The following is a 51,079-nucleotide window of genomic DNA, read 5'->3' on the forward strand; positions in this document are numbered from 1 at the left end:
TTTTATTGTCCAAGTTTTCACAATTAAGCCGTCAGGAGATAGAAGCAATGTTTTTAGTGAGTGATATTAAGCAAACAAGGGTCTATCAAGAAGCAAAGCAGGAGGGGAGACAGGAAGGTAGACAGGAAGGTAGACAGGAAGGTAGACAGGAAGGTAGACAGAATGGTGAGATGATTTTATTGATACGTCAGTTATCGAAAAGATTTGGAAAATTAAAAGATATTTACATCGAAAATATCAACAGTTTAAACATAGAACAACTGGAAAATCTGGGAGAAGCATTATTAGATTTTACAGATATTAATGACTTGGAAAGATGGTTAAATTCACAAAGAAACCAGTAATTCAGAAATATAAAAAGTGGGAATAATGCACACAGACACGATATTTTACCAAATCTTTCTCACTTTTCACACCCTATTATCTGAAATTCTGGGAGAACCTACAGAAAATGCTAAAGATTATCAATTTACCCTAAAATTCTACACCTAAAATTCTACAATTATGGGGCGTGTTATAACTTACAAGTCTCAACGCGAGAGAAGATTAACATATATACCAATATATAGATATACTTCTTATTATACATACGTGGGAAGCTTCCGAATTGCACTTTTTGTGCTTGGTTATCAAAAGTAATATCTTGGTAGTAGAACCATTGTCCTCCTCTTCTCCAACCTACTTTGTCTCCAAAAGCTTCCCAAATTTTCTTGTCGTAGCTTCTAGTTCCACCTAAGCTTTGATAAATCTTTCTCTGAACAGAAAACCCGAATTTTCCATTACTGTATTTTACCCACAACTGGTCAATAATGCGAAGGTCTTCACAGGAAAAATTATCAATACTACTAGTATTTAACCAACCTTCCTGTTCCCGCTTCGCAACTGCTAATATTACTCGCAAAGTTTCCTTGTCTGCTTCCTGCCATTTCCTTGCTGCAAGTAAGTCACGCAGTTTTCTGTAGTCCATTCCAGAGGATGATTTTAATTTTAGCTTTTGATTTATAGGTTGGGAAGTAAAATTTTGACCAGTTAAAATTTGTCTCACCTTAGACAAGAAAGAGGAAATACGTTCTGGTTGAGGTGTGGGGATATTTTGCTGCTGTCTTTGCTGTACCGGAACGGGAGGATAATAAATCGGTGGTGGTGTGGGAATATTTGCTACAGGTTCAACCAAACGTGGTGTGGGAATATTCGCAACAGGTTCAACCAACAAACCTAACAACTCCCGAAACTCCCGTACAGTTTGAGGACGGTTTATAAATTCTAACTCCATTCCTTTAATAATAGCAGCATTTACCTGATCGCTAATCTGTTGATTATATTTTTTCGGTGGTGGTAAAAGTACATCATATTCAGCGCGATAATTAGAGGGAATAGGAACTCTGGTAGTTAATAAGGTGTACAAAGTCGCGGCTAGAGCATAAACATCTGTATAATAACCAAAATGTCCCTGACGTTGATATTGTTCTATAGGTGCGTAACCTTCCGTTTTCACCTCTGTCATGCTTCTAATGTTACCAGGTTTAAATTCCCGCGCTAACCCAAAATCAATTAAAACTGCTTCATTGCTTTTAGGTCGCAACAAAATATTACTCGGTTTGATATCTCTGTGTAAAAGTCCTCGTTCATGAATACATTCTAAAGCTTGTCCCACTTGGTCAATATAGCGCAAAGCTTCCGTTTCTGACAAATAGCCATTTTCATTTAGATAAGCCCGTAAATTACACCCGTCAATATATTCCATGACAATAGCCCAAAGTCCATTTTCGACAAAATTGTCGTAGACTCTGACAACATGGGGATGATAGCATTTTGATAGATCTAATGCTTCTTTGCGAAACTTCTTTTGTCTTTTCGCAAAATCTGGTTTTTCTTGTTGTTCGCGGTTGAGGGTTTTGATCACAACCAACCTATTTTCTTCCGTATCTAGTGCTAAATAGGTTTCACCAAAGCCACCAGTGCCGATGACCTTTTTAATTATATACTGTCCATTCTGTAGTGGTGTGTGAGGTATCCAGGCTTGCATAATATTGAGAATCAGGATGTATATAATGAATTTGTATCATCCTCATCTCATCTTAACTTCTCTTTGTTTTTTAAGCACATCTGCGTGAGAAAAAACCTATTCCTCCTTGACAAACTCCAAATATCCCTGACTCAGTTCCTCCACAGATAAATCATAAAATAGTTTACCATGTTCTGGCGTTGCTAAATCTGGATTTGAACCCATACGACCATCTGGATAACGAGAACGAAAATCAATAGCACTATAAATTTTATGTCCACCAGCAACCTCTGGAGCAAGAAATGCTTTTTTAACTGCTTCTGGATAAACATATTGAGTAACAGCTACTTCACTAGGGGTAGCATGAGAACCTTCTTGATCACCATACAATTCTTTGGCGAGTTTGTAAACCGAACCAGCCATAAACCAATTAGCAATTTGACATTTAACTTTGGCAAAATTAGGAATTTGTAGGTCTTCTAAATGAGCATAAGTTTCCGAAAAAGCAGCTTTGAGAGTCGCAATATTTCCCCCATGTCCATTGATAAAATAAAACTTGGTAAAACCAGCTTTTACTAAACAGGTTAAATAATCTTTAACTACTAAGATTAAAGTGCTAGGACGTAAACTAATTGTTCCCGGAAAAGCTGTATGATGTAAAGCCATTCCCACATTAATTGTTGGTCCAACCATTGCTTGAGTTGCTTCCCCTACACCCTTTGATATAGATTCTGCACAAATTGCATCTGTACCAATTAGTCCTGTTGGTCCGTGTTGTTCTGTTGAACCAATGGGTAAAATAATCCCTGGAGATCGTTGTAAATAAGTTTCAACCTCCGGCCAAGTGCTTAAATGTAAGAGCATTTTTTATGAAAAATTAAGGATTTTACAACTAAATTATCATCGTCCCCAGAATCCCGACTTCTGAAATATATTCATACTATAATTATCTTTACTAATTAATTATAATATAAAACATAATCTAAAAAAGAAGTCGGGGATCTCATTTGTAAATTAACCAACAATTTCCCACCAGCCAAAACCAGGCCCAATAAATCTGATTGTGATCCAGACAACAACCATAGTACCAATACCTATCCATGCACCACGAGTAGTGATAGCTACAAATTGTGAAGCTTGAGTTTTAGTAATGGGAATCCAAGGTAATATTCTAGCAGTATTTTGTCCGTATTCCTCTCCTAGTGAATTTTTACGGCGTTTTGCTTCACCCATAATTTTATTATTGACTTTGTTGACAAGTTCAATTTAGATTTTAATAGAAATCAGTCATGAGTTGATGATTATCGCCATTAATTAAGTAGAATCATCTTCATTATTGCTGGAAAATAAACTAGGATCAAGGTAGTTTAAACGTGCTAGGGGACTCAGAGAAGAGAGAATTTGCGCTCCATAACTGCGGTTAACAACACGAGTATCTAATAAAGCCACAATACCTTGATTTTCGCGTACAGGTGCGATCGCTCTTTGTAATTCGTTCATGGCTTTTGGTAATAAGTATAAACGAAACCAGTCTTGATGCGATCGCTTGTAATGAGCTACTCTACCGGCTACCAAGGGATTTTCTAAAGATGGTAAAGGTAAAGTGGCAATAATTAACAATCTGGGTGCTGGTAAAACACTTTGATTTTCGCGCCAAAATTCCCAACCAGTAATCAAAATCCCATTTTCATCTAAACAAGTCTTTTCCACCTGCACCCGTGAACCAAATTCGGAGGCCAAAATTGCTCCTACCCTAGCCTTTAGTGGCACGTCCCCTACCAATATTACCGTCATTCCTGGGGCTGTGGCACTCAAACATACTAAAGTACGAACTTGATGAATTAAAGCTCCTTGAAATTCTGGTGTATTTGGTAAAGGTAACTTATAAGGAACATAAAGTTGAATTGCTTCTCCTTGACTATCAGCAGCAAATTTTAAACAGGTAACATCTTCTAAACCCAACCGTTGACGGAAAAGGGGTGCTTCCGTTTCTAGTTCTAAAGCGCTACCAATTAATACTACAGGTTGACGCTGCCAAATTGGTGCAATGATTTTACTTAATTCTATAGGAGCATAATGTAAAGAAAATAAGCCTTGACGACGGGCAATAGTCGCCCAAAACAGGGGAAAGTCAGAGGGAGAATTCAGGGAAGAATCTCGTAAATTGGGGATTTTTTGCCAAAAATTCCGCCAAGAGTCGGGAAGATGATTTGGCTCTAAAGACAAGTATAAACGTTGTAAAATTTCTATTTCTGACTGAGAAATTAGATAACAGTGATAGGGATTTTCCGGGCGCTGAAATAATTGATGTGTCAGTTGTATCTTAGCTTCCCGAATTAACTCAACTTGATATGGATAAGCAAGCATCAACTGATCCCAATCCTGGGGTTGAATAGTTTCAGTTAACTGAAAACGCACCCAATCTTCTAAATCGTCAACACCATCAATAATTGTGGGAATATGAGCAGGAAAGGGATTGTCATGAGCCAATTGTCCCTTCAACCAAGCAGCGGGGGAAATCAATAGTAAACCGTGAAAATCGGGACTTGGCCAAATATCCCCGGTTCTAATGGATTTATTCGCTGGTAGCCACTGCTGGAGTCGGGGAATTTCTACCTTTAACAACCGTTGCTGTACGGTTTCCGAGGCGACAATAATTACAGAACCATGCCACATTAAAGCAGAGGCGATAAAACTGGTGCGATATCGCCCTTGGTGTCCACAAACCGCCCCAACTTGAATTAAAGCGCTGCGTCCCAAACGCAAAGCGCGTGCTACCAACCTAGCCATGGTTAAATGATGAGGCCAAGAAGGGAAACCCGCCTGCGATCGCAGGAAGTTATGTAATGATAAATGAACTTCTGCTTCAATCACGCGCTTTATATTCCATAACAAGTGTTTTTTTTTGGAACTACCTCATGAACATGATCAAGTCAAGAGGGAATAGAAATTCCTAACCACGGACAACGGACAACGGACAACTCACAACCAACTTATTATCTAAATTATGCCAACTTATACAGGAATTTCCAGTGCAGCCTTCAGACATCCATTAGATATTCAAGCAGAACAAGCTTTACGCAGTTTACCGGGCTTTGACTTAATCGCTCGTAAATTTGTAGAATTTGTCTATGAACGCCCTCAACTTGTTTATTTAATGGGTAACTCCATACAAGTCGGACCCCGGCAATATTCTACTATTTACCAGATTTTCCGGGAATGTGTCCGGGATTTGGACATTAGCGGTGAACCGACATTATTTATTGCCCAAGATGCTCAAGTCAATAGTTACGCACTAGGACAAGACAACCCATACATAGTCGTTAACACTGGGTTACTAGAGTTACTCAATGAGTCGGAACTGCGGACGGTGTTGGCTCATGAACTAGGCCATATTAAATGCGGTCATACTATTTTAATCCAAATGGCGATGTGGGCGATGAATGCCGCTTCTGTCCTGGGTGAATTAACCTTGGGTTTAGGTAATTTTGTCAGTCAAGCCTTGATTTATGCCTTTTTTGAGTGGCGACGCAAAGCTGAGTTATCGGCTGATAGGGCGGCTTTATTGGTCATGGATGATTTAAATCCAGTCATGTCATCTATGATGAAACTTTCTGGAGGTAGTAACAAATATGCCCATGAATGTAGTTTACAGGAATTTATTCAGCAGTCAGAAAAATATCAAGCACTAGATGATGACGGGCTGAATCAAGTATATAAGTTTTTAATCTACAATGGCGCCCAGGGAATGATGTTAAGTCATCCTTTTCCTGTGGAGCGGTTGCACTATTTACGCAGTTGGGCAGTATCAGAAGAATACCAGGAAATCAGAAAAGGTAACTATGAATATTCTGCTGCTGGCTCAGTCAATGTTACACCAAAAACACGTGAGAATGAAGCGGAAAGATTACGCAAGCAAATTGAAGAACTACAACAAGAAATCAACAAAATGAAAAAATAAACCACAAGATCCAAACTCTCATATCCCGGACTTCTTAAAGAAGTCCGGGATGTGAATTAAATTAACTTTCAGTTTCACAATCAGGAACACCTTCTCTAAACACTCGACTAGCGAGAATATCTGCTGCTTCAATGGTAATTAAATCCTGTTTTTCTAACAGTTTACCACTACTTAATAAACGATTGGCTTGACGTAAACGCGCTCTATCTATGGCATTACGGACACTTCTAGCATTAGCAAAATGGGGCATGGTCTTCCGTTTAATTAAATATTCGCGGAAGGCTTTTTCCGCATCAGGACTAAAGCAATAATTTTGCGCTTTGACTATAGATTGGGCAATTATCATTAAATTATCCACACCATAATCATTAAATTCAATATGTAGTCCAATGCGAGAATTCATCCCCGGATTACTATGAAAAAACCTTTCCATGTGGTCCTTATAACCGGCAAGAATGACAACCAAATCATCACGTTGGTTTTCCATTACCTGCATGAGAATTTCTATGGCTTCTAAACCAAAATCTCCGGGATAATCTGGACGGTATAAAGTATAGGCTTCATCAACTAACAAAACGCCGCCCATGGCATTATTTAATACTTCTCTAGTTTTTGGTGCAGTTTGCCCCATACCTTGTCCAACTAAATCATCTCGCGTCACTAACATGACATTTTCCTTACGGATATATTCCAGACGGTAGAGAATTTCCGCCATACGCATTGCTACAGTCGTCTTACCCATACCCGGATTACCTAGAAATGTCATGTGTAGACTGGGCGCACCTGCATTTAATCCTAAGCTTTTACGAATCCGGTCAACCAACAACAAGTCCGCCATTTCTCTAATCTTATTTTTGACGGACTTTAACCCGACTAACTCCTGGTCTAACTTATCGAGAATTTCCTGAATATGAGACTCTTGAAAAGCTGCTTCTAAATCTATTCCCTCATTTTGACCTGTTTGTTTTTCTAATAACTGTTCTGTCATGACTATCACCTTTGCTAATGAATTTTATGATAGCCTGGGGTCGGGAAATATAAAAGAACATAATATTTATATGTCTGATATGTTTTTCTTTATTATCAATTTCTGAATTTAGTCATAGAGAAAACATTATCCATTTTACCTCACCCCCAATATAGAAATAGCTTAATTTTCTTGTCTGTCTCTTGAAATTAGGATTTATGCTGTTCTCTACTAGTAAATATGTTCTGTCAAAAATCAATACTTTTGCATCTCTAGCACGTAGTCACCAAAAATAGAAAAATTATCTAATGCTATTCCTGTAGCTAGAATTGGATTTAAGCTGTTATTAACATTAAAATCAACATGATTAGTAAATTGACACAACGGTTATTGACTTTGGCGCTTGTCTTTGTTTTGGCGTTTTTCTTATGGGAAATTCCTTTCGCTTCTGCAAATCACTATTTTACTAACTCTGGGGAAATTAAGGATAATATCGAATTATCTAAAAATGATTTTACTCCCCAAGAAAACCAAGCATTACAAGCTATTCGTCAGCGACGAAATAAAGAAATTGCCAGAATTTTAAATTCATCTCAACGTCAGTTACTTATCCATAAATTACACAATGGTAATAATATTGATCAAGCTTTAAACTCATTAAATCTAAGTTCTGAACAACGAGAATTAGTAAATTCTATAAATGTATTCACTAATTTGAAATTGAAAGGAATTTTTTCCCGTCATGCTTTACTTGACAGTCACAAATAAAGTCAGATCTGGAAAATTGTAAATTATGCCAGTTGTGAGAAATTTCATATTTCTGCGACTGGTAATTAAATAGATATACAGCGGTTTCCAATCTGATGAAGTACAAAGTTGAATCATGAAACTCTTGTGGTGCGGGCATCTTGACCGCTAGATATGTACCTCATAACAGCGGGAAGTGCTGTAAATCTCTTAGATATCTAATAACAGTTGTATATTATCAATATTTATGCAAAATGGCGTATTGATAAAACTTAGGAGGATTATAATAGCCCTAGCTAGTATTAATAATAGAGATTATCAAAGTGCTAAATTCAATTTCACCATTTTTCACAAGTTTATTTGCTGGGAAAGATTATTTTTTTTGTACGCTCATTACCATATTAGGTGCTGCAATTAGAATCTATAATTATGATCAAATTCCTGTACATAATTGGACTGCTGACGAGTATGCTTTTGCTTGGAGTGGAATGAGTTTGATTAAAGATCATGTACCCACAAGTTGGTCTTGGTTAAAAGCTTATAGATATATTCCCACAGTTGACTGGAAAAATGCAACTTATCAATTAGTAACTCCCTGGTTAGATCATCCTCCGTTATTTAGTTTAATTGTTGGTAGCGCAGCAATTTTAGCAGGAGCAAATACTTTTTATGATTGCACTTTAACATCCATAAGAATACCATCTTTAATATTTGGTATTTTCGCTATTCCTCTATTTTATAGATTAAGTTTAAAACTATGTAACACTCAGATTGCGATCATCTCCACTTTAATTTTTGCAACAAATCCTAATACTGTTTTTCTTTCCAGATTAGCAGTTAGTGAAAATCTAATTCTTTTTTTAAGTTTAGTCACTTTACTTTGTTTTTTAAAATATTGCGACTCTAGTAACTCTACTTATCTTTATATTTCAGCTTTTTTAGCTGGGATAGCATCTTTAGCCAAAATTACGGGCTTTTTTCTTGTACCTGTGCTTTGTTTACTGCTAATTTATCGTCATAAATTGCGAGAAAGTTTAGTAGTTTTTGTGATTGGTTTATTATTATTATCTATCTATTTTATTTATGGTAGTATTTATGATTTTGAACTCTTTATAAAAATTCTACAATCCCATACAGAGCGTTTTGATAATTTTCTATTATTTAAAGAAATCATCTTAAAACCTGTATTTTTTGAAGATGGTTGGTTAACTTTTAGTTGGCTAGTTTTGATTGCGGTTTTTAGATCATATCAGGCTAATATCAAATATCAAATTATTTATATTCCCATTATTGTCTATTCATTTATTCTCTTATTTACTGGATCACAAAGCCATTTTTATGCTTGGTATCTAATTCCATATTTTCCTTTTCTATTTTTAGCGTTAGGAATATTTTGGGAGGATTTTATCAGCCACCCAGATTTTCTTAATGCTTGTTTAATCAGTATTTTTATAGTCGGGTGGAGTTTCAATTACAGTCTACAATATGGATTAGGTAAGTTTTGGCTAGAATTATCAATGACAAAGTATTTATTTATAGGATGTATTTGTTTATTAATTACACCTTTTTTAATTCATTCTTTAATTCAATCTCAACGAACAAAGTTTTTTGCTAGTGTGGTTGCGCTGTTGACCATGATTATTTTATTTTTGGGAAATATGAATATCATTTACTCTTATGCGGATAAAATCTCATGATCTCAAGCCTTAGTTAAATAATTAATCCTTAATTAGAGAGTTTAATCTAGAGTTAATTCTCCTCGCATAACTGTTACAGCTTGTCCAGAAATAAAAACGCGGTTTTTTCCTGGATAATACACTTTTACCACTCCACCCCGACGAGAAGCTTGATAGGCTAAAAACCGATCTTTTCCCAATTTATCCCGCCAAAATGGTGCTAAACAACAATGTGCTGCACCTGTTACCGGGTCTTCATTAATCCCTAAACCGGGAGCAAAAAAGCGGGAGACAAAATCATATTCTGAGTCGGAATTAGCGATGCTAGTGACGATAATATCAGCTTTAGGTAAAGTTTTCATCTGTTGGAAGTTCGGCTGCATTTCTCTAACTAATTGTTCAGATTCCACTTCAACTAAATAACCGAGAGAATTTTCAAAAACAGATTTATAAGTCACTCCTAAAACTTGACTTAATTCTGGAGGTGCTGGTACAGTTTGAGAGAGATTTACCGGAAAATCCAACTGAATCCAATCATTTTCGAGTTTAGCTATTAATATACCACTTTTTGTATAGAAATGAGCCTCTTGATTTAATAATAAATGTCCTTGAGACCATAATACATGAGCGCTGGCTAAAGTGGCGTGTCCACAGAGAGGAACTTCTACTGTTGGTGTAAACCAGCGCAAATTAAAACCGTCATTTTGTTTGACCACAAAAGCGGTTTCTGATAAATTCATTTCTTCAGCGATATTTTGCATCCATAACTCAGATTTGGGACTATCTAAAACACAGACAGCCGCAGGATTTCCCGTGAATGGACTATTAGTAAAAGCGTCAACTTGAGTAATAATTTGGTTCATTTTCAGTCAGGAGGTAGAAATTTCTAAATCTATCTAAATCTAGATTGTATATAGTATCTGTGTACATTATTGATGATTTAATTCTGAGTTTGTGGCCTCTGCTAAATGCTTAATTAATGTAGACTGAGGTAGTGGTCCTTGCAAGTGATTCCAAGGTAAAATTTGCTCAGTTGACCAATTACTATAAACGTAAAAATCTAAGTCGGGAATTTGTCCTTTTAGTTGTTTAAAAGCGCGTTTGTAGCTGCCCAAAGAGTCCCCAAAATCACGGGTTAATTCTAATAATTGGCAAAGTCGGCGATCGCCTCTGGACAACAAAGCTTGTATAATTGACCAATTATAGCTTTCTGGTCGAAATTCTATACCTTGGGGCTTGAGTTTCTTTTGTAATAATTGCAACCGCTTTTCCGATAGTTTATTAACTCCCAACCATTGAAATGGCGTATGAGACTTGGGAACAAATGTACTACATCCTAGTGTTAAACGCAATCCAGGCGCAGCTTTTTTAACATCTTCCATCATTTTTACAGTTGCGTCTACATCCTCTGCTGCTTCCCCTGGAATTCCCACCATTCCATAGAGTTTCAAACTAGATAAACCACCAGCTTTTGCATTAATAGCCGCTTGCATAATTTCCTGATTATACAGTTTTTTATTAACAATTTTACGGACTTTTTCAGAACCACTTTCCACAGCAATTGTCAATGACCTTGTATCTCGCTTCACCAAAGTTTCAGCTAATTTAACTGTAACTGTATTGGTTCTCACAGAAGCGACACTTAATCTAACATCATCATATTTAGGCTGACTAATATAATCTAATAATTCAGTAAATTCTGGATGTTGGGTGACAGAAGCCCCCAATAAACCCAAGCGGTTAGTAACTTTTAAACCCCGTTCAATTCCCGGAATTAAAGAAGTTTCTAAACTCGCAGTTCTAAAAGGTAAAGTTAAATAACTAGCCAAACAAAAGCGGCACATTTCTGGACAACTTCGCACCACTTCCACCATATAAATATTTTCCCAAGCGGCTTTTTCCGTCACCACAGTAGAAGCAGAAAGAGTATTTCCTCGATAAGTTTGCTTTTGAATAATTGGCGGAATTTCCGAATCAATAGGATTAATTGATTTTATTGCCCCATCTGGTGTAATATATTCTACTACATATAAACTAGGAATATAAATTCCTGGGACTTGAGATAAAGTTTTTAATTGAGTTTTTCTATCAGCATTTCTGACTTTTTTAAAAGTATCTATAAAATCACCAAGCAGATTTTCACCATCTCCCAATAAAATGATATCAAAAAAATCAGCATAGGGTTCTGGGTTAGCCGTCAAAACTGGTCCACCACCAAAAATTAGCGGATGATTTTGATCACGAGAATTAGCCCGAATAGGGATTTCCAAAGATTCCAGAAGATGAAAAATATTCACATAATCTAATTCCCAGGACATAGAAAAACCTAATAATTCTGGATATCTAGGAAGTGGTTCATGGATATCAGTAAATAAACGACTTACCTGTAAATCATCACGGGTAGCCAAAGTCGCCCACACCACCTGATAACCCAGACTAGTTATCCCCACAGTGTACTCATTAGGAAAAGCGAAAATCACGGGAATAGAGTCATTATTGGGAGTTGCGGGGGTAAAAAGAAGACGTTCTGAGTCAAATAAAGATGATGTCACAGTGTTTTAGTAGTAAAGTTATTTAAAAGTTATCTATATTTAATTTTAAGCCATAGAATAATCAAATTAAAAAATAATGTCACCCCGTTAGCCATAATAATTGGTAAAGCCCCGATAATGATGCCATAAATTAACCACAAACACAACCCACTCATAAAAATAATTAACATCACAAAAGAAACATCTTTCGCTGATTTTGTCAGCCAAATTTGGAACATTTGCGGTAAAAAAGCGATCGTAGTTAATACACCTGCGACCAATCCTAAAATAGTGATAAAATCCATCTTTAAAAATTCTCCTTTCTCTCTTCCTCTGGGGTCTGTGTGCCTCTGCGTGAGACAAGTTCATGATTTCATACACCAAGGAATCCTATGATCAATCAACCTGAGAACAATTATCCCACAAAGTAGTAATTTCTCGTAAACTTTGATGATTGCCATTACCTAAAATTAAATGATCTAAAATAGGAATAGCTAGGAGTTCCGCACCAGCCAATAATTGACGAGTCAATTCTATATCTGCTTCACTGGGTTCTAAACTTCCAGAAGGATGATTATGGGCTACTATTACCCGTGTAGCACCTTGACGAATCACTTCTCGAAAAATATCACGGGGACAGGCTAAAGTTTCCGTCGCAGTCCCAATAGTAATTACCTTTGTTCCTAATAACTTATTTTTGACATCTAATAACAGCACTGCAAATCGTTCTTGATTTTGCCACATCAGGTCTTGACTAAGCGCGGCAGCGGCAGACATAGGACTATCAATAACTGTCCCGTCGGAGGGACGGGATAAAAAAGCACGTTTACCCAATTCAATTGCAGCCAAGATAGTCGTCGCTTTAGCAGGTCCCACACCTGGTATTTCCATCAACTCAGCGGGGGTGACATCTCGTAAAGCGGCTAAGGGATCACACTGTCCTTTACCCAAGTGCTGTAATATATATTGCCCTAAACCGACCGCTGATAGTTTACCAGGTCCTTGACCAGTACCCAGTAGAATAGCGATTAATTCCGCTGTGGCTAAAATTTTCGGTCCATGAGTCATTAATCTTTCACGGGGGCGTTCATTTTCAGGCAAGTCGGCTATTCTGAGACAATAAGTCATACCAATTTGAGATTTGATATCTTCCTGGTTTGATACTCCAACCCAGCAACACCAGTTTTCGGAACTAAGTTCAGGGAAAATTTATCCATCTTCATCTGCGTTTATCTGCGTTTATCTGCGTTTAATAAAACTATGAAAATGCACCTTTTAAACTCACCTCAAATTATGCGAAATTCCTTATTGATAAATCTGCGTAGCTTTGAGCATATGGTAAGTAATAATTAATTGAGTCAGAGCAAGGGGGTAACTTTGCAGAGTTTCTCCAGTTGTACCGGCAATTTTACCCAATTCTGGATTAACTTCCCGATCGCAAACATTCTTTAAATAGGGCATATCTGCACACATAATCTGTTCGATTTTATTCACCTGCTCCAAAGTTGCATGACCATCAACTTCTAAAACATCCACTGGTTTTCCCATATCTCTATCCAGTCCCAAACGGATAGCTGACTGGGAATCACCACGGCCAGCGTGAATAATTTCCGTAAAATCCGGGTGAGGAATAGAAGGACGTAGCATCAACCGCACATTTAGATGTCCATTAGTTTCATCTATTTCATTATTAGGTGGATAGAAACTAACAACAATATCTGACCATTGACGCTGAGGACGAATATACGCTTCTGAGTCTGGTTCGCGTTTATCTAATTCCGCTAATACCTGTTCTGGAGTATATCCCCGCTTTTGAGTATCCCGTTTTACCTTCCAATTAGCGCGGATTGGTTCAGGAGGTGCGAGGTAAACTTTAACATCATAAGCATCACGAGCGATCCGAGTAGAATAACCTAGTAAGCCTTCAATAATGACAAATTTACTGGGTTTGATATATTGCGGTGGTTCAAAAGTCCCTGTTTTGTGGCTATAAACTGGTTTCAGAATGGGTTGTCCTGTTCGTAGCAGCGATAAATGTTGCTGCATAATATCCAAATAGTTACAATCAGGATGTAATGCTGTAATACCAATCTCTGCCCGTTGTATGCGATCGTAACGGTGATAATCATCCGTACAGATCATAGTCACATTTTCAGGACCGAGTACCTGCGCGATACCTCTAGTCAGGGTTGTTTTTCCAGCAGCGCTATCACCGACAATACCAAGAATAATGGGACGACTCATAAATACCCCCCTCTGATGCAAGCGAGTTTACAGAATAATCTTTAATTTTAAAGGGCAAATTAACACTTTTTTCAGAAATTTCGATCACCGTAACATCTCTACATATATTCCCTGTGGTGTTGCTGATTAATGTAATGATTTTTTTCACCCACAGACGCAGAGAGTGAATTTAATTTTGTCCGACTACTTAAGTGCGTCAGATGCAGGGAATTTGTTTTTTTACTAAGTTATCGAGGGTGACGCACCCTACGCACTGATTCTCACAATTTAATCTATTAAGACTTGACAAATTTCAAAGGCTAGGCTATATTTATGTTATGAGTGGAAAAGTGTGCGCCCATATATATAGACTTTTCAACCACCAATATAATTATTTTCCTCTTTATCCTGTAAATCCTCAAATCCTGGACAATTTAATCTATATAAGACTTGACAAATTTCAAAGGCTAGGCTATATTTATGTTATGGGTGGAAAAGTGTGCGCCCATATATATAGACTTTTCAACCACCAATATAATTATATTCCTCTTTATCCTGTAAATCCTCAAATCCTGGACATCCTGATTCAGACAACTTAAATTTTATTATGGCTTATTTTACCCCAGGGCAACTACTCAAAAAAGGACAATACGAAATTATTGATACTCTAGGACAGGGAGGATTTGGTATTACCTATTTAGCGCAAGATCATAAACGCAAAAAAGAAGTCGCTATCAAATGCCTCAACGTCTCCTTTTTGAAACAACGCTATCGAGATAAATATGGGAATACAGAAGGTTTTGGAGAATTTTTAGCAGCAGAACAGGACAAGTTTAACACCGAAGCGATGGTCTTAGCTACCTTTGATCATCCTCACATTGTCAAAGTGTATCCTGAACTGTTTCAAGAAAATGGTTTATCTTGTATGGTGATGGAATATGTCAAAGGCAAAAATTTAGAACAATATTTATACGCGAATGGTGTTTTTAGTGAAAGTGCAGGTTTAGGAATTATTAAAGGCATTGGAGAAGCTTTAAGTTATATTCATAGTCGTAATTATCTGCATCGAGATATTAAACCTGCGAATATTTTACTGCGAGAATCTGACAATCAAGCCATATTAATTGATTTTGGTTTAGCTAGAGAAGTCAATTTTGCGGAATTGATGAGTTTAACAAATGCCAAAACTCCGGTTTTTGCACCACCAGAACAATTTGAAAACAGAAGTAATTTCACTCCAGCTTTAGATATCTATGCTTTAGCTGCCACATTATATGTAATTATCGCCGTTCATGAACCTCCTTTTATTCCTCTGCCTAGTCCTTATCTCAATGCTAAGATCATGCTAGATATGAAAATGGCGATTAAACCACCGCAAAAATACAATTCTCAAATTAGTCAAAAGGTAAATGATGCTATTCTCAAGGGAATGGAGTTAGATTATCAAAACCGTCCTCAGTCTATTACAGAATGGTTTAAATATTTAGGTATTCAATCACAAAATAATCATCTCAAAACTTTCACTTTTGAAGTTGTCACAACTAACAATAAAGGAAGCATTATCAACAAACGCAACCACTCAGCAAATTACTTTGTGGAAGATTTAGGAAATGGGGTGAAGTTGGAAATGGTGGAAATACCCCCAGGGACATTTTACATGGGTTCACCGGAAAATGAAAAGGGAAGATCCGATAATGAAAGTCCCCAACATCAAGTTAATGTTCCCAGCTTCTTTATCGGTAAATATCCTTTGACTCAAGCACAATATCAAGCTATCATGGGAAACAACCCTGCTTGCTTCACAGGTAATAATCGCCCTGTTGAATGTGTGACTTGGGATGATGCAGTGGCATTTTGTCAAAAGTTAAGCCAAAAAACAGGTAAAAACTATAAGTTGCCCAGTGAGGCACAATGGGAGTATGCTTGTAGAGCGGGAACAACCACACCTTTTTATTTTGGTGAAAGCATTACCTCAGATTTGGTAAACTATGATGGTGAGTATGCCTACGCTGCTGCACCAAAAGGAAAATATCGAGGACAAACCACAGATGTAGGAACTTTTCCCCCTAATGCTTTTGGTTTGTATGATATGCACGGGAATGTGTGGGAATGGTGCGAAGATGATTGGCAGGAAAATTATATAAACGCGCCTGTAAATGGTAGTGCTTTGATTAGTCGAAGCGATTATAAACTGCTGCGCGGTGGTTCGTGGTACTACGATCCTGACTATTGCCGTTCTGCTTTTCGCGGCAACAGCATCCTCGGCGACCTCAGCAGCGCTGTTGGTTTTCGGGTTGTATGTAGTGGTGCGGCGAGGACTTAGTAGCCCTTTATACTCTTGCTCTTTTGCCCTCTGCTCTTTTTTCTTTTCCCTTACCCCGCCGTTAGGCGGAATTTTTTTTAGATAAATACTGGATGTGGAAACCTTATATATATGGGCGCATACTTTTCCACCCATAACCTAAGCATAGTCGAAACTGAGAACTTTGTCAAGGGGTAAAATTGTCTGAATCAGGATATCCAGGATTTAAGGATTTGCAGGATGTTGTTGGATGATTTTTGGTGGGAAGTTGGGATTTTTCAGGATGTTGTTGGATGATTGTTTGTGGGGATTTTGGGGATGATTAAGCGACAAAAGGATTAATTGTATTCAGAAATTCTGCTTCTGCTTGTTGAGCATAATATAGATCCCAGCGAACTTGTAAATTCATCCAGAAATCAACAGATATGCCAAAAAACCTGGATAACCGCAGTGCTAAACTGGGTGTGATATGCTGTTTACCTGCGATTAAATCTACAATTTGCTGTTCTGTAACACCTATAGACTCAGCTATTTTTTGGGGTGTTAAACCTTTATGGATCATAAACTCTTCTAATAACATTTCTCCAGGATGGGTAGGAGGACGATGGGTTGGGATTTTCATAAATGTGATTAATACCTCAATGATAATCTACAATTTCCACGGCATCTGCCCCTAATTCTCGCCAAAAAAAGCAAATTCGATATTGATCATTAATGCGAATACTATACTGACCTTCTCTATCACCTTTTAATGCTTCTAGACAATTACCTGGGGGAATTTTTAAATCTTCTAGGCTTGTAACTGAGTCTAATTGATCTAGTTTACGAACTGTACGCTTCCAAAGGGATGAGGGACAGGTTTTTCGAGCAGCTTTAGAATCTTTACCATCGAAAATGTCTTGTGTACCCAAGTTCTTGAAAGCATGAATCATTTATAAACGTTGGTTTTACTGCTTTGAATAATTTGATAAATAAAAACCCTATATATATGGGCGCACACTTTTCCACTCATAACATAAGCATAGTCGAAACTGAGAACTTTGTCAATAAATAATTTTTTAAAGCCTGTTTAAAAAATTCCGCTTTAAAAGAGAATTTAGGGGTTGACATTTGATTTTAAATTTGTTATGATGATTTCGATAAGGAAGAACTATCATAAAATAATTAATAAATATAAATCATGTCAAAACAAACCCTGGGACTAGAACAAAACCTATATAATTATTTACTTTCAGTTTCCCTGCGAGAAGCGGAAATTTTAACCCAACTGCGTCGGGAAACCGCTCAAATGCCAATGTCCCAAATGCAAATATCACCGGAACAGGGACAATTTATGGCTTTGTTAATTAAACTCTTAGGAGCAAAAAAGACACTAGATATAGGTGTATTTACTGGCTATAGTTCCCTAGTCGTGGCTTTGTCCTTACCCGCAGATGGAAAAATCGTCGCTTGTGATGTCAGTGAAGAGTATACAAGTATAGCCCGTCGTTATTGGCAAGCAGCGGGAGTAGCTGATAAAATTGATTTGCATATTGCACCAGCTTTAGAAACATTAGATCATTTATTGACAGTAGGAGAAGCAGGGACATTTGATTTTGCGTTTATTGATGCTGATAAGGGTAACTATGAGAATTATTACGAGCATTGTCTTAAATTAATTCGTAGTGGTGGACTAATTGCCATTGATAATGTACTGTGGTCAGGTAAAGTAGCAGATCCAGAAATACAGGATAATCAAACTCATAAAATTCGGGTTTTTAATCGCAAATTACACCAAGATTCCCGAATTACCATAAGTTTAGTTCCCATAGCAGACGGATTAACCTTAGCGATAAAAAATTAGGAAAATCAAGCCCATGGAAGAACTACTTACCCTCAAAGAACTTCTACACCAAGGTAATATCACAGAAGCCTTGTTAATTGTCGAAGAATTAGAAGAAATGAGCAAATCTGATAAACTGAATAAAATATTTAGCTATGGCATCATTTTACTTTTACACCTAATTAAACAAACTGCTGAAAATCGCACCACTAGGTCTTGGAATCTTTCTATTCGCAACTCTGTCAAGCAAATTCAACGCAGTAATTCTCGTGAAAAAGCAAAAGAAACTTATATGAGTGAAACAGAATTAGCAGCAACTCTAGAAGATGCTTATGATTTAGCATTAGAAAAAGCAGCCATTGAAGCTTTTGAAGGTCAATATGAAGCAGAAGAATTAAACCAATTAGTCGAACGACAAGAGATCATAAACAAGGCCATGAATTTAATTTGGGAACGATAATTGACAGGATAAATAAAATCACCAACTTCTTTTTTATAGCTAAACTAGAAATATAACTTGAAAATATCAAATACAATTACAATGTCTAATCATCCTTCAGTTATAAGTGTCTCCTCTGAAATTATGAGTGGTACTCCTGTTTTTACAGGAACAAGAGTTCCTATACAAACACTCTTAGATTATTTAACAGCAGGAGATTCAATAGATGATTTTTTAGATGGTTTTCCCACTGTCACTAGAGAACAAGTCATTACATTTTTAGAAGAAGCAGGAAAACAAATGATTAACAAGGTAGCTTAGGATGAAACTGCTTCTAGATGAGTGTATTGACCGCAGGTTAACTAAGGAATTTGTAGGTTATAAAATCAAAACAGTTCCCCAAATGGGATGGGCAGGAACTAAAAATGGTAAACTACTGGCTTTAGTAGAACAAGAATTTGATGTTTTTATTACGGTTGATAGAAATTTATCTTTTCAGCAAAATTTGTCTCAGTTTAATATTGCTGTAGTTGTTTTACAAGCATCTTCTAATAGACTAATTGATTTGAAACCTTTAGTTCCCAAGATTGTAGATATTTTATCTACTTTAGTAAAAGGTCAAGCTGTAGTTGTTAGTCTTGAATGATTAGGAACAATGAAGATATCACCCTCAATACGCTTCGGATCAGATTAATAATTGACAGTATTCTCAATAACGGAACGCAATCATAAATCCTTTAGAATTACAAAAATTGGGATTTTTGGTTAACCGAATCGTATTAAGGAATATGGGTCTTATAACTTTCTAAATCTCCAATTTCTCACCCCGAATAGCATAATCTAATAATTCCATAGGGTGCATAATAGAAATAGTTTTACCTGGTAAATCTGGTAAATATTTACTAATTTGCAAACTACAACCAGGGTTAGGAGAAGCAATTAAATCAGCACCCGTATTTAATAAATTTTGGGCTTTTTGTTTACCTAATTCTTCCGCAACTTCCGGTTGTAACATATTATAAACACCCGCACTACCACAACACAAAGCTGCGTCTATGGGTTCTTTTAAAGTTACTCCTGGAATTTGTTTTAACAGTTGACGAGGTTGGACACTAATTTTCTGACCATGTAATAAATGACAAGCATCCTGATAAACTAAAGTCAGATTTTTCTCAGTCAGAGGTGAAAGTTTAGCAGTTAAACCGATATTAGCTAAAAACTCCTGTGAGTCTTTTACTTTCGCAGCAAATATTTTTGCTTTTTCTGCATATTCTGGATCATCTGCTAAAATATGACCATATTCCTTCAAAGTATGACCACAACCAGCAGCATTGATAATCACAAAATCTACATTAGTATCAGCAAAACTATTAATCATTTGTCTGGCTAAAGTTTTCGCTTGTTCCGTTTGTCCCTGGTGTTCGGGAAGCGCCGCACAACAACCCTGAGACTTAGGAATTACCACCTCACAACCATTAGCAGTTAAAACTCTAACAGTTGCTTCATTGACAGGAGAGAAAAACAGCCTTTGTACACATCCTAAAATAACACCAACGCGATATCTTTTTTCACCCTGAGCGGGGATAATATCTGGTAAACTATTCTGAAAAGATTTAAGAGTAATTTCCGGTAAAATAGATTCCATAGCAGCTAACCGGGGAGATATAGCCTTAATTAAACCAGTTGCTTGTAATAACTTAGAAATCCCTAACTTTTGATAAACTAATAAAGGAAAAAGTAAAATTCTTAAAAGATCAGGATTAGGAAACAGAGAAAAAATCAATTGTCGAATTAACTTATCAGGTAAACTGCGATGATAATTTCTTTCTACTTGATGTCTAGTAGCCGAAATCAACTTATCATACTGCACACCAGAAGGACAAGTAGAGACACAAGCTAGACAACCCAAACAAGAATCAAAATGTTCAACAGTAGCGGTATTTAAAGCAATTTCCCCCTCATTAATAGCATCCATTAAATAGATACGTCCTCTAGGAGAATCCATTTCCTTTCCTAATACCCGATAACTAGGACAAGTAGACAGACAAAAACCACAATGAACACAACTATCAATTAACTTAGGATCTGGTGGATGATTACCATCAAAACCCTGTAAATTCTTAATACTAGCAGTATTATGCACCAAACCTTCCGAAACTTGCATTTATATTTCTCCCCTCTTAACCTCTGTTACCTCTGTGCCTCTGCGGTTCGTGATCCTGAAATCTTAAATCCCACCCACAAAGCGACCGGGACTCAAAATCAAATTACCATCAAATTGTTGTTTAATACCTAGCATTACCTCCAAGCCATTACCATTATAACCCCAAACATCAAACCTTTCCTTTAACTCAACAGGTGCGGATAAAATAGTTAAAAAACCAGAATTGGCTTGACATAAATTCCGCACAGGTAAAATCTGGTCTTGATTTTCCAGACGCACCAAACCCAAACCACTGCTAACATGAATTAAACCAATATTTATTTGATTGATAATCTCCACCGCAGCAGTTGGTAACACTCCTATTTTACAAGTAATTGTAGATTCTGTGAGATGATCATATATTTTGTTTGGTAATTGTTGCCATAAATTAGACTCCTCAACTCCTTGATAAATCACCCCTTCTAAACCTAACTTTTCACCAATTGCTAAAAGTCGTTTCGATTGTTCTTCGACACTTTCATGAATACTTTGAAACCGGGTAATTAAACCTATTCCCGTTCCCAAAGCTAAATTAGTCACCAACTTACTTGATAATAAATCAACTTGAGTTGGTGTTAACTCTGAATTTTGTAAAATTCTCACTGCTGAAGATATGGCTTCAGGTTTACCAGTTAATAGCACCGTTCCCGAAGTTTCAGGGATGGGATAAACTCGCAAAGTGACTTGAGTGATAATACCTAAAGTACCGTAAGCACCAGTAAATAACTTCATTAAATCATAACCCGCCACATTCTTGACAACTCGTCCCCCGGCTTTAGCGATTTCTCCATCAGCGCGGATAAAAGTTATACCTAAAAGTTGGTCACGCACACCACCATAACGTTGACGCAGAGAACCTGTATCAGCAGTAGCAACAATACCACCAATGGTAGCTGATTCTGGGAAGGCTGGATCTAAGGCTAAAGTTTGTCCAGATTTTCCTAAAATTTCCTGAATTTCGGCAAATTTCATTCCTGCTTCCACGGTAACAGTTAAATCACCTACAGCGTGTTCTATGAGTTGGTTAATACGTTCGGTACTAACAATAATATCAATATTTTTAGCCAAACCACCCCAATTAATTTTACTACCGCTACCACAGGCGAGAACACGCCATTGATGGCGGTTTGCGGTGGTGATAACTGCGGCTAATTCCGCCTGGCTATGGGGATAAACGACGCAAATGGGATAACTTTTAGAGTCTATACTCTGTTGTAGATTCTGCTTTTGGGTGGGGGCGAGATTTTCCCAGGAGATAACAGCATTTTCAGTGCTGAGAATAGAAGTTAGGGTAGATACTATGGTATTCATCAGTTTACTTTTTATGTCCTTATTATCAATTTGACCGAAAAAAATCGGATACAAACCCCGGCCACTTCGGCAACTGTCACAGTCAGCTTGCTAAACTGCTCAGTGCATCCCATTACACAACCACATTGGCAACTGTGTGTCCTGGTAGATAGGGTTTTTTTGTGGGTTTGGCATCCTTGTCTGTCCGAATACTATATACTACTTGAGTATACTATAACTCGGTGTAAGTTCAGTATAAACTCGGTACAAAACTCAGTCATTGGTATGATATCATGGGCGTGCAACCTTTAGGCATATCCGAAAAAAAATGTACAATCCAGAATCCTTGCAGAGGGAATTTCTCTATCAAGATTTTGGAAAATACATATTTGAATTTGGTCAATGTCTATCTATAATATACAGGATTATCCTCATGCCCGATTATAACGGCAGTACCTATCGCCTCACCAACCGCCTTACATGGGAACAAGCTCAAGCTGAAGCCCTAAATGCAGGCGGAAATCTTGTGACTATTAACTCACAAGCAGAGCAAGATTGGTTAGTCAGTACCTTTGGTGGTACTGAACAACTATGGATTGGCTTGACAGATAAAGTAACAGAAGACCAGTTCCAGTGGGCAAGTAATGAAACATATACTTACACTAACTGGTTTCCCGGTACAACAGGTATTCCCACTCAACCAGATAATGGCGGACCAGAACCGGGTGAAGATTATGTGGTGATGAATTTCGGTGCTGCTGGTCAATGGAATGATTACCCCAATAATAGTAACTTTACTTTCCGAGGCATCATTGAAATCAGACAATCCGTCACTCCGACTCTGATCAATGGTACTAATAGTAATAACACCCTCAATGGTACTAATGGTGATGACACCATCAATGGATTGTTGGGCAATGACACCCTCAATGGATTGTTGGGCAATGACAGCCTCAATGGTGGTGGAGGCAATGACAGCCTCAATGGTGGTGCGGGTAGTGACACTCTTGATGGTGGTGCTGGTACAGATATCTTGGTTGGTGGTGCAGGCGATGATATCTATGTTGTAGATAGCACCACTGACACCATTAGAGAAAATCCCGACGAAGGCATAGATACCGTTCGATCTGGTGTTACTTACACTACTCCTGCTAACGTGGAAAACCTGACACTGACAGGAACAACAGCGATTAGCGGTACAGGTAATGCGCTTGATAACTTCCTCACTGGTAACAGTGCTAATAACACCCTTAATGGTGGTCTAGGTAATGACACCCTCAATGGTGGTGCGGGTAGAGATACCTTGGTTGGTGGTTTAGGCGATGATATTTACGTTGTAGATAGCACAACTGACACTATTACCGAACTTGCCAACGGAGGTATAGATACCATTGAATCTAGTGCCACCTTCACTATTGCGATTGCCGCCCTAGCCCAGATCGAAAACCTGACACTGACAGGAACAGCAGCAGCGAACGGTACAGGTAACACTCGTGATAACGTTATCACTGGTAACGGTGCTAATAACACCCTTAATGGTGGTGCAGGTAATGACACTCTTGATGGTGGTCTAGGTAATGACACCCTCAATGGTGGTATTGGTAATGATACTTATATTTTCACCATCGATGACATTGGACTGGGTAGGGACACCATTACAGATGGATCTGGAGTAGATACCATTAGCTTTGCTGGTACGTCTGCTAATATCCGTCTGAATCTGGGTACCAGCTTTGGTCAAACCGTTGATGCTAATACAAACACAAAAGTTGTATTAAACGCAGACACGATTGAAAACGCAATCGGTGGTGATGGTAATGACCGCCTCATTGGCAATAGTCTGGACAACACCTTAGAAGGTGGTCTAGGTAATGACATCCTCAATGGAAGTACTGGTAATGACTTCTTGTTTGGTGGAGATGGTGATGACTCCTTGAGTGGTGGAGATGATGATGACTACCTCACGGGTGGTCTGGGTAGTAACAATTTGTTTGGTGGCGCTGGTATTGACCAGTTCGTATTCAGTGGAGATAATCCTTTTAATACAACTGATAATGGAGTAGACATCATTGCTGACTTCTCCACGGGAGTTGACCAGTTAGTTCTGAGTAAAACCGTATTTGATTTTCTAACCAGTGATGTCGGTATAGGATTGAGCGATCTGTCAGACTTTGACTATGTTGAAGATGATGAATTCGCAGGAGATAGCGAGGCCAGGATTGTTTATAGTCTAACCAGCGGTAGTCTCTTCTATAACCAAGATGGTGCTACAGCAGGTTTTGGTACTGGTGGTGAGTTTGCAGTTGTAGATCCTTTGACTGCTAACGATTTTGTGATTATTGCTTAATCTGGAGTTATAATCCACTTTCTACTCCCCAAGTGTCCCCCGTTCCCAGTCTAGGACTGGGAACGAGTGAGCAACTACACATTTAACGGCTTTTTGGTGACAATTGGCGTGTGACTCTGATTATTTGCAATTGGGATAGGTGCAATGGCTTCTTTACCTGTAATTAATCTGGCGCTACGATTACGGGTAAAATAATTCCACAACCATTGAATCATGACTACTAACTTGTTGTCAAATTCTATGAGGAAGTAGATATGAATGAATAACCACACGAACCACGCAAAGAAACCTCGGAGTTGAATAAATCCTAAATCAACAACTGCGGCGTGTTGACCAATCATTGCTAAACTACCTCTATCTACATATTTAAACTGGCGTAATGTTCCACCTTGGAGGCGTTTTTGAATCAGTTTAGCTACATATTCCCCTTCCTGCATGGCCACTGGTGCAACTCCCGGTAAGGGTTTATCATTTTGATGGGAGAAGTTGGCTAAATCACCAACTACAAAGATGTTAGGATATCCCTGAATACTCAAATCCGGTTCTACTATAACACGACCAGCGCGATCGCTTTCCACTCCAGTCCTATCCGTTAACACCTTACCCATAGGTGAAGCTTTTACACCAGCAGCCCACAATACGGTTTTAGCTGCAATTTCTTTGACTTCATCACCTTGTTTGATTGTAACAATATCATTTTCAATATGTGTTACTAAGGTTTTGGTTTGCACATCTACACCCAAAGCCTTTAATGATACTTCTGCTGTCTGAGATAATTCGGGTGCGAAGGGGGGAAGAACACGATCTAAACCCTCTAATAATAAAACTCTGGTTTCTGATGTGTCAATGTTGCGAAAATCTTCTTTGAGGGTTTTAGTGGCTAATTCTGCAATTGCTCCTGCTAATTCTACTCCAGTTGGACCACCGCCGACAATTACAAAAGTTAATAAAGCTTGGCGTTTAATGGGGTCGCTTTCGTTTTCAGCCGCTTCAAAAGCCATAAAAATCCGCCGACGCATTTCAATAGCGTCCTCAACAGTCTTTAAACCGGGTGCAAATTCTTCCCAGTTATCCTTACCAAAATAGGAATGCTTTGCCCCTGTGGCGACAATTAGGGTATCATAGTGGACAGATTCCCCTTTGACTATCACATTCTGAGCTTTGGGGTCAATATCATGAACTTCACCCAACAATACCTTTGTATTTTTGCTTTTGCTGAGGACAGAACGCAAAGGAGAGGAGATATCTGCTGGGGATAAAGAACCCGTAGCGACTTGGTACAGCAGTGGTTGAAAGAGGTGAAAATTGCGTTTATCAATGAGGGTGATTTGTACATTGGCCTTGGCTAAAGATTTAGCAGCATATAAGCCACCAAAACCACCGCCAATAATCACGACTTGATGGACTGGTTTTTTGTCAGACAGATCAACCATAACAGATATTTCCTTCGATAACAGGTGTTGTAACTATTCTTAACAAATTTGTATCAAAATTGTCATAATTATTTCTGTTTATCTTGAACTTCTGAAAAAAAAAGTAAAAGTAGGGGATTTGTGAGGAGGTAAGGACGCAAGGACTACACTCACTCAGGAGTCAAGGGGAAGAAAGAAATTCCTGTCTGTTAAGAGTTCCCCAATTTGCGATAGAATCAAAATTCTGCCAATTTCACAACAACCTTTGCGGACAGGAGATGCTTCTATGGCGCGTATGTATTATGATGAAGATGCTAATTTAGACCTTTTAGCGGGTAAGACTGTTGCTATTATTGGTTATGGTTCTCAAGGTCATGCTCACGCGCTCAATCTAAAAGATAGCGGTGTTAATGTGATTGTGGGATTATATCCCGGTAGTAAGTCCACAGCGAAAGCCGAAGCTGCCGGCTTGACTGTAAAAAATGTGGCTGACGCAGCTAAAGCTGCTGATTTCATCATGATTTTATTACCTGATGAAGTCCAAAAAACAATTTATAAAACCGAAATTGAACCAAATTTAGAGGCTGGAAACGTTTTAGCTTTTGCACACGGCTTTAATATCCATTTTGCACAGGTTATCCCCCCCGCTGATGTTGATGTCGTCATGGTTGCACCTAAAGGACCCGGACATTTAGTCCGTCGTACTTACGAACAAGGACAAGGTGTACCTGCATTATTCGCAGTTTATCAAGACGCAACCGGTAAAGCACGCGATCGCGCTATGGCCTATGCTAGAGGTATTGGTGGTACACGGGCGGGTATTTTAGAAACCACTTTCCGGGAAGAAACCGAAACCGATTTATTTGGGGAACAAGCGGTATTATGTGGTGGTTTGAGTGCTTTAATTAAAGCCGGTTTTGAAACCCTGGTAGAAGCAGGATATCAACCAGAACTAGCTTATTTTGAATGTCTACATGAGGTCAAATTAATTGTTGATTTGGTCGTAGAAGGTGGTTTAGCGACAATGCGTGATAGTATTTCTAATACCGCAGAATATGGTGATTATACTCGTGGTCCCCGTGTTGTCACCTCTCAAACTAAAGCGGAAATGAAGAAAATCCTCAGCGAAATCCAATCTGGACAATTTGCGCGGGAATTTGTCTTAGAAAACCAAGCGGGTAAACCTGGTTTTACTGCTATGCGTCGTCAAGAAGCTGAACATCCTATTGAAGCAGTTGGTAAGGATTTACGTGCTATGTTTAGTTGGTTGAAGAAAGCTTAATTTCGGATAATTGTCAAAGAGGTGATTGGTAATCATCAATTACCTCTTAATCTCTATTTAGGGATTGCTACCTAGAAAATAGCTATGATAAAATAAAAAGATAGGTCTGCTGCAATCTTATCTTTATTCATAATGTTTATTTCTCATATAATACTCAAGAATTGGCGTAATTTTCTGTCAGTTGATGTTGGATTAGGTGACAGAGTTTTTATAATTGGTCCTAACGCCTGTGGTAAATCTAATTTTCTGGATGTATTTCGCTTTTTACGTGACATTGCCAAACCTGGAGGTGGTTTACAAACAGCGGTAAAAGAGCGTGGAGGAGTATCTAAAATTCGTTGTTTGTCAGCGCGGCAAAATCCCAAAATTGAAATTGAAGTACACCTGTCTGATTATTCTAGTCATCAACCTATATGGAAATATGCTATTGGCATAACACAACAAACTAGAGGTTATCGTCAACCTATTTTAGCCTACGAGCGTGTATGGAAGAGAAATGAAATAATAGTTGATAGACCAGATATAGACGATGAAAAAGATGAATTACGACGAACACAGACCCACTTGGAGCAAATTAGTGCTAATGCCAATTTTCGAGAAATTGCTAAGTTTTTTGAATCAGTTCTCTATCTACACCTTGTACCGCAGTTACTTCGTTATCCAGAGGTGTTTTCTGGACCGGGAATTTCAGAAGATCCTTTTGGCAGAAGTTTTCTAGAACGCATTACCAAAACTCGTGAAAAGACTCGCAAATCTCGACTAACAAAGATTGAAAATGCTTTGCGTTCTGCTGTTCCCCAATTGAAACATCTTACTGATATAAAAGATGAAATGGGTGTTCCTCATTTAGAAGCAGTATATGAGCATTGGCGACCTCAAGCCGGCAAACAAAGAGAAGATCAATTTTCAGATGGAACATTACGTCTAATTGGCTTGCTGTGGTCATTACTAGAAAGTGATTCACTGCTGCTTCTTGAAGAACCAGAGTTATCTTTAAATGCAGCAATAGTTAAAAAATTACCTTCTTTAATGTATCGAATTCAACGTCAGAAAAAAAGACAAATAATACTCACTACACATAGCGCGGATCTACTCGAAGACGAGGGAATTGGGGGTGAAGAAATATTACTTTTAACACCGAGCTTAGAAGGGACTAAAGTTACTACAGCATCTTCAATTGATAATATACGTGATCTGCTAGAAGGCGGTTTAAGCATAGCTGAAGCCGTATTGCCATTAACTAAACCATCTGAGATTAATCAATTGGAGATTCATTTATAGTGGATTTAATACCTATTAATTTAGCTGTTGAAGACCCACTGAGTGAAGCTGTATTGCGGACAATTTTACACCAGTCAAATCGCCGTTATATAGTGGGTAATTGTTATTCTAAACATGGTTTCGGCTATCTTAAGAAAAATATCAAAGGATTTAATAATGCTGCTCAAGGAACACCTTATATAGTTTTAACAGACCTTGACAGAGCAGAGTGTCCACAGGAACTAATTCAGGAATGGCTACCATATACGAAACATCCTAATCTTTTGTTTCGTATTGCTGTTAGGGAAGTAGAAGCATGGCTTTTAGCTGATAGTGACAGCTTTGCCAAATTCTTAGGAGTTTCACAAACATTGATTCCTCAAAATGTAGACGAAATTAGTGATCCAAAACAAACATTGATTAATATTGCCAGAAAATCTAGAAACCGTGAATTACATGAGGCTATAGTTCCACGGTCTAATAGCACAGCAAAGGTAGGTAGAGACTATAATGGACAGTTAATTTACTTTGTTAATAACTACTGGCAAATGGAAGTAGCTAAGTTATGTTCCCCAAGCTTACAAAGGGCTATCAATGCTATATCTAAATTTGAGCCAATATGAAGGAAAGGGGCAGGATTTTCATCCTACCATTGAAAAATTTTCTGAAGATATATTTTAATTCTCATCCTGTCAGTTCTCAAATCCTGTAAATCCTGATTTTGACTTAAAGTGCTGGCCGATGTTGAATCCAAGGGTTGGCCGCTTCTAATTGGGCTGCTAGACTAATTAAAGTAGACTCGGCCGCAGGTTTACCAATTAATTGTACACTTATGGGTAAACCGTTATTATCAAAACCCATCGGCAGAGCGATCGCAGGTAATCCGGTAGCATTTGCAACAGGACAAGGGGCAACCCAATGGACAATTTTAGCAAATGTCTCTTCTGGACTCAAATCTGCCCATTCTCCCACGCGAATCGGAGAATGGAGATAAACTGGTAATACTAATACATCTATGGTATTAAAAAACGCGACAATCTGCCGGGAGACAATCTGCATTTGGGCTAGTGCTTGCAGATATTCACCTACAGAACCATTTTTTGCTAATAACCAGCGGTTTAATGGTTGCAAGGCTGCTGAGGGAATTCCTGCAACTGCTACTCCTGCTTGCCAAACTACTTTAAATGGTTCAATTAAGCGACTAAAATCTGGGTATTGTTCCGTAATTTGATGTCCAAATTGTTCTAATAACTGGACTGTTTTTAATACTCCCTGTTGACAATTTATGTCAGCTTCTCCGAAAGGCATGATCTTGGTACTAAAAGCAATTTTCAGAGGATTTAATTTAACCTCAGTTGCATTCAGAAAGGATGGCTGTGGATCTGATAACCAATAGGGATCACCTGTGACATATCCAGATATAACATCTAACATCGCCGCTGCGTCAGCTACGGTACGGGCAATGGGTCCATCCACAGCAATACCACCTAAGTTTTCACCTACAGGGGCTTTAGTAACTCTACCTTTAGCGGGTTTAATTCCAACTACGCCACAACAAGCCGCAGGACCACGAATCGAACCACCACCATCTGAACCTTGAGCGATCGCACTTAATCCCGCTGCTACCGATGCTGCGGCACCACCACTAGAACCACCAGGAGTATATGCCAAATTCCAAGGGTTTCTAGCTGGGGGAAATCCCGCAGGTTCACTGTAAGGAAAAGAACCTAATTCAGACGTTGCGGTTTTACCAAGAATAATAAACCCAGCTTGTTTAATTTTGGTAACTACACCATCATCGTCATTAGCGATATTATTTAACAGGGCTGAATTGCCATAAGTGCAAGTCACGTTTGCAACTGCATTCAAGTCTTTAATAGAAATTGGTACACCAAAAAATGGGGGTAATTCTGAAGTTGTTGTGAGTAATTCTGTTTTAATTTTAGCATCAGCAACGGCTAAATCTGCCGTAACTGTGAAATAACTTCCCAATTGGGGGTTTAAGCGTTCAATGCGTTCTAAATATACTTCTACCAACTCTAGGGGTGAAACTTCCCGCAGTCGAATTAATTGTGCTAACTCTAAAGCTGGGGTAAAAGCTAAATCATTATTATCCATAGATATAAATTTGCTAATTTATTGTTACTTTAGCAGAATTTTTGATAATTATCCCTATCCTATATTGGGATGGGGAATTTTAATCGTAAAAATTGTCCCAATTCCTACTTGACTCTCTAAATTAATTTCTCCCTGATGACATTCTACGCATTTTTTGACTACAGATAATCCTAAACCACTTCCCACGATATTATCAACATTTTGACAACGATAAAAAGGCTCATATATTTTCTGTTGTTCTGTCAGGGAAATTCCTATACCTTTGTCTATTACTTGAAAGATGATAAATTTGGGTTCTGATTTTAAAATCAAGGATATTTGACTACCAATATCTGAATATTTAATAGCATTTAATAGTAAATTTGTGAGCATAGAATATAGGAGTTTTTCATCTAAATATCCCCGAAAAATTCCGCTTTCGTTAATAAATATAATTTTATGGGTTACTGGATTAAAAACTTGTATATCTTCAACCAAATTTAAACAAAAATCTTCTATATTGATTAATTGAGTTTTACAATCCAACTTACCTGCTTCTGCTCTTGTTAAAGTTAATATATCAGTTAACATATGATTCATTAATTTAGCCGAGTATTGAATACGAGAGAGATTTTTAAATTGTATTTCATTGATAACATCCTTAAGAGATTCTCTTAATAATTGAGCAGAAAGTAAAATCACACTCAAAGGTGTGCGAAATTCGTGAGATACCATAGAAAATATCTGAACTTTCATTTCTCCAATTTTCTTTTCTTGAAATAGAGAAGATTCTAAAGATTTAATTTTATCACGCTTTACCCATTGACGCTCAAGCATAATACATAAACCAGAAATGACTACAATAATTAAAATTGTCGCCAAAATTTCTATGACTATTCTTGAATGAATAATATATTCAGATTCTTGGAGAGAGTTTTGTAAATAATCTTGTTCTTCCGCTTTAATGTCAGAAATTAGTGGTAGAATTTGTTCCCTGATTTTGACACTGCGCTCTGTGATCTCAGTTTGAGATTGTATGGCATTTTTATCTTTTTGATAAAGTTGTATAGATTGTTCTAAAAGGGCTAATCTTTGATTTACCAAAGCGTTAAAAATTGTAAATCTTTCTTGTTGACTCCTGCTAAAATGTATCTGCTTCTGTAGCAATTTTAGTCCATGATGTATATTTATCAACGCATTTTCATACCGTTCTAAATCCTGTTTACTTCCCATAAAAATATACCCCCGTCGCGCTGATTCTGCAACCGTCATTGCTGCATAAAAATTTGTTAACGTATTCAGAGTTTTGTAAGTATGATTCACTCTATTAGCACTTTGTTTAATTTCAGATGTATTCTTAAATGAAGCAAATACAACTAAACTCATTAGTAAAAGGGTGAAAGTAAACCCTACAGCAATCCATTTTCCTTGTAAAGACCATTTCATAAAATACTAATTTATAATCATGCGAATTCTCATCGTTGAAGATGATACTCAATTAGCAGAGGTATTAACAGAAGCTTTAACCAACCGCCATTATATCGTAGATGTAGCTAGAGACGGCGAAGAAGCTTGGGATTTAGCCGAGTCTATGAAGTATAATTTATTTATTCTAGATGTCACACTACCCAAACTGGACGGAATGAAATTCTGTCAACGCTTACGTAATACTAGCACCACCAACCCAGCATATCGCAATTCAGGTGTACCCGTCCTCATGTTAACAGCCCGTGATACAATATCGGACAAAATTGCTGGCTTGGACGCGGGTGCGGATGATTATGTTTCCAAACCATTTGACTTAGAAGAATTAATGGCTCGTATCCGCGCTTTACTCAGACGCGGTAATTCGACAATTACAGTCGGTTTATCCTGGGGTAAACTACATTTGAATCAAAGTACCTATGAAGCTACTTATGATACTTACACCATTTCCTTAACTGCAAAAGAATTTGCTATTTTAGAATTATTGATGGCCAATGGCAGACGAGTATTAAGTCGTTCTGGTATTATTGAACAAGTTTGGTCAATAGACGACTCTCCCGCAGAAGAAACTCTTAGGTCTCACATTCGTTCTCTGCGTCAAAAACTCAGAGTTATAGGTGCTTCAGAAGATTTAATTCAAACAGTTCATGGCTTAGGTTATCGTCTCAAAGAGGAATAATACCTCTTGAGATAGAGTTTTTATTTTACCTAATATTTTACAAGCAAGGGACTGTATTTTCATCTGCACAAATTTTGCACAAATCCTGCACGGTAATTGCATATATAGGTTCTATAATGTTGTTCTGTTCAGATGTGAATAAAGGAGGTTAAACATAGATGGATGTCACTAGGGAAAAAAACATGAAATTACAGTACCCATATTATGGTTGGTTAATTGAAATCATACCATCATCAAAAGGTTACATTTTTCAGTGTTGGATAGAAGATGAGCAAATCGGTATTAGCGATAATCATGTTTATCATAGTAAGTCTCAGGCTGTTAGAGCGGCTAGAAAAAGAGCAAAACTAGAATCTACAACTTTTGCAATCATTCAATTGTTGCATGAGTTTAACGAAAATTATCATATCAACGCCCAGGAATATACATCCCTGCTAAATTCCATTGTCCGCTTTAGCAATTTTGCAAGTCAAGTTAAAGATGCTTAAAAGACTAAATATTTTAGTCCTTAAATAAAATACAGGGTGTCAGAAATCAACGTTTTTGGATTTGAGGAAATCTAATTTTTTATGAACACCAAAAAAGAAGGTCGTGGTAGCGGTAGGTTGAAACCAACCCCTTAATTCCACTAGCTTTGACGCTCCCCACCCTAAAGAGGGATGGGGTATTGCGGCGATTCTTGATAAAAACGGAGAGGGAGGGATTCGAACCCTCGAAGGGATATAATCCCTTAACAGATTAGCAATCTGCCGCTTTCGACCACTCAGCCACCTCTCCAGTCATGTTTAACAATGTTATCAGAAGTTTTTGGGCTTGTCAATAGTTATTTTGTTAAAAAATTAAATGACCATTGACCATTGACCAATGACCAATGACCAATGACCAATAAACAAGTTATAGCACTTGCGATCGCATCCAGGCTGCCGGCAAGGTGCGTAACTTTTTCCATTGAGGAACATAAGCTCGCTGACTGAACACATCATAATCATTGCGCTCAATCATTTCTAAAATCTGCTCATAGAGCATAGATGCAGACCAGACAGGCCACCGAGCATCAGCAGCGAGATAACTAATACCTTTATCTGCTTGAATATAGAATTGACGGGCGCGATCAATTTGAAACCGCATCAGTGAACGCCAGCGGTCATCAACTACGCCCTGGATACATTCTTCCTCAGTGTAATTAAATTTGGCCAAATCTTCCAAGGGAATATAGATGCGGCCGCGACGGGCATCCTCACCGACATCACGGAGGATGTTCGTAAGTTGGTTAGCAATTCCCAAAGCGATCGCTTCTTCTATGGGAAGATAGGGCTGTTGGTTTTGATGCCAAGGGGCTGTATAGATGCTATTATCTACACCCATAATCGTTGTTGACATCAAACCTACAGTTCCCGCTACCCGGTAGCAGTAGAGATATAAATCCTCAAAAGTTTCATAGCGACTACGATGCAAATCCATGCGCTGACCAGCAATCATATCCCGAAAGGGTTGAATGTCTAAAGGAAAGCGTTGGAGGGTATCTACTAACGCTACATCAAAATTATCCAAAGGGCAGCCCGCAAAAATCGCCTCCAGTTGATTTTCCCATAGTTCTAGGGTTTCTGGCGTGGTGATAGCGGAGGCAGGACCATCCACTAATTCATCTGTACGGCGACACCAGGCATAAATTGCCCAAACAGATTGACGCTTGGCCGGACTCATCAGCATTGTACCCAAATAAAAAGTCTTAGCGTACTTAGCAGTGAGTTCCCGACAAAGCTTGTATGACTCATCTATAGAGACCAGCGTTTTCATGCGCGGGGGGGAATCAGGCAGTTGCAGCATTCGTGGCGGGCGGTCGGGTTGGCGTTTGCAGGTGAGAGGGATTTGCTACCGTCAGCGCTTGAGAAATGGCCTGCGCTGTTAGTTTACCAGAAAGTACCGCCCCTTCCATACTGGCGAGATAACGTTGCATTGTATAATCCCCAGTCAGATAGAAATTAGAAATGGGGGTTTGTTGGGAAGGACGGTACTCTTGGCGACCTGGGGTAGCTTTGTAAACTGAACGCGGTGTTTTCACCACATGATATTTCAGTATTTTTGTAGGATTATCTCCCCCAAAGTGTTGGGGAAAGAGTTTTTCTAATTCGCTAATAGTTGCAGCGACGATTTCCTCATCGGATTTAGATATCCAATCTGCGGCTGGTGCTAGAACTAATTCCAACATTGAACGGTCAGGATTGGCATATTCACGACAAGTATTACTCATGTCAGCATAAACGCTCAGGAGTGGAGACCGGGAAAATAGTAGATGATCAATATCTGTTAATTTGCGATCAAACCAGATATGAACATTAATCACTGGTACACCTTCTAAACCGTTTAATTGTTGGAAAAATGGCATTTCTTTCCACGCATTGGGTAAAATCGGCTTTAAAGGGTCAACAGGTAGGGCAGATACATAAATATCCGCTGTGAGTATTTCATCTTCTGCCCCGTTCAAGCCCCGCAATAGGAATCCTTTAACAGTTCCATCCTCATTGAGTAAAATCTCTTTTAAAGGCGCATTCAGACGTACCTCACCACCCCTTTCAGTAATGTGGTCAATAATTGGCTGACACAATCTTTCTGTGGGTGAACCGTCTAGGAAGGCCATTTTTGAGCCGTTTTTCTCTTGCAGGAAGCGATTCAAGGCTGTTAATAAGACCGTGGCAGAAATTTCCTCTGGGTTAATGAAGTTCAAAGCTTTGGACATAGCAATAAATACTTCTTTTTCTACCCGGGGCGGAACGTTTTGTTTTTGCAACCACTCCCGGAAAGAATATTTGTCCATTTCTTCCACGTACTTTTGCCCTTGCAGTATGGCTGGTAGTAACCCGATACCAAAACTGATTTTCTCCGCCCAGGTTAGCATATCGTTGTTTCTCAGAATGGCAATGACACCATTTATAGGTGCCGGTAAATCTGGGAAATCAAAACGGCTGTAAGTTCCTGGGGAATCAGGTTGATTAAAGATCATTGTGTGTTCTTTCCACTGCAACCGATCTTCAATGTCTAATTCTTTGAATAACTGCAACATATTGGGATAGGCCCCAAAAAAAATGTGCAGCCCCGTTTCGTACCAATCACCATCAGCATCCTTCCACGCGGCCACCTTCCCCCCAATTACGTCTCGACGCTCCAAAACAATGGGGGTGTAACCTTGATCCGTTAGATATTTTGCACAGGAAAGTCCTGCTAGACCCCCTCCTGCGATGGCTACGCTGCACTTCGTGAATGCTACTTGCATTTAACCTACTGTTCTTTAATATTTCTTAATTGTTTTGTCGTTCTCATTATACGTTGCAATCCTTTACATTTGCCGTTTCCTCTCTGAATTACCTCCTAAAAAATTTCCCCCCACTGCCACTAACTATGTAATTTACTTACACATTAAGTAATTTAATTAACTAAATATTTTTTATAGAAAAATATTTGGTGTAGTTTATATCTCAATTTCCATCCGTGCATTTTTTCGGCTAACTGCTGATTACAAATACAAAAGCCAGTTTTTGATTTATGTATTTAGACGTAAATTATGTCTCTAAATCAGTAAGCTAAATAGCGAAAATTATGAGCATTAATAAGCAAAAATTTGGGAAATACTCCTAATTACCGCAAATATATTTAAAATTCTTATCAATTTAAATAGCCATGGCGTTATATGATGATCCCAGACAGTTTAATCATCATTAAATCTGAAATTTAATTATGTAATTACCAAAAATTTGTCTCTTGTTTAATAAAACCTTTTTTGTTTAATCTGGGCATATTTACCCGGAAATTTAGCATCTATTTCCACAATAACTAAACTATGATATCAAACGGAATACTATGGTTAACATCCTTTACGGGTGGTACTTTCATGTTGACAGCTTTACCAATGGGGTTGGCATCCCCAACACAATTTACAGCTAATTTAGTCAAGGATCAGCATCAATTTTTGACAAATGCTCAACAACATAAAAATGCTTGGCAAAAAATCTTCATATCAAAAACTCTCTTCACTTTTGATTGGATAAATAAACAATTAGCATCACATCGAGATGCCGCCATTATCCCAGATTTGACAACATTCAAGGCCAAAGAAACAAAATTTTGTTCCCCTGTGCCAGAAAATATAGCTGCACAAACTCCTTGGAAAAATGTTACTAACTCTGTATTAGTTAAATTCACCCAGTTTAGTGTTCCCAAACTCGATTTTTCACCTCCTACTGTTGTGCGATCGCTCCAAAGCTTCTTTAATGTCATTAACAATGCAGTAGAGCAAAATGGCAGTTACGATTATGCACCAGTATTAATTGTCAAGCGTAGTGTATCTAATTATGAAGTATGGGTTAATAACAACTTTGTTGCTAGACTCCCTGATCGCATTACAGCTAATGCTTTACAAAACCGCTTACAGCAATTAGTGAAATCACCAAAAGTACAACCTACAGAAATACAACCTGGTTTAGTGGATAAAACTCCGTCCCTCATGGTAGGTACTCGCTTACTATTTGCAATTGAACGAAAACTGTCCGCTCAACTTGGTCGCAGCGGTGACATATTAGCCCTGGAATGGAGTAACAATCTCCGCATAGCCCTGCATACCGAACCCTTGACGCTAATACAAGGACAAATGGCAATGTATGGATTAGAGTCTTCAACCACAAAACTTTCTGGATTAGCTTCTTGGTATGGCGGCTATTTTCATGGTCGCTTAACAGCAAATGGTGAAATATATAATCAAGATGATTTCACAGTTGCCCATCGTACCCTACCTTTTAATACATACTTAAAAGTCACAAACTTAGAAAATAATAAATCCGTAATTGTGCGTGTTAATGACCGTGGCCCCTACATTGCACCCAGAAGCCTAGATTTATCTCGAACAGCGGCTCGTTGTCTCGATAGTGAACATACTGGAGTCGTAGCTTATCAGGCTGTGGTTTTACAACAAAATGCGCCACAAATGACCTTGAAACCATTGTCACCAAAAACACAATATCTGGCTAATACAAAAAGCGAGATCTTGGTTTCTCGGTTTTAGTAAAAATCATCCTTAAATCCCCGACATCTTGAAGAAGTTGGGGTTGGAAACTGTAACTTAAATTCTAGCCAGATGTAGACAAACTTGCCGGAATGTACTATGATTATCGGTATCCAGATATGTCTATACTTGGGTAGTTTTGGATAAGTTTTATAGAGTGGATCTATTTGCTATCATAAAATGATAAATTGCCAGGAGCTTTTGATTGATCAGCTAAAAAGTACCTAATTTATATATTTTGTATATATTTGGGCGGGCTAGAAGCCCACCCCACAAGAGTTAGAATCCATATTCTGATCCAGTTTAGCTGCAAAACAACTAATCAAACTAATTATGTCAACATCTCAATCATCACCAAGCTTTGGTAATCATCTAATTTTGGGTATTTCTGGAACTACTTTAAATGATGATGATAAACGGGTATTAAATGAATTAAAACCCATTGGTGTCATCTTTTTCGGGAAAAATTTCCTCGACGGTGTACCCTATACAATTTGGTTAGAAAACTTTAAAAACCTCATTGATGAAATTCGTCAATATACCGAACGTGATTTCATGTTTACTACTTTAGATCATGAAGGTGGCCGAGTAGTGCGGACTCCTTTACCCATTACCCGTTTCCCTCATGCTTATTTATTACAATCTCACGCTTTTGAAGTTGCTAAAGCCACAGCTAGAGAATTAAAATCTCTGGGAATTAATCTTTCTTGGTCTCCGGTTGCGGATATTTTCTCAAATCCTCAAAACCCAATTATTGGACCGCGTGCGTTTGGAATTACACCAGAAAAAACTAGTCAATGTGTGCGGGAATATTACCGAGGATTGCGAGAAGAGGGAATTTTAGGTTGTGCTAAACACTTTCCTGGCCATGGAGATACTAGCACAGATTCCCATTTGGAATTACCAATATTAAATTTGAGTTGGGAAGATTTACGAAACCGGGAATTGATTCCTTTTCAAACATTAATTCAGGCACAAATTCCGTTAATCATGACAGCACATATTTTGTTTCCGCAAATTGATCCACAAGTACCAGCAACGTTATCTAAAATCATTTTAAATGATATTTTAAGAGAGGAGTTAGGTTTTCAAGGTGTGATAGTTTCCGATGATTTAGATATGAAAGCTGTATCAGAAATGTTTATGAAAACGGGAACGGTAGCGCGGGCTTTTGATGCTGGTTGTGATTTGTTTATCGTTTCTCGCAATATCAATTCTTCTTCTTTGGAACGGACATATAAAATAGCTGAGGATTTTTCTGCTAGTTTAAATAATGGTAGTTTGGATATAGCAGTGGTGGAAGCAGCGCGGGAGAGGGTGGAAAATTTATTGCGGGTAACTCCTCAATATCCGGTTTCGACTCTTGATAAGGAGACGTTGATGAAGAATGCGGAATTGGCTATAAGTTGTTGTTTGTAGGGGGATTGAATTTTTAACGAACCACAGAGGCACAGAGAGCGCAGAGGAAGAGAACAAGAGAAATATTCAAGATGTTTAGTTAATTATGTTTACTCAAACATTCTTTTAACTCTTTTGCTAGTTCAGATAAGAATGCTGGCTGATGTTTAATTAGCCATTCGGTAAGTTTGTAAGAATGCTTAGTTTTTCTAAATTCTAATAGATTCTGACAGAATTTTTGAAACAAATTTTCAAGAATATTCGCCCCGTGAATCTTCAACAACCAATTATCATCAGAAACGTCTTCTTTTTTGATACCTGGAAGTAAATTGCTTTTTTCCTGCTTAATAATATCCAGATATTCTTGAATTTGGGTGTCTCTAGCCATTTAGCCTCTTGGTTAATTATTGCTGATATGGCTTCTGCATTCAGTAAATAATTTTCATACATGGGTAAATTCAAAAATGTAAAATTTCTCTTTTCTAATTCTTTAATCTTTGCTTCTGTCTTATTTTCTCTATCAAATATAAATCCAATTGCTGGTGGAAATAAACTTGCTCCAGTTGTAAGTTTTTTGTATACTTCAGCAACAAGATCAGAATGTTTTCCATCCAAAAGAGCATCTGTACTATTAACAGATAAAATTTTAAGCCCCCTCAAGGGAATTTTGGCTAATTCTTCCAATATCAACGGAAAACATTTTTCCTCAGTCGGACCTTCTACCCAAAGGATATTATCAGCACCAAAAACGTCAGATAATCTAATTCCCAGTTCATCTAATATTTCATTTTGTGATTCTATATCTTTTGTATCTATTCTTAATGCAGTTGTTTGACAATTTTCACATTGCAGTTTAATAATATTAGATGGATTAGCTGCTGTAATAATTTCTGGTGAATGAGTAGCAATAAAATATTGATGTTGGGGAAATTGTTTAATAGTCTCTATCAGCTTTCTTGCTGCACCTGGATGTAAAAATGATTGTGGTTCATCAATAATTATTGTTCTAGGTTCGTGAATAGAAGAAACTAGGATATATACAATTGCTAAGACTTGACTAACGCCACTTCCGCATGAAGATAGAGGTAGTGCTAAATCACCTCTACGATGTTTAATACTATCTTTATTCCAAACCAGTATTTCCAAATCTGAATTATCTCTTAATGCTACAGTAATTGACTCTATTTCAGGCAGAATATTTGAAACTAATTCAGTAAAATAATCAAACATTCCACGATTTTCACTATTTAATCTAAAAAGAACTTCAGCAAGATTAGAAGCATCTGGTTCTAATTCACTCTTGGTTATAACTTCAGTTCTCTGAATGTTAAGTTTATAAGTACCAATATTTAAACGTTCAGCTTTAAACTTATAAATACGACTTACAAAAATATCGAATAACTTCTTACCTATGCTTTCATTAATTTTTCCCTCATATGTGACAAATTTTGATTCGTAATAATTATAATCATAATTGTAAAATTCTTTGAGTTCGAGAATAATTTTGTTGTTATCGAACTTGATTTTGTAAAAATTTTTATGGAAATCTTCATTATATGATTCAAAATTAAGAAATTTTCTGAGGCTGATATTATCTAAAATGACATTTCTATAAATTATTAAACTGATTTCTATAAAAGTAGAATTTTCTAAAAAATCTTTAAATTCAGTAAAAGCTTCAAGCAAACATTCGTATAGATGTTCTTCATATTTTTGTTCACCTTCTTCAGGATCAATTATATCGCTTATATCGCTAATCATATCAAGATAATTTTCATCTAATTTAGGTGCTGGAATACCAAGATCAGGAGACATCTGTTTCATAAAACTTAGTAATTCTTCTTTTTCAATATTCCAAATAATTTCTATTCTCGATTTTTCTTCTAACCTCGAACTTTTATTTGGCAATGTCTTGATACTTCTATGCGGATGATCTTCAAAATCCAAAGTCAGTACCTCAAGTAAAGATGTTTTACCTGCATTATTTCGTCCAACAATAATATTGACACCTGGTGAAAATTCCATTTCTCCAGAGTCGTAATAAGACTTATAATTAAATACTTGTAACTTCTTGATATACATTTGATTTCATTTATTTATTGAGTTAATTCTATTATTGACAATTTAACTTAATTTGACAAGTAAAATCAAATAAACTCAGTATAGCAGCGTGTTAGATGCTTGATAGATGTAAATTAAGGGAGAGTTAGCGAAGCTTACCGTAAGTATCGCTTGTTTTGGGGTTGTGAGGCGCATAAGGGCAGCAAAGCGCATTATTAATTCAAATACTTGATATCATAGCTAGTAAAAGGCAATTCAAATTTCTAAACCATGACTGAATTACTACAGCAAGTTATTTCAGAAATTGAAAAATTACCAGCAGAAGAACAAAATGCAATTGCTACCCGTCTTCTCGCAGAAATCAAAAATGAGCAAGGTTGGAAAATTCGTTTTGCAGCTACAACAGATAATCAGTGGGATAGTATAGCTGAAATGGTGCGTCAGGAAATAGCATCTGGTGAGATTACTCCTCTCGATGAAGTTTTTCCCCCTCAACCATGAAGTCAAGCGTAACAAATACATTTCGTCAGCAACTTGGTCAACTTCCTGCAACAGTTAGGAAACAAGCAACTAAAACATACCGCTTGTGGCGTTTTGACCCTTATCATAATAGTCTTCAGTTTAAAAAAGTGAGTCAGCGTCAACCAATATACTCCGCTCGTGTGGGAATCAACTATCGCGTTCTCGGATTATTAGAGGAAGATCATATCTACTGGTTTTGGATAGGTACTCATGCTGAGTATGATGAGTTACTTCAGCGATTATAAAAAGACAAAATTTTCCATCAACGTATTCAGCGAAATTCCTTTTAAACTCGCTAACTCTGCTAAATATTCAATCCGTTGTGCTTGCTGTTTTTCAATCTGTTCAGTTAAGCGCAATAATTCTTTATATTCATCATTGCTAAGAGTTTTTACATCTCTTTTAGCGATTAAATTGTTGTAAGATTTTTGAATATCTAACGGAATACCCTGATTAATCTTTAACAATAATTCTGACTCCCGTTGCATTGTTGACATAATTTTTTATCTCATCAACTAATATATTAATATTATCATCCGTTCGGTTAAAAAATACTTCAAATCCCATGACTTTTCCCAATTACCCAATTACGTCGGAAAAACCGCGCTAGTGCTGATTCTTCCAAAGATAAATAAATTGGTCTACCATGGGGACAAGTGCGCGGGTTGCGGGTACGTTGCCAATTATCTAATAAGGTCTGCATTTCTGGTAAACTCATTTTTGTGCCATTACGAATTGCACTCCGACAAGCAACTGCAATTTGAGCAGTTTGTAAGTCTCCCCCCCAACTTAATTCTAAAATTGCCTCAGCACAATCTTCTCTTTGTTTTAACATGGTTGGGATGTTCCGCACGCAAAAAATTTTATCACCAAATGGTTCTATATCTAAACCAATACGTTCTAATTGGGAAACCTGCGCTGGTGATAATTGATAAATAATAATTGGGGTTTCTACAGGTACTAATTGCCAGTGATCACATAATTGTTCATATAATACTCGTTCATGGGCTATATGTTGTTCTACTAACCACATTCCCCCAGAATGTTCAGCAACTATATAAGTATTACTCAGTTGAGCAATTGCTTTTAAATGGTTTTGAGTTTCATTGTTTTCAGAATTTTGAGAATTTTGAGAATTTTGAGAATTGAATCTATATTCACCTTTAGATTCTGCTACTTTTAATAAATTACTAATTCTGCTAGTGTGAACTGATTCTTTAATATTAGTTTCGGAAATCCTCAGAGATTTGTTGATAGCTGCGGTAATTTGTTCTTGCCAAAAAGGTAGATCATGCAGATATATTTCTGTTTTGGCTGGGTGGCGATTCCAGTTAATTTGCTCAGGAGGAATATGCAAATGTAAAAAACACACGGGATAGCGATCGCGTGGTAATGTTTTATGGAAAGCTGATAAGATATTCTGTTCTAATTCTGGTGATTTAATTATCCTGCCATTAATTGCCACTTTCACCCAATCCAAACGATGACGATGACATCTATCTGGTAAACCTATCACTAAATGTAAAGACGAATTTTCCAGATTTGGTATTTCTAAATTCACTTCATATAAATCATCTTGTCGGACTTGAGGAAGAATTTGCGGAATTAATTTTCCCACGGTTGGTGCGGGACAAATTGTAAACCATTCTTTGTCATTTTGCCACACTTGATAATGAACATGAGGATGACATAAAGCTATTTGTTGAATTATCCCTTGTACAGCTTTTAATTGCTGATTTGTCGCGGGTAAACCTTGACGACGGGCTGTACAATTAGCAAATAAATTATTCACTGTCACCACGGTACCAGGGGCAATAGCAGCAATATTTACTTCTGTTACTTCCCCTTCGTTATTATAAACAATTCGCCAGCCTTCACTTCCTCCTAAAGGACGACTTAAAACTTCTAAATTTGCTAACGTTGTTAAACTATGTAGTGCTTCACCACGAAATCCTAAACTGCTAATTTTCCATAAGTCTGCACTAGAATGAATTTTACTTGTACTGTGTGCAGTTGCAGCTTGTTGCAAATCATCCAAATTCATACCACAACCATTATCAGCTACCCGAACTCGCCATAATTGTGGCCATAAAGAAACTACAATGCGCGTTGCACCAGCATCTAGGGAATTTTCTACTAACTCCCTGACAACGGCCACCAAAGAGTCAATTACTTCTCCTGCCGTAATTAAATATACAACTTCTGTTGGTAAAGCTTGAATAGTAGATACCATCATGAGGAATTAAAATTAAAAATTAAGTATTTTCTAAATCTAGAAAACATTAGCCTACAATATTATGATTGCAAAAAATTAATTTCTAAATTCTGCTGTCATTCTAAAGAAATAAGAATTAATAGGGGATATTTGCTAAATTTTTTATAGATTAGACAGCACGAAAAGCTTATGAGTATTAATTTAGTTGCTGATGTTAACGACTTAAAGACCAATCTGCAATGGGGACAACCTGCTTTTACAATTATTGATGTGCGCGATCGCTCAAACTATAATCATAGCCGCATCACCGGGGCAATTTCTATCCCCCTCAATGACTTAGAACATCGCGCCCAAACTTGCTTACATAGAGAACGCCAAATTTACATTTATGGTGAAAATGACAGCCAAGCAGCACAAGCCGTCAGAACCTTACAATTCCTTGGTTTTACAACAGTAGCCGAACTTGTAGGTGGTTTACAAGCCTGGAAATCCATTAACGGCGCTACAGAAGGAACAGACGGTTAACAACTGTACTCAAATCAACCAAAAAGTTAGGCTAACCGCGTAAATTTAGTCACCACTCCCACCCCTTTCAGATGTGGAAGTGGTTAAAGTTCACAGATGGTAATCTGATTAAAACTAGTTTTACGGTGAAGTGGGGCATTCAAACTTATACCCTACACCACGTATCGTCTGGATTAACGTTGATTGGTTGGGATCTAACTCAATTTTCTTGCGAATTTGACCAATATGGACATCTACAACCCTTTGATCCCCGACGTATTCATAGTCCCAAACTTGTTGGATGAGTTCGGCCCTTCGCCAAACCCGGCCTGGATGACTAGCTAAAAAATGTAACAAGTCAAATTCCAGCGCTGTTAAAGGGATGGTCTCATTATTAACCATTACTTCCCGTCGCACAGAATCAATTATGACCTTTTCAAAGACTAAGCGCTGCTGTTCTGTATTAGCTACAACCCGCTGTCTCCTCAAAATTGCGGCTACTCTCACCTCTAATTCTCCCAAACCAAATGGCTTGGTCAGGTAATCGTCAGCACCCTTAGAAAAACCGCGAATTTTATCGGCTTCATCTGTCCTGCTAGTCAGCAGTAGCACAAATACACCACTACGATTTTGCATTTCTTGACAGAGATTAAAGCCAACTACATCTGGTAAATTCACATCCAAAATCACCAAATCGGGGTTAAATTGCTCAAATACGGCTAGGGCCATTTTACCATCTTCGGCGGACTCTACTTGATAATTTTGTTGCAGCAAAAAACGTTGGATTAAATTCCGAACCGCAGAATCGTCGTCAACTACAAGAACCTTGGCAGCAGCCATGACCATTATTTTTCACAAAAGTTCATAACATTAACAAACATGATTGCCTAAGAACCCAGGTTCTACTTTGGCAGTAATTCAATATCTACAGGGGACACAGATGATGATCCAGATTATTTGATTGACGCTCCCCACCCTATAGAGGAATGGGGCATTGCGGCAATTCTTGATAAATTAAATAAATTTTTAGATCATTTTTGGATCAATTAAACAAACTCATGCTAGTATTGTCCTCAAGGGATAAAATAATTCGTCTAATTAGTTCAAGATACAGCATATTGCAAGTCAATGAGGTAAAAGTTGGAATCACGAAGCCTTGCAGCTAAAGGGTTTTACCCCTCAAAGCTGCTGTATATGATCCAAATCTTGACAATTAAACGTTAAATATGGAATCCTTTGTATAATAAAAATATACACAAGTGTTGGAGATCATGCACTCCCTAAAATTAGAACTAAAACTTAAACAAAAGGTTCTGAGTTATATGGTTGTGCTGGTTTTTATGATTTGGTGTAGAATTATTGCATACCCATTGCCAGATCGAAATTTACTCCTGTGGCTTTAAACCCGTCCGCGGGCTGGTTTAAAGCCACAGAAGCAAGCAGTAAAATCTCCTATTTATTTTAGGTTGAGTATTCTGTGTAAATTTCGTTTTTTGGATTTGTTTTGATCAATATAAAACCTAAAGTTGTTTTCTTGCAAAATAAAGAGTGCCGCTGAATTAAGGCTGAAGTAATAAACTCCCATGAGTGATCAAAGTCCCTACGAAAAAATTGGGGTATCAGAAGACGCAAGCTTCGATGAAATTCAGGAAGCTCGAAATCGCCTATTAGAAAAATATGGTGGTGAGAGTAATAGCCGAGAAGTCATTGAAGCAGCTTATGATGCGATTTTAATGGAGCGCCTGCGGATGCGCCAAGAAGGGAAAATCAAAGTACCTGAGCGAATCCGATTTCCAGAGATGCGAGTTCGTTCTATTCCCCAAGCAGGTTTAACCCCGAACCAACAAGCTCCTGAATGGCTACAAAGAAGTTTGGATAGGCCAACATTGACCGATGTGCTATTACCAGGGGTCTGTTATCTGGGTTTGGGTGCGATTAGTCTGTTTTATCCCGGTGATACTGAGCAGGTTTTGCAACTGGCATTGGTAGTTGGGGTGGGTGTTGGTGTTTACTTCCTCAATCGCAAGGAAGGCAAATTTGGTCGAGCAGTTTTATTCACGCTGGTTAGTTTAATTATCGGCTTAATTGCGGGCGGTTTAATTGCTGGCTGGATATTACCACTACTATTACCATTGATAAATTTGACAGCGAATCAATTTTCAACGCTTTTGACTTTCATATTAATCTGGTTAGTAAGTAGCTTTTTACGTTAGTTAATGGGTAATTGGTTAATGGCCGATTACCCATTATTTTTATCGCTACTACTTAAAGAGATAATCCACCACAGTTTTTAAGTCTGGAAGAATCATATCAGGTTGATATGATGCTAGTTGGGTGCGATCGCGGATACCAGACTCAACAGCAATAATTTTAATATCATGTTTTTTGGCGGCCGCGATATCGGCTTCTGTGTCCCCTACCATCCAAGTATCAGCCGCAGGGGGGAGTTCGGCTAATGCTTTAGCCATTAATAAAGGTTTATCTTCGACATCACGGGTTTTTACATAGTCATTACTGAGACAATAACGGCGGTTTTCCGGGAAAAACTCACCTAAATTGTGCTGACCAAAAGCATAGTCTAATTCTCGTACCCTCCGCATAGTCATTACAGCTAAATCAACACCAGCAGCCTGAACTTTACTAAGTGCTTGTAATGCAGTGGGGATCAAGGTATCATATTGGAAGTAGGGTAGAGTATGGACTGTTTGTTTGCGGATTTGGGTGAATTTTTGCCCTTGTTGGGCATCTAAACCCGATTTTAACGCAATTTGAAGTTCAGGAGTATGCGATCGCTTCAGTTGCCAAAATTCGGCTTTAGAAAGTTCTGTAATTGTTTGTCCCGGATATCGGGTTTTCTCTAGACACAACTGATAAACACGGTAATATCGTTCTGAAACATCCATAATTGGACCGTCAAAGTCAGTAATTAATCTCAGCATGAGTAGATAATTGAATATAGATCCCCGACTTATTGGAGAAGTCGGGGATCTGAGTTTACATTAATAATTGTAACTGTGAACCTTGCTGATTTTTACTCACTTCAATTCTGGCTTGAAACGCTTCTTTTAAGTGGGGCATATGAGTTACAGTTAAGATACAGGCAAAATCAGATGATATGGCATTAATAGCAGCAATTAGACGATCGCATCCTTCCCCATCTTGAGTACCAAAACCTTCATCTACTACTAATAATTGTAATGATGCCCCTGCTCTTTGTGCCAATAATTTGGCTAAAGCTAAACGAATAGCAAAATTAATTCTAAAAGCTTCTCCTCCCGAATAAGTTTCATAAGACCTTGTTCCCCTAGCGTCAGCAATTAAAATATCTAATGTATCTATTAATTTAGCATTTTTCTTACTGGATTTGCCACTACGTCCGGCTTTTTGGGTGATAAATTGGACGTGAAATTGATTTGCACTCAATCGAGAAAGTAATTGATTGGCCTCTGCTTCCAATTGGGGTAAAACATTTTCAATCATTAAAGCTTGAATCCCATTTTTCCCAAAAGCTTGAGCTAATTCTTGATAAACACGCTGTTGCTGTTTACAAATTTGCAATTGTTCTATTTCTTGTTCATATTGATTTTGTAAAGTTTCCAATTGCAGCGACATTTGTTTTAATTGTCCCAAATGAGAGATTTTATTATCTAGTTCTCGTCTGCGATTTGCTATTTGCTGTTCTAAATTATTAATTTGCACTGTGGGGTTAGCACTGTCAGTTAATTGTTTGACAATATCATCAATTTGTTGAGTTAATATTTCTCTTTCTTTGTCAACTCTTGCTAATGAATCTCCTAAATCTTGCCATTTATTTCTTAGTTGGGGATCTTGTTCTTGTGCCGATAATAATTGTTGATGACGTAACTGCCAACTTTGCCCTTGACGCACACTTTGACGCAGATAATTATGCTGTTCTGAACTATAGCCAATTTCCGCAATTTGCTGTTCTAGACTAGCGATTTCTCTCGCACCATCAGAATCAGTTTTTTCCTGTTGAATTTGCAATTTTAATTGAGTAATATTTGCTGTCAATTCTGGTTTTCTAGCTGCTAGTTTTTTCTGCCTTTTTATTGCTTCTTTAATTTCTCCTTGTTTAATTTCTGCCCAGCGCAATCTTTCTACCTCATTCCGAGCGAGGGCGTGATCTTGTTCACTATAATTAAGTTGTTGAATATATTGATCTAATTCTTGAATTTCTGCTTGTTTTTCCGGTGCATAATCACCAGTTTGTAAGCAAATTTCTAACTGTTCTTTTTCGGAAATAACTTGTATTAATTGTTGTTGGACATCCATTATAGCTTGTAACTGTGCTGCTAATTGTCCCCGTTGTTCCCGCAATAAATCATAACCAGATAACTTTTGGTCTATTTCCCGATATTCTTGTCTGAGTACCTGAATTTCCCGATCTGAAACCGCAATTTGTTCCCGTACTACCCAAAATTGTCCTTGGGTATCTTCATATTCTGATTGAGTTTTTTCAACAACTCGACTCCAATGATGTTCATTTAAAGGACGTTCACATAAAGGACAAGTAGCATCGGGATTTTGTAACATTTGCAGTTTTTGTTCTAGTTCTGCTAATAACTTTTCATAATCTCTTTGGTGAGCTTGTAAACGTTCAAAAAAATGTCGTCTTTCCTGTCCTTTTTCCTTGACTCTTTGCAGATAAACTCGCTTTTTATCTAGTTCTTCAATTTTCGTTTCTACCTCTGTTATTGCTTTTTCTATTTGGGGTTGACGATGATATTGATTTTCTAATTTCTTTTCCGCAGCTTGCATTTGCTCCAACCGTGCTACTAAAGTAGCATGATCCCGATCTAATTGAGTTTGCAAACTTGCCCTTTGTTGTAATAATGGTGTTACTTGCATTTGCAATTGATCTAAATTAGCTAAATGCTGACGGGCGTTATTTAATTGTAATAAAGCTGTTTCTATATCTCCAGATTTACTCAGAGTTTGGACAATTTCTAGTTCTTGCTGTTCCAAAGCTGCTAATTCTGCTTCAGCTTTTTGCAATTGGCGTTCTAAATCTTGAATTTGTTTATATAGCTGTTGTTGTTTTTGTTGTTTTGAATTGGTAGCGCGGGTATGTTGTTCAAATTTGGCCGCAAAAATTTCTTCTTGGGATCGCAAATTTTGATATTGAGTATAACCGGCTTGAATATCATTTTGTTGACTTAAAATCTTTTCTAATTCTGTTAATTGGGATTTAACAGATAATTGTTCTTGTTTTAAGCGATCGCTATCTTGGCTAAAATTATCATATCGTTGGCGCACAAAATTTAATTGTTGTTCCCAATTTTGTCTTTGATGTTGAATAACCTGTAAACTTTGTAATTGGTTATTCTCAAAAGTTTGTACCTGTTGTAAATCCTGTAGTTGCGCTTCTAACTCAGCCCGTTGGTTTTCCGTTGTTTCTCGTTCTTGGAGTTGAATTTTGATGTTTTCCAAAGAACGTTCTAATTCCTCCCCTCGTCCCTTGAAAAGTTTAGAATTGTCCTTGGCTCGTTCTTCTAACTCATCATACTGATTTAATTTTAATAATTCCGCTAAAATTTCCTTACGTTCGGTGGGACGTTTGAGCATAAACTCGTCGGCTTTCCCTTGACGCAAATAAGCAGAATTAATAAAAGTCTCATAATCTAACTTAATATGTTCGAGAATTACATCCTGAGTGGCTTTTAAACCCTTACCCGTCAAAGGACGAAACCCCGCAGGAGTTTCAATTTGAAATTCTAAAATGCTAGTTCCACCCCTGACCCGGTTGCGAATTACCCGATAAGTTTGCTGACCACTTTGGAAAGTGAAATCAATTCGGACTTCTTTTGCACCAGCATGAATTACATCATCTTCAACATTAGCACGGCTTTCACCCCAAATTGCCCAAGTGATAGCTTCTAAAAGAGAAGATTTTCCCGCACCATTAGAACCACAAATACACGCCGTATGCAAACCGCTAAAATCTAAAGCTGCATCACGGTAACTGAGAAAGTTTTTAATGATAAGTTGAACTGGAATCATTCAAGCTATTGTGCCACATTGACAATTTTGATCGTTAACAGTACAGATGCACTTTTTGTTAGTTTAGCTATCTAGTAGGCATATTTCTAGTTTTAAAGACATCAATTTTACAAAAATTTACAATCTCAAGACAATTTTTTTTAAATGTCAGGGGAAGTGATTGTCAAAATTGCGGTTACTGATACAATAGGTAATATATGTGCTGAAGACATCACAATAATCAATTTTATGGACTTTGACAAGAAAGCCCTCAGTGAGCGCGACATCTGTACTAAATACATTACTCCTGCCATAGTACAAACCGCAGGGTGGGATCTACACACCCAAATCCGTGAAGAAGTCACTTTTACCGCAGGACAGATTTATGTAAGGGGGAAAATGGTCCATAGGGGTGAAAGTAAACGCGCTGATTATATTCTTTATTACAAACCTAATATCCAAATTGCTGTCATTGAAGCGAAAGATACAGCACTTCCCGGTGTTATGAGGTACAGTAACAACAATTAGTGAACCAATTTTTTAAATGTTGAGGATTCATCAAATCGAGAGCAACAGAAATAACTTTATCAACTATTTC

The 51,079-nt window shown here is 37.7% G+C and carries 48 protein-coding genes and 1 tRNA gene; 23 read left to right on the forward strand and 26 right to left on the reverse strand.

The annotated features are described in order from the left end of the window. Together H6F62_RS15645 and H6F62_RS15650 are read left to right on the forward strand one after the other, a co-directional pair. Positions 1–344: DUF4351 domain-containing protein (locus tag H6F62_RS15645; protein ID WP_242026032.1), on the forward strand; the 344-nt coding region annotated here is incomplete at its 5' end. Between the two features lie 25 nt (positions 345–369). Continuing rightward, complete coding sequence (locus H6F62_RS15650) at positions 370–492, forward strand: Rpn family recombination-promoting nuclease/putative transposase (RefSeq protein ID WP_236097207.1); 123 nt, start codon at positions 370–372, stop codon at positions 490–492. 22 nt (positions 493–514) lie between these two features. Here the strand turns inward: H6F62_RS15650 and H6F62_RS21055 are convergent, their stop codons facing one another. The 4 genes from H6F62_RS21055 to H6F62_RS15670 form a co-directional block, all read right to left on the reverse strand. Next, a complete protein-coding gene (locus tag H6F62_RS21055) occupies positions 515–2,026 on the reverse strand; it encodes a serine/threonine-protein kinase (protein WP_242026034.1) in 1,512 nt (503 codons plus the stop codon). A gap of 96 nt (positions 2,027–2,122) precedes the next feature. Continuing rightward, the gene (locus H6F62_RS15660) at positions 2,123–2,869 is read right to left on the reverse strand and encodes a creatininase family protein (protein ID WP_190372448.1); all 747 of its coding nucleotides are present in this window, start codon (positions 2,867–2,869) and stop codon (positions 2,123–2,125) included. Positions 2,870–3,019: 150 nt separating this feature from the next. Next, complete coding sequence (locus H6F62_RS15665) at positions 3,020–3,238, reverse strand: DUF2839 domain-containing protein (protein WP_137909371.1); 219 nt, start codon at positions 3,236–3,238, stop codon at positions 3,020–3,022. Positions 3,239–3,319: 81 nt separating this feature from the next. Next, positions 3,320–4,879: an ATP-dependent DNA helicase gene (locus H6F62_RS15670; protein ID WP_137909372.1), complete on the reverse strand. Its 1,560-nt coding sequence runs from the start codon at positions 4,877–4,879 to the stop codon at positions 3,320–3,322. 133 nt (positions 4,880–5,012) lie between these two features. Between H6F62_RS15670 and H6F62_RS15675 the strand changes: the two genes are divergently transcribed. Further along, the gene (locus H6F62_RS15675; RefSeq protein ID WP_137909373.1) at positions 5,013–5,966 is read left to right on the forward strand and encodes a M48 family metallopeptidase; all 954 of its coding nucleotides are present in this window, start codon (positions 5,013–5,015) and stop codon (positions 5,964–5,966) included. Positions 5,967–6,027: 61 nt separating this feature from the next. Here H6F62_RS15675 and H6F62_RS15680 read toward each other — a convergent pair whose 3' ends face one another. After that, positions 6,028–6,954: an AAA family ATPase gene (locus tag H6F62_RS15680; protein ID WP_190372449.1), complete on the reverse strand. Its 927-nt coding sequence runs from the start codon at positions 6,952–6,954 to the stop codon at positions 6,028–6,030. Positions 6,955–7,296: 342 nt separating this feature from the next. Between H6F62_RS15680 and H6F62_RS15685 the strand changes: the two genes are divergently transcribed. Together H6F62_RS15685 and H6F62_RS15690 are read left to right on the forward strand one after the other, a co-directional pair. Then, positions 7,297–7,701: a hypothetical protein gene (locus H6F62_RS15685; RefSeq protein WP_190372450.1), complete on the forward strand. Its 405-nt coding sequence runs from the start codon at positions 7,297–7,299 to the stop codon at positions 7,699–7,701. A 302-nt stretch (positions 7,702–8,003) separates the two neighbouring features. Next, positions 8,004–9,377, forward strand: a complete 1,374-nt coding sequence (locus H6F62_RS15690) for a glycosyltransferase family 39 protein (RefSeq protein ID WP_190372451.1) — start codon at positions 8,004–8,006, stop codon at positions 9,375–9,377. 41 nt (positions 9,378–9,418) lie between these two features. Here the strand turns inward: H6F62_RS15690 and H6F62_RS15695 are convergent, their stop codons facing one another. The 5 genes from H6F62_RS15695 to H6F62_RS15715 all read right to left on the reverse strand — a co-directional run bounded on the left by H6F62_RS15695 (position 9,419) and on the right by H6F62_RS15715 (position 14,131). Further along, positions 9,419–10,219: a PhzF family phenazine biosynthesis protein gene (locus tag H6F62_RS15695; RefSeq protein WP_137909377.1), complete on the reverse strand. Its 801-nt coding sequence runs from the start codon at positions 10,217–10,219 to the stop codon at positions 9,419–9,421. Positions 10,220–10,285: 66 nt separating this feature from the next. Then, complete coding sequence (locus tag H6F62_RS15700; RefSeq protein ID WP_190372452.1) at positions 10,286–11,908, reverse strand: radical SAM protein; 1,623 nt, start codon at positions 11,906–11,908, stop codon at positions 10,286–10,288. A 29-nt stretch (positions 11,909–11,937) separates the two neighbouring features. Then, positions 11,938–12,192: a SemiSWEET transporter gene (locus H6F62_RS15705; protein ID WP_137909379.1), complete on the reverse strand. Its 255-nt coding sequence runs from the start codon at positions 12,190–12,192 to the stop codon at positions 11,938–11,940. 91 nt (positions 12,193–12,283) lie between these two features. Then, positions 12,284–13,015, reverse strand: a complete 732-nt coding sequence (radC, locus tag H6F62_RS15710) for a DNA repair protein RadC (RefSeq protein ID WP_137909380.1) — start codon at positions 13,013–13,015, stop codon at positions 12,284–12,286. Positions 13,016–13,192: 177 nt separating this feature from the next. After that, complete coding sequence (locus H6F62_RS15715) at positions 13,193–14,131, reverse strand: phosphoribulokinase (protein ID WP_190372453.1); 939 nt, start codon at positions 14,129–14,131, stop codon at positions 13,193–13,195. 586 nt (positions 14,132–14,717) lie between these two features. Here H6F62_RS15715 and H6F62_RS15720 point away from each other — a divergent pair. Next, the gene (locus H6F62_RS15720) at positions 14,718–16,433 is read left to right on the forward strand and encodes a bifunctional serine/threonine-protein kinase/formylglycine-generating enzyme family protein (RefSeq protein ID WP_190372454.1); all 1,716 of its coding nucleotides are present in this window, start codon (positions 14,718–14,720) and stop codon (positions 16,431–16,433) included. A 301-nt stretch (positions 16,434–16,734) separates the two neighbouring features. On the opposite strand, the gene H6F62_RS15725 is transcribed toward H6F62_RS15720, so the two are convergent. Next, on the reverse strand, positions 16,735–17,034 hold the full coding sequence (locus H6F62_RS15725; RefSeq protein WP_096670912.1) for a HigA family addiction module antitoxin: 300 nt from the start codon (positions 17,032–17,034) through the stop codon (positions 16,735–16,737). 16 nt (positions 17,035–17,050) lie between these two features. After that, complete coding sequence (locus H6F62_RS15730; RefSeq protein WP_137909383.1) at positions 17,051–17,344, reverse strand: type II toxin-antitoxin system RelE/ParE family toxin; 294 nt, start codon at positions 17,342–17,344, stop codon at positions 17,051–17,053. Positions 17,345–17,592: 248 nt separating this feature from the next. Between H6F62_RS15730 and H6F62_RS15735 the strand changes: the two genes are divergently transcribed. The 4 genes from H6F62_RS15735 to H6F62_RS15750 all read left to right on the forward strand — a co-directional run bounded on the left by H6F62_RS15735 (position 17,593) and on the right by H6F62_RS15750 (position 19,319). Beyond that, a complete protein-coding gene (locus H6F62_RS15735) occupies positions 17,593–18,255 on the forward strand; it encodes a class I SAM-dependent methyltransferase (protein WP_137909384.1) in 663 nt (220 codons plus the stop codon). A gap of 13 nt (positions 18,256–18,268) precedes the next feature. Beyond that, the gene (locus H6F62_RS15740; RefSeq protein ID WP_190372455.1) at positions 18,269–18,694 is read left to right on the forward strand and encodes a DUF29 family protein; all 426 of its coding nucleotides are present in this window, start codon (positions 18,269–18,271) and stop codon (positions 18,692–18,694) included. Between the two features lie 81 nt (positions 18,695–18,775). Next, a complete protein-coding gene (locus tag H6F62_RS15745) occupies positions 18,776–18,994 on the forward strand; it encodes a DUF433 domain-containing protein (RefSeq protein WP_028082764.1) in 219 nt (72 codons plus the stop codon). Between the two features lies 1 nt (position 18,995). Beyond that, positions 18,996–19,319, forward strand: coding sequence for a DUF5615 family PIN-like protein (locus tag H6F62_RS15750; protein WP_028082763.1), 324 nt, complete (start codon positions 18,996–18,998; stop codon positions 19,317–19,319). Positions 19,320–19,478: 159 nt separating this feature from the next. On the opposite strand, the gene H6F62_RS15755 is transcribed toward H6F62_RS15750, so the two are convergent. Then, positions 19,479–20,837: a (Fe-S)-binding protein gene (locus H6F62_RS15755; protein ID WP_190372456.1), complete on the reverse strand. Its 1,359-nt coding sequence runs from the start codon at positions 20,835–20,837 to the stop codon at positions 19,479–19,481. A gap of 63 nt (positions 20,838–20,900) precedes the next feature. Beyond that, entirely contained in the window at positions 20,901–22,187 is a 1,287-nt protein-coding gene (locus H6F62_RS15760; RefSeq protein ID WP_137909387.1) for an FAD-binding oxidoreductase, read from the reverse strand. Positions 22,188–22,599: 412 nt separating this feature from the next. Between H6F62_RS15760 and H6F62_RS15765 the strand changes: the two genes are divergently transcribed. Beyond that, positions 22,600–24,513 carry a lectin-like protein gene (locus H6F62_RS15765; RefSeq protein ID WP_190372457.1) on the forward strand — a complete coding sequence of 638 codons (1,914 nt, stop codon included), beginning with the start codon at positions 22,600–22,602 and terminating at the stop codon, positions 24,511–24,513. A 74-nt stretch (positions 24,514–24,587) separates the two neighbouring features. On the opposite strand, the gene H6F62_RS15770 is transcribed toward H6F62_RS15765, so the two are convergent. Further along, positions 24,588–25,946 (reverse strand): NAD(P)/FAD-dependent oxidoreductase, encoded by a 1,359-nt coding sequence (locus H6F62_RS15770; RefSeq protein ID WP_190372458.1) that lies wholly within the window; start codon positions 25,944–25,946, stop codon positions 24,588–24,590. A 265-nt stretch (positions 25,947–26,211) separates the two neighbouring features. On the opposite strand from H6F62_RS15770, the gene ilvC reads away from it, so the two are divergent. The 3 genes from ilvC to H6F62_RS15785 all read left to right on the forward strand — a co-directional run bounded on the left by ilvC (position 26,212) and on the right by H6F62_RS15785 (position 29,090). Continuing rightward, positions 26,212–27,207, forward strand: a complete 996-nt coding sequence (gene ilvC / locus H6F62_RS15775; protein ID WP_137908793.1) for a ketol-acid reductoisomerase — start codon at positions 26,212–26,214, stop codon at positions 27,205–27,207. A gap of 132 nt (positions 27,208–27,339) precedes the next feature. Then, positions 27,340–28,488 (forward strand): ATP-binding protein, encoded by a 1,149-nt coding sequence (locus H6F62_RS15780; protein WP_190372459.1) that lies wholly within the window; start codon positions 27,340–27,342, stop codon positions 28,486–28,488. Further along, positions 28,488–29,090: a DUF4276 family protein gene (locus tag H6F62_RS15785; RefSeq protein WP_190372460.1), complete on the forward strand. Its 603-nt coding sequence runs from the start codon at positions 28,488–28,490 to the stop codon at positions 29,088–29,090. Before H6F62_RS15780 ends, H6F62_RS15785 begins: the two co-directional genes overlap by 1 nt. Before the next feature lie 103 nt (positions 29,091–29,193). On the opposite strand, the gene H6F62_RS15790 is transcribed toward H6F62_RS15785, so the two are convergent. Further along, the gene (locus H6F62_RS15790; protein WP_190372461.1) at positions 29,194–30,585 is read right to left on the reverse strand and encodes an amidase; all 1,392 of its coding nucleotides are present in this window, start codon (positions 30,583–30,585) and stop codon (positions 29,194–29,196) included. A 54-nt stretch (positions 30,586–30,639) separates the two neighbouring features. Beyond that, entirely contained in the window at positions 30,640–32,010 is a 1,371-nt protein-coding gene (locus tag H6F62_RS15795) for an ATP-binding protein (RefSeq protein ID WP_190372462.1), read from the reverse strand. Positions 32,011–32,029: 19 nt separating this feature from the next. On the opposite strand from H6F62_RS15795, the gene H6F62_RS15800 reads away from it, so the two are divergent. Both H6F62_RS15800 and H6F62_RS15805 read left to right on the forward strand, forming a co-directional pair. Next, positions 32,030–32,728: a response regulator transcription factor gene (locus H6F62_RS15800; RefSeq protein WP_190372463.1), complete on the forward strand. Its 699-nt coding sequence runs from the start codon at positions 32,030–32,032 to the stop codon at positions 32,726–32,728. Between the two features lie 182 nt (positions 32,729–32,910). Continuing rightward, a complete protein-coding gene (locus H6F62_RS15805; protein WP_190372464.1) occupies positions 32,911–33,216 on the forward strand; it encodes a hypothetical protein in 306 nt (101 codons plus the stop codon). A gap of 201 nt (positions 33,217–33,417) precedes the next feature. Here H6F62_RS15805 and H6F62_RS15810 read toward each other — a convergent pair. The 3 genes from H6F62_RS15810 to pds all read right to left on the reverse strand — a co-directional run bounded on the left by H6F62_RS15810 (position 33,418) and on the right by pds (position 35,999). Next, a tRNA-Ser gene (locus H6F62_RS15810) sits at positions 33,418–33,505 on the reverse strand. 117 nt (positions 33,506–33,622) lie between these two features. Further along, a complete protein-coding gene (crtB, locus tag H6F62_RS15815; protein ID WP_190372465.1) occupies positions 33,623–34,555 on the reverse strand; it encodes a 15-cis-phytoene synthase CrtB in 933 nt (310 codons plus the stop codon). Next, the gene (pds, locus tag H6F62_RS15820; RefSeq protein WP_028091764.1) at positions 34,539–35,999 is read right to left on the reverse strand and encodes a 15-cis-phytoene desaturase; all 1,461 of its coding nucleotides are present in this window, start codon (positions 35,997–35,999) and stop codon (positions 34,539–34,541) included. Before pds ends, crtB begins: the two co-directional genes overlap by 17 nt. Positions 36,000–36,563: 564 nt before the next feature. Between pds and H6F62_RS21255 the strand changes: the two genes are divergently transcribed. Continuing rightward, positions 36,564–37,781 (forward strand): septal ring lytic transglycosylase RlpA family protein, encoded by a 1,218-nt coding sequence (locus tag H6F62_RS21255; RefSeq protein WP_137908798.1) that lies wholly within the window; start codon positions 36,564–36,566, stop codon positions 37,779–37,781. 333 nt (positions 37,782–38,114) lie between these two features. Further along, a complete protein-coding gene (gene nagZ, locus H6F62_RS15830) occupies positions 38,115–39,200 on the forward strand; it encodes a beta-N-acetylhexosaminidase (protein WP_190372466.1) in 1,086 nt (361 codons plus the stop codon). A 255-nt stretch (positions 39,201–39,455) separates the two neighbouring features. Here nagZ and H6F62_RS15835 read toward each other — a convergent pair whose 3' ends face one another. After that, entirely contained in the window at positions 39,456–41,204 is a 1,749-nt protein-coding gene (locus tag H6F62_RS15835) for an AAA family ATPase (RefSeq protein ID WP_242026035.1), read from the reverse strand. Positions 41,205–41,510: 306 nt separating this feature from the next. On the opposite strand from H6F62_RS15835, the gene H6F62_RS15840 reads away from it, so the two are divergent. Beyond that, entirely contained in the window at positions 41,511–41,741 is a 231-nt protein-coding gene (locus H6F62_RS15840; RefSeq protein ID WP_137908800.1) for a hypothetical protein, read from the forward strand. Next, entirely contained in the window at positions 41,738–42,007 is a 270-nt protein-coding gene (locus tag H6F62_RS15845; protein WP_190372467.1) for a hypothetical protein, read from the forward strand. Before H6F62_RS15840 ends, H6F62_RS15845 begins: the two co-directional genes overlap by 4 nt. On the opposite strand, the gene H6F62_RS15850 is transcribed toward H6F62_RS15845, so the two are convergent. Next, entirely contained in the window at positions 42,002–42,259 is a 258-nt protein-coding gene (locus H6F62_RS15850; RefSeq protein WP_236097159.1) for a hypothetical protein, read from the reverse strand. The genes H6F62_RS15845 and H6F62_RS15850 overlap by 6 nt on opposite strands. A gap of 59 nt (positions 42,260–42,318) precedes the next feature. Then, positions 42,319–43,995 (reverse strand): DNA mismatch repair endonuclease MutL, encoded by a 1,677-nt coding sequence (mutL, locus tag H6F62_RS15855; protein ID WP_137908825.1) that lies wholly within the window; start codon positions 43,993–43,995, stop codon positions 42,319–42,321. 171 nt (positions 43,996–44,166) lie between these two features. Here mutL and H6F62_RS15860 point away from each other — a divergent pair, with 171 nt between their 5' ends. Continuing rightward, positions 44,167–44,502 carry a rhodanese-like domain-containing protein gene (locus H6F62_RS15860; protein ID WP_137908802.1) on the forward strand — a complete coding sequence of 112 codons (336 nt, stop codon included), beginning with the start codon at positions 44,167–44,169 and terminating at the stop codon, positions 44,500–44,502. Between the two features lie 120 nt (positions 44,503–44,622). On the opposite strand, the gene H6F62_RS15865 is transcribed toward H6F62_RS15860, so the two are convergent. Continuing rightward, positions 44,623–45,321: a response regulator transcription factor gene (locus tag H6F62_RS15865; protein ID WP_137908803.1), complete on the reverse strand. Its 699-nt coding sequence runs from the start codon at positions 45,319–45,321 to the stop codon at positions 44,623–44,625. Positions 45,322–46,064: 743 nt separating this feature from the next. Here H6F62_RS15865 and H6F62_RS15870 point away from each other — a divergent pair. Further along, positions 46,065–46,694, forward strand: a complete 630-nt coding sequence (locus H6F62_RS15870; protein WP_137908804.1) for a CPP1-like family protein — start codon at positions 46,065–46,067, stop codon at positions 46,692–46,694. Between the two features lie 48 nt (positions 46,695–46,742). Here H6F62_RS15870 and H6F62_RS15875 read toward each other — a convergent pair whose 3' ends face one another. Next, a complete protein-coding gene (locus H6F62_RS15875; protein WP_137908805.1) occupies positions 46,743–47,420 on the reverse strand; it encodes an HAD family hydrolase in 678 nt (225 codons plus the stop codon). 55 nt (positions 47,421–47,475) lie between these two features. Beyond that, the gene (gene sbcC / locus H6F62_RS15880) at positions 47,476–50,502 is read right to left on the reverse strand and encodes an exonuclease subunit SbcC (protein WP_190372468.1); all 3,027 of its coding nucleotides are present in this window, start codon (positions 50,500–50,502) and stop codon (positions 47,476–47,478) included. A gap of 228 nt (positions 50,503–50,730) precedes the next feature. Here sbcC and H6F62_RS15885 point away from each other — a divergent pair, with 228 nt between their 5' ends. After that, positions 50,731–51,009 carry a hypothetical protein gene (locus H6F62_RS15885; protein ID WP_199306448.1) on the forward strand — a complete coding sequence of 93 codons (279 nt, stop codon included), beginning with the start codon at positions 50,731–50,733 and terminating at the stop codon, positions 51,007–51,009. Positions 51,010–51,079 lie beyond the last annotated feature (70 nt).

Source organism: Anabaena sp. FACHB-1391, assembly GCF_014696755.1.
In the GTDB taxonomy this organism is placed as follows: domain Bacteria; phylum Cyanobacteriota; class Cyanobacteriia; order Cyanobacteriales; family Nostocaceae; genus Dolichospermum; species Dolichospermum planctonicum.

Excerpts from the sequence above, each read along its gene's own strand:
- H6F62_RS15865 (WP_137908803.1), bottom strand. The coding sequence starts at position 45,321 with ATGGCTGCTGCCAAGGTTCTTGTAGTTGACGACGATTCTGCGGTTCGG.
- H6F62_RS15790 (WP_190372461.1), bottom strand. The coding sequence starts at position 30,585 with ATGGATAATAATGATTTAGCTTTTACCCCAGCTTTAGAGTTAGCACAA.
- H6F62_RS15840 (WP_137908800.1), top strand. The coding sequence starts at position 41,511 with ATGACTGAATTACTACAGCAAGTTATTTCAGAAATTGAAAAATTACCA.
- crtB (WP_190372465.1), bottom strand. The coding sequence starts at position 34,555 with ATGCTGCAACTGCCTGATTCCCCCCCGCGCATGAAAACGCTGGTCTCT.
- H6F62_RS15735 (WP_137909384.1), top strand. The coding sequence starts at position 17,593 with ATGTCAAAACAAACCCTGGGACTAGAACAAAACCTATATAATTATTTA.
- H6F62_RS15765 (WP_190372457.1), top strand. The coding sequence starts at position 22,600 with ATGCCCGATTATAACGGCAGTACCTATCGCCTCACCAACCGCCTTACA.
- H6F62_RS15885 (WP_199306448.1), top strand. The coding sequence starts at position 50,731 with ATGGACTTTGACAAGAAAGCCCTCAGTGAGCGCGACATCTGTACTAAA.
- pds (WP_028091764.1), bottom strand. The coding sequence starts at position 35,999 with ATGCAAGTAGCATTCACGAAGTGCAGCGTAGCCATCGCAGGAGGGGGT.
- H6F62_RS15685 (WP_190372450.1), top strand. The coding sequence starts at position 7,297 with ATGATTAGTAAATTGACACAACGGTTATTGACTTTGGCGCTTGTCTTT.
- H6F62_RS15715 (WP_190372453.1), bottom strand. The coding sequence starts at position 14,131 with ATGAGTCGTCCCATTATTCTTGGTATTGTCGGTGATAGCGCTGCTGGA.
- H6F62_RS15695 (WP_137909377.1), bottom strand. The coding sequence starts at position 10,219 with ATGAACCAAATTATTACTCAAGTTGACGCTTTTACTAATAGTCCATTC.
- H6F62_RS15725 (WP_096670912.1), bottom strand. The coding sequence starts at position 17,034 with ATGAAAATCCCAACCCATCGTCCTCCTACCCATCCTGGAGAAATGTTA.
- radC (WP_137909380.1), bottom strand. The coding sequence starts at position 13,015 with ATGACTTATTGTCTCAGAATAGCCGACTTGCCTGAAAATGAACGCCCC.
- H6F62_RS15650 (WP_236097207.1), top strand. The coding sequence starts at position 370 with ATGCACACAGACACGATATTTTACCAAATCTTTCTCACTTTTCACACC.
- H6F62_RS15755 (WP_190372456.1), bottom strand. The coding sequence starts at position 20,837 with ATGCAAGTTTCGGAAGGTTTGGTGCATAATACTGCTAGTATTAAGAAT.
- H6F62_RS15875 (WP_137908805.1), bottom strand. The coding sequence starts at position 47,420 with ATGCTGAGATTAATTACTGACTTTGACGGTCCAATTATGGATGTTTCA.
- H6F62_RS15805 (WP_190372464.1), top strand. The coding sequence starts at position 32,911 with ATGAAATTACAGTACCCATATTATGGTTGGTTAATTGAAATCATACCA.
- H6F62_RS15845 (WP_190372467.1), top strand. The coding sequence starts at position 41,738 with ATGAAGTCAAGCGTAACAAATACATTTCGTCAGCAACTTGGTCAACTT.
- H6F62_RS15800 (WP_190372463.1), top strand. The coding sequence starts at position 32,030 with ATGCGAATTCTCATCGTTGAAGATGATACTCAATTAGCAGAGGTATTA.
- H6F62_RS15680 (WP_190372449.1), bottom strand. The coding sequence starts at position 6,954 with ATGACAGAACAGTTATTAGAAAAACAAACAGGTCAAAATGAGGGAATA.
- sbcC (WP_190372468.1), bottom strand. The coding sequence starts at position 50,502 with ATGATTCCAGTTCAACTTATCATTAAAAACTTTCTCAGTTACCGTGAT.
- H6F62_RS15835 (WP_242026035.1), bottom strand. The coding sequence starts at position 41,204 with ATGGAATTTTCACCAGGTGTCAATATTATTGTTGGACGAAATAATGCA.
- H6F62_RS15675 (WP_137909373.1), top strand. The coding sequence starts at position 5,013 with ATGCCAACTTATACAGGAATTTCCAGTGCAGCCTTCAGACATCCATTA.
- H6F62_RS15745 (WP_028082764.1), top strand. The coding sequence starts at position 18,776 with ATGTCTAATCATCCTTCAGTTATAAGTGTCTCCTCTGAAATTATGAGT.
- H6F62_RS15730 (WP_137909383.1), bottom strand. The coding sequence starts at position 17,344 with ATGATTCATGCTTTCAAGAACTTGGGTACACAAGACATTTTCGATGGT.
- H6F62_RS15665 (WP_137909371.1), bottom strand. The coding sequence starts at position 3,238 with ATGGGTGAAGCAAAACGCCGTAAAAATTCACTAGGAGAGGAATACGGA.
- H6F62_RS15860 (WP_137908802.1), top strand. The coding sequence starts at position 44,167 with ATGAGTATTAATTTAGTTGCTGATGTTAACGACTTAAAGACCAATCTG.
- H6F62_RS15740 (WP_190372455.1), top strand. The coding sequence starts at position 18,269 with ATGGAAGAACTACTTACCCTCAAAGAACTTCTACACCAAGGTAATATC.
- H6F62_RS15870 (WP_137908804.1), top strand. The coding sequence starts at position 46,065 with ATGAGTGATCAAAGTCCCTACGAAAAAATTGGGGTATCAGAAGACGCA.
- nagZ (WP_190372466.1), top strand. The coding sequence starts at position 38,115 with ATGTCAACATCTCAATCATCACCAAGCTTTGGTAATCATCTAATTTTG.
- H6F62_RS15720 (WP_190372454.1), top strand. The coding sequence starts at position 14,718 with ATGGCTTATTTTACCCCAGGGCAACTACTCAAAAAAGGACAATACGAA.
- H6F62_RS21055 (WP_242026034.1), bottom strand. The coding sequence starts at position 2,026 with ATGCAAGCCTGGATACCTCACACACCACTACAGAATGGACAGTATATA.
- mutL (WP_137908825.1), bottom strand. The coding sequence starts at position 43,995 with ATGGTATCTACTATTCAAGCTTTACCAACAGAAGTTGTATATTTAATT.
- H6F62_RS15750 (WP_028082763.1), top strand. The coding sequence starts at position 18,996 with ATGAAACTGCTTCTAGATGAGTGTATTGACCGCAGGTTAACTAAGGAA.
- ilvC (WP_137908793.1), top strand. The coding sequence starts at position 26,212 with ATGGCGCGTATGTATTATGATGAAGATGCTAATTTAGACCTTTTAGCG.
- H6F62_RS15770 (WP_190372458.1), bottom strand. The coding sequence starts at position 25,946 with ATGGTTGATCTGTCTGACAAAAAACCAGTCCATCAAGTCGTGATTATT.
- H6F62_RS15780 (WP_190372459.1), top strand. The coding sequence starts at position 27,340 with ATGTTTATTTCTCATATAATACTCAAGAATTGGCGTAATTTTCTGTCA.
- H6F62_RS15850 (WP_236097159.1), bottom strand. The coding sequence starts at position 42,259 with ATGTCAACAATGCAACGGGAGTCAGAATTATTGTTAAAGATTAATCAG.
- H6F62_RS21255 (WP_137908798.1), top strand. The coding sequence starts at position 36,564 with ATGATATCAAACGGAATACTATGGTTAACATCCTTTACGGGTGGTACT.
- H6F62_RS15795 (WP_190372462.1), bottom strand. The coding sequence starts at position 32,010 with ATGAAATGGTCTTTACAAGGAAAATGGATTGCTGTAGGGTTTACTTTC.
- H6F62_RS15660 (WP_190372448.1), bottom strand. The coding sequence starts at position 2,869 with ATGCTCTTACATTTAAGCACTTGGCCGGAGGTTGAAACTTATTTACAA.
- H6F62_RS15760 (WP_137909387.1), bottom strand. The coding sequence starts at position 22,187 with ATGAATACCATAGTATCTACCCTAACTTCTATTCTCAGCACTGAAAAT.
- H6F62_RS15705 (WP_137909379.1), bottom strand. The coding sequence starts at position 12,192 with ATGGATTTTATCACTATTTTAGGATTGGTCGCAGGTGTATTAACTACG.